Source organism: Pseudoalteromonas holothuriae (genome assembly GCF_945859825.1).
Classification (GTDB): Bacteria; Pseudomonadota; Gammaproteobacteria; order Enterobacterales; family Alteromonadaceae; genus Pseudoalteromonas; species Pseudoalteromonas holothuriae.
The window spans coordinates 115,343-173,013 of record NZ_CAMAPC010000006.1 but is presented as its reverse complement, the minus strand read 5'-3'; the positions used below and the strand labels follow the sequence as shown (position 1 = coordinate 173,013).

48 protein-coding genes (1 of these 48 cut by a window edge) are annotated in these 57,671 nt (G+C 41.5%); 7 read left to right on the top strand and 41 right to left on the bottom strand.

Going from position 1 to position 57,671, the window contains the following annotated elements:
• The 19 genes from OCI93_RS10160 to OCI93_RS10075 form a co-directional block, all read right to left on the bottom strand.
• Positions 1–3,848 carry the 5' portion of a hypothetical protein gene (locus OCI93_RS10160; RefSeq protein ID WP_261626331.1) on the bottom strand. The gene continues 400 nt to the left of window position 1, outside the view, so the window shows 3,848 of its 4,248 coding nt (coding positions 1–3,848); its start codon is at positions 3,846–3,848; the stop codon falls past the left edge of the window.
• Between the two features lie 20 nt (positions 3,849–3,868).
• Entirely contained in the window at positions 3,869–4,474 is a 606-nt protein-coding gene (locus tag OCI93_RS10155; protein ID WP_261626330.1) for a DUF2163 domain-containing protein, read from the bottom strand.
• Entirely contained in the window at positions 4,471–5,061 is a 591-nt protein-coding gene (locus OCI93_RS10150; protein WP_261592318.1) for a hypothetical protein, read from the bottom strand. Before OCI93_RS10150 ends, OCI93_RS10155 begins: the two co-directional genes overlap by 4 nt.
• The gene (locus OCI93_RS10145; protein WP_261626329.1) at positions 5,052–7,925 is read right to left on the bottom strand and encodes a tape measure protein; all 2,874 of its coding nucleotides are present in this window, start codon (positions 7,923–7,925) and stop codon (positions 5,052–5,054) included. Before OCI93_RS10145 ends, OCI93_RS10150 begins: the two co-directional genes overlap by 10 nt.
• Positions 7,915–8,151 carry a phage tail assembly chaperone gene (locus OCI93_RS21160; RefSeq protein WP_419095596.1) on the bottom strand — a complete coding sequence of 79 codons (237 nt, stop codon included), beginning with the start codon at positions 8,149–8,151 and terminating at the stop codon, positions 7,915–7,917. The genes OCI93_RS10145 and OCI93_RS21160 overlap by 11 nt, the downstream gene beginning before the upstream one ends.
• 44 nt (positions 8,152–8,195) lie before the next feature.
• The gene (locus tag OCI93_RS10140; RefSeq protein WP_261592316.1) at positions 8,196–8,609 is read right to left on the bottom strand and encodes a hypothetical protein; all 414 of its coding nucleotides are present in this window, start codon (positions 8,607–8,609) and stop codon (positions 8,196–8,198) included.
• The gene (locus OCI93_RS10135; RefSeq protein WP_261592315.1) at positions 8,606–9,526 is read right to left on the bottom strand and encodes a phage tail tube protein; all 921 of its coding nucleotides are present in this window, start codon (positions 9,524–9,526) and stop codon (positions 8,606–8,608) included. The genes OCI93_RS10140 and OCI93_RS10135 overlap by 4 nt, the downstream gene beginning before the upstream one ends.
• 281 nt (positions 9,527–9,807) lie before the next feature.
• The gene (locus tag OCI93_RS10130) at positions 9,808–10,047 is read right to left on the bottom strand and encodes a hypothetical protein (protein WP_261626328.1); all 240 of its coding nucleotides are present in this window, start codon (positions 10,045–10,047) and stop codon (positions 9,808–9,810) included.
• Positions 10,048–10,157: 110 nt separating this feature from the next.
• The gene (locus tag OCI93_RS10125; protein ID WP_261626327.1) at positions 10,158–10,619 is read right to left on the bottom strand and encodes a hypothetical protein; all 462 of its coding nucleotides are present in this window, start codon (positions 10,617–10,619) and stop codon (positions 10,158–10,160) included.
• 12 nt (positions 10,620–10,631) lie between these two features.
• The gene (locus OCI93_RS10120; RefSeq protein WP_261626326.1) at positions 10,632–11,402 is read right to left on the bottom strand and encodes a hypothetical protein; all 771 of its coding nucleotides are present in this window, start codon (positions 11,400–11,402) and stop codon (positions 10,632–10,634) included.
• 270 nt (positions 11,403–11,672) lie between these two features.
• The gene (locus OCI93_RS10115; RefSeq protein ID WP_261592311.1) at positions 11,673–11,930 is read right to left on the bottom strand and encodes a hypothetical protein; all 258 of its coding nucleotides are present in this window, start codon (positions 11,928–11,930) and stop codon (positions 11,673–11,675) included.
• A gap of 41 nt (positions 11,931–11,971) precedes the next feature.
• Entirely contained in the window at positions 11,972–12,496 is a 525-nt protein-coding gene (locus OCI93_RS10110; RefSeq protein WP_261626325.1) for a phage tail protein, read from the bottom strand.
• 131 nt (positions 12,497–12,627) lie between these two features.
• On the bottom strand, positions 12,628–13,533 hold the full coding sequence (locus OCI93_RS10105; RefSeq protein ID WP_261626324.1) for a phage tail protein I: 906 nt from the start codon (positions 13,531–13,533) through the stop codon (positions 12,628–12,630).
• Positions 13,534–13,536: 3 nt separating this feature from the next.
• On the bottom strand, positions 13,537–14,367 hold the full coding sequence (locus tag OCI93_RS10100; protein WP_261592308.1) for a baseplate assembly protein: 831 nt from the start codon (positions 14,365–14,367) through the stop codon (positions 13,537–13,539).
• Between the two features lie 119 nt (positions 14,368–14,486).
• Complete coding sequence (locus OCI93_RS10095) at positions 14,487–14,735, bottom strand: hypothetical protein (protein WP_261592307.1); 249 nt, start codon at positions 14,733–14,735, stop codon at positions 14,487–14,489.
• Positions 14,732–15,130: a holin family protein gene (locus OCI93_RS10090; protein WP_261592435.1), complete on the bottom strand. Its 399-nt coding sequence runs from the start codon at positions 15,128–15,130 to the stop codon at positions 14,732–14,734. Before OCI93_RS10090 ends, OCI93_RS10095 begins: the two co-directional genes overlap by 4 nt.
• Positions 15,130–15,546, bottom strand: a complete 417-nt coding sequence (locus tag OCI93_RS10085) for a glycoside hydrolase family protein (RefSeq protein ID WP_261592306.1) — start codon at positions 15,544–15,546, stop codon at positions 15,130–15,132. The genes OCI93_RS10090 and OCI93_RS10085 overlap by 1 nt, the downstream gene beginning before the upstream one ends.
• Positions 15,547–15,555: 9 nt before the next feature.
• Complete coding sequence (locus tag OCI93_RS10080; protein WP_261592305.1) at positions 15,556–15,927, bottom strand: hypothetical protein; 372 nt, start codon at positions 15,925–15,927, stop codon at positions 15,556–15,558.
• Positions 15,905–16,180 (bottom strand): helix-turn-helix domain-containing protein, encoded by a 276-nt coding sequence (locus OCI93_RS10075; RefSeq protein WP_261592304.1) that lies wholly within the window; start codon positions 16,178–16,180, stop codon positions 15,905–15,907. Before OCI93_RS10075 ends, OCI93_RS10080 begins: the two co-directional genes overlap by 23 nt.
• A gap of 650 nt (positions 16,181–16,830) precedes the next feature.
• On the opposite strand from OCI93_RS10075, the gene ettA reads away from it, so the two are divergent.
• The 4 genes from ettA (at position 16,831) to OCI93_RS10055 (ending at position 20,819) form a co-directional block, all read left to right on the top strand.
• Complete coding sequence (gene ettA, locus OCI93_RS10070; RefSeq protein ID WP_261592303.1) at positions 16,831–18,495, top strand: energy-dependent translational throttle protein EttA; 1,665 nt, start codon at positions 16,831–16,833, stop codon at positions 18,493–18,495.
• A gap of 381 nt (positions 18,496–18,876) precedes the next feature.
• Positions 18,877–19,245: a PilZ domain-containing protein gene (locus tag OCI93_RS10065; protein WP_261592302.1), complete on the top strand. Its 369-nt coding sequence runs from the start codon at positions 18,877–18,879 to the stop codon at positions 19,243–19,245.
• Positions 19,246–19,431: 186 nt separating this feature from the next.
• Positions 19,432–19,845 carry a hypothetical protein gene (locus OCI93_RS10060; protein WP_261626323.1) on the top strand — a complete coding sequence of 138 codons (414 nt, stop codon included), beginning with the start codon at positions 19,432–19,434 and terminating at the stop codon, positions 19,843–19,845.
• A 59-nt stretch (positions 19,846–19,904) separates the two neighbouring features.
• Positions 19,905–20,819: a M14 family metallopeptidase gene (locus OCI93_RS10055; protein ID WP_261626322.1), complete on the top strand. Its 915-nt coding sequence runs from the start codon at positions 19,905–19,907 to the stop codon at positions 20,817–20,819.
• 392 nt (positions 20,820–21,211) lie between these two features.
• Here the strand turns inward: OCI93_RS10055 and OCI93_RS10050 are convergent, their stop codons facing one another.
• Entirely contained in the window at positions 21,212–21,805 is a 594-nt protein-coding gene (locus OCI93_RS10050; RefSeq protein WP_261592299.1) for a CBS domain-containing protein, read from the bottom strand.
• A 282-nt stretch (positions 21,806–22,087) separates the two neighbouring features.
• Between OCI93_RS10050 and OCI93_RS10045 the strand changes: the two genes are divergently transcribed.
• Positions 22,088–23,044 carry an FHA domain-containing protein gene (locus OCI93_RS10045; protein ID WP_261592298.1) on the top strand — a complete coding sequence of 319 codons (957 nt, stop codon included), beginning with the start codon at positions 22,088–22,090 and terminating at the stop codon, positions 23,042–23,044.
• 70 nt (positions 23,045–23,114) lie between these two features.
• Here OCI93_RS10045 and OCI93_RS10040 read toward each other — a convergent pair whose 3' ends face one another.
• Positions 23,115–23,624, bottom strand: coding sequence for an Mpo1 family 2-hydroxy fatty acid dioxygenase (locus OCI93_RS10040; protein WP_261592297.1), 510 nt, complete (start codon positions 23,622–23,624; stop codon positions 23,115–23,117).
• A 316-nt stretch (positions 23,625–23,940) separates the two neighbouring features.
• Here OCI93_RS10040 and OCI93_RS10035 point away from each other — a divergent pair, with 316 nt between their 5' ends.
• Positions 23,941–24,096 carry a hypothetical protein gene (locus tag OCI93_RS10035; protein WP_261626321.1) on the top strand — a complete coding sequence of 52 codons (156 nt, stop codon included), beginning with the start codon at positions 23,941–23,943 and terminating at the stop codon, positions 24,094–24,096.
• Positions 24,097–24,177: 81 nt separating this feature from the next.
• Here the strand turns inward: OCI93_RS10035 and recD are convergent, their stop codons facing one another.
• From recD to OCI93_RS10010, 5 genes are all read right to left on the bottom strand, one after another.
• Complete coding sequence (gene recD / locus OCI93_RS10030) at positions 24,178–26,073, bottom strand: exodeoxyribonuclease V subunit alpha (protein ID WP_261626320.1); 1,896 nt, start codon at positions 26,071–26,073, stop codon at positions 24,178–24,180.
• Positions 26,070–29,627 carry an exodeoxyribonuclease V subunit beta gene (gene recB, locus OCI93_RS10025; RefSeq protein WP_261626319.1) on the bottom strand — a complete coding sequence of 1,186 codons (3,558 nt, stop codon included), beginning with the start codon at positions 29,625–29,627 and terminating at the stop codon, positions 26,070–26,072. The genes recD and recB overlap by 4 nt, the downstream gene beginning before the upstream one ends.
• Positions 29,614–32,877 carry an exodeoxyribonuclease V subunit gamma gene (gene recC, locus OCI93_RS10020; RefSeq protein WP_261626318.1) on the bottom strand — a complete coding sequence of 1,088 codons (3,264 nt, stop codon included), beginning with the start codon at positions 32,875–32,877 and terminating at the stop codon, positions 29,614–29,616. Before recC ends, recB begins: the two co-directional genes overlap by 14 nt.
• 109 nt (positions 32,878–32,986) lie before the next feature.
• Positions 32,987–34,009, bottom strand: coding sequence for a GGDEF domain-containing protein (locus OCI93_RS10015; protein WP_261592293.1), 1,023 nt, complete (start codon positions 34,007–34,009; stop codon positions 32,987–32,989).
• Between the two features lie 540 nt (positions 34,010–34,549).
• A complete protein-coding gene (locus OCI93_RS10010; RefSeq protein WP_261626317.1) occupies positions 34,550–35,593 on the bottom strand; it encodes an alkene reductase in 1,044 nt (347 codons plus the stop codon).
• Positions 35,594–35,739: 146 nt separating this feature from the next.
• On the opposite strand from OCI93_RS10010, the gene OCI93_RS10005 reads away from it, so the two are divergent.
• Positions 35,740–36,321 (top strand): TetR/AcrR family transcriptional regulator, encoded by a 582-nt coding sequence (locus OCI93_RS10005; RefSeq protein ID WP_261592291.1) that lies wholly within the window; start codon positions 35,740–35,742, stop codon positions 36,319–36,321.
• Between the two features lie 256 nt (positions 36,322–36,577).
• Here the strand turns inward: OCI93_RS10005 and OCI93_RS10000 are convergent, their stop codons facing one another.
• The 15 genes from OCI93_RS10000 to OCI93_RS09930 form a co-directional block, all read right to left on the bottom strand.
• Complete coding sequence (locus tag OCI93_RS10000) at positions 36,578–36,868, bottom strand: PilZ domain-containing protein (protein WP_261592290.1); 291 nt, start codon at positions 36,866–36,868, stop codon at positions 36,578–36,580.
• A gap of 10 nt (positions 36,869–36,878) precedes the next feature.
• Entirely contained in the window at positions 36,879–37,262 is a 384-nt protein-coding gene (locus tag OCI93_RS09995; protein WP_261592434.1) for a response regulator, read from the bottom strand.
• A gap of 88 nt (positions 37,263–37,350) precedes the next feature.
• A complete protein-coding gene (gene hrpA, locus OCI93_RS09990) occupies positions 37,351–41,235 on the bottom strand; it encodes an ATP-dependent RNA helicase HrpA (protein ID WP_261592289.1) in 3,885 nt (1,294 codons plus the stop codon).
• 116 nt (positions 41,236–41,351) lie between these two features.
• On the bottom strand, positions 41,352–41,780 hold the full coding sequence (locus tag OCI93_RS09985; RefSeq protein ID WP_261626316.1) for a CBS domain-containing protein: 429 nt from the start codon (positions 41,778–41,780) through the stop codon (positions 41,352–41,354).
• Between the two features lie 70 nt (positions 41,781–41,850).
• A complete protein-coding gene (locus OCI93_RS09980) occupies positions 41,851–42,858 on the bottom strand; it encodes an isoaspartyl peptidase/L-asparaginase family protein (protein WP_410007628.1) in 1,008 nt (335 codons plus the stop codon).
• A gap of 197 nt (positions 42,859–43,055) precedes the next feature.
• A complete protein-coding gene (locus OCI93_RS09975) occupies positions 43,056–43,766 on the bottom strand; it encodes a SapC family protein (RefSeq protein WP_261592286.1) in 711 nt (236 codons plus the stop codon).
• Between the two features lie 184 nt (positions 43,767–43,950).
• A complete protein-coding gene (locus OCI93_RS09970) occupies positions 43,951–44,877 on the bottom strand; it encodes an SMP-30/gluconolactonase/LRE family protein (RefSeq protein ID WP_261626314.1) in 927 nt (308 codons plus the stop codon).
• 8 nt (positions 44,878–44,885) lie between these two features.
• Positions 44,886–47,264: a beta-N-acetylhexosaminidase gene (locus OCI93_RS09965; protein ID WP_261626313.1), complete on the bottom strand. Its 2,379-nt coding sequence runs from the start codon at positions 47,262–47,264 to the stop codon at positions 44,886–44,888.
• Positions 47,265–47,275: 11 nt separating this feature from the next.
• Positions 47,276–48,187 carry a sugar kinase gene (locus OCI93_RS09960; protein ID WP_261626312.1) on the bottom strand — a complete coding sequence of 304 codons (912 nt, stop codon included), beginning with the start codon at positions 48,185–48,187 and terminating at the stop codon, positions 47,276–47,278.
• A 38-nt stretch (positions 48,188–48,225) separates the two neighbouring features.
• Positions 48,226–49,674, bottom strand: coding sequence for a sodium:solute symporter family protein (locus OCI93_RS09955; RefSeq protein WP_261626311.1), 1,449 nt, complete (start codon positions 49,672–49,674; stop codon positions 48,226–48,228).
• A 32-nt stretch (positions 49,675–49,706) separates the two neighbouring features.
• A complete protein-coding gene (locus OCI93_RS09950; RefSeq protein WP_261626310.1) occupies positions 49,707–50,093 on the bottom strand; it encodes a RidA family protein in 387 nt (128 codons plus the stop codon).
• Positions 50,094–50,108: 15 nt separating this feature from the next.
• Complete coding sequence (locus OCI93_RS09945) at positions 50,109–51,578, bottom strand: N-acyl-D-amino-acid deacylase family protein (RefSeq protein ID WP_261626309.1); 1,470 nt, start codon at positions 51,576–51,578, stop codon at positions 50,109–50,111.
• A 5-nt stretch (positions 51,579–51,583) separates the two neighbouring features.
• Positions 51,584–52,456, bottom strand: coding sequence for a MurR/RpiR family transcriptional regulator (locus OCI93_RS09940; protein ID WP_261626308.1), 873 nt, complete (start codon positions 52,454–52,456; stop codon positions 51,584–51,586).
• 14 nt (positions 52,457–52,470) lie between these two features.
• On the bottom strand, positions 52,471–53,697 hold the full coding sequence (locus OCI93_RS09935) for an amino acid deaminase (protein WP_261626307.1): 1,227 nt from the start codon (positions 53,695–53,697) through the stop codon (positions 52,471–52,473).
• Between the two features lie 405 nt (positions 53,698–54,102).
• Positions 54,103–57,324 carry a TonB-dependent receptor gene (locus OCI93_RS09930; RefSeq protein WP_261626306.1) on the bottom strand — a complete coding sequence of 1,074 codons (3,222 nt, stop codon included), beginning with the start codon at positions 57,322–57,324 and terminating at the stop codon, positions 54,103–54,105.
• Positions 57,325–57,671 lie beyond the last annotated feature (347 nt).

Genomic DNA, 57,671 nt, shown 5'->3' with positions numbered 1-57,671 from the left:
TCATCACATAAAATATCACCCGGTTCGGGCACTAGATTTTTGGGAAGTAAACACTCATGTGCAGATGTGTGAGGCCCAATCCTTCCTTTTCGTGCATATAGAGCCCAGCCTGTGCCCGCAACATCTAAACCGGTTGATGAAGACTTTATTATGGCTCCAAAACGTACGTCGCGAATTCTTGCGCCAACATCTGAAGACCCTTTGCCCGTTAGCGTTAATCCTCGAAAGTGACCCCAAGAATTACTACACGATAACGTGCTGCTTAATGAAAGAGACGACGCACTTAACCGCTGAAACTTCGCATGCCCAAAATGGCTAATTTTTGCCGTCATCTCATTGCGATAATAGAAACCCAGCCCTCCAGACGATACCCTTACCTTACTAAAATTACCAAGCTTCCACGACACAGCCTCGCTAAAAGCACCGCTAGTTGCATTAATATGCCCTGTAAACGACCCACTCGTTGCATTAACATGCCCTGTAAACGACCCATTCGTTGCATTTATATGGCCATTGAACGTATATCGCCCAGCACCACTGTCAAAATACACTGCACGGTTATTACTATTATCCAGTAGTTCAAAAGCACCGGCTTTTACGCTCATTCGTCCTGGTGTAATAGTCATACCTGTCACATGACCATTCACATCAACGCCGATTTCAGCGCGGGCATCCAGTTGACCTAACTTGTTAGCATGAGCACTCATTAGGTTGATGACACTGGCGGTGCCGGAAGGGGTTGATACACTTACATTGCGTACAAAATTTGCAAGCGCGCCGTCATTATCGACTTTGGAAAAATACACTTCATTAAGCCCAGCTATATCCTTACCAACTTGGCTTTTTAGCGTGTTTACCTCGGCCGAAATAGCTTCTTCCGCGGCACTTTTTGTATAGTAGTTCTGTGTAATATGCGTATGATTGCCGTTAAATTCTGTTCGCAATCTGTTTGCTTTAGTCGAAATAGCCTCATCAGCATCAGCTGCGGTATAAAACGTTTGATTGAGATACGCTAAATTGTCATCGACTTGGCTTTTTAACTCTGTTTTTGCTTGCGACACCGCGCTTTGTGAGTCTGCTTTAGTGATGTAATAGGTTTTAATTTCAGCGTGATTGTCATTAACTGTTGATGTCAATTGGCTAACTTTAGATGAAATAGCTTCTTCAGTGTTTGCGAGCGTTTGGCTCACTGTAACAATTTGCGCTTTGCTATTATCAACCTCAGATTGCACCGTGCTAATTTTGGTTGAGATGGCCTCTTCTGTGTTCGCTAATGTTTTACTCACATCTACAATTTGCGCTTTGTTATCCTCAACCTCAGACTGTACGGTACTGATTTTTGTCGCAATTGCTTGCTCAGTATCAACCAGCGTTTGGCTTACATCGATAATTTGCGCTTTGCTATCATCAACCTCAGATTGCACTGTGCTAATTTTAGTTGTAATCGCTTCGTTTTCGTTGGCTTGCGCGGCTACCGCTTCGCTAATAGTCGCGTTGGTTGTATCGGTCTTTTGCTCTAAATAAAGGGTACTTTGTAAGTCTGAGTCAAATACTTGCTCTGCGCTTAATGCTTGCTTTAATACTGAGTCGGCAAGTTCATCCATTTCTTCTAAACGCTGCTGAACATCTTGTAACTCTTGTACACTCAAACCCGTGACTGAGAATGCTTGTCTAACAACTTGTAACTCGTGGCTTGCAGTAATCACTAGGTTACTCGTTGATTGGCCAACGAATTCTATATTTAATGCACTATCTGTTAAGTTTTCTTGCGCTTGCGCAAGTTCAGCAAATAATAAACCATCATCACTTAGCGTAACTTGCAATGTTTGAAATGCTAATTCAGTCTGTGCGGCTAAGTCTCTAAGCGATACGCGAACTTGGTTCACCATTTGCGATGGCTGCCACCCAATTCCTATACCTACCCAGCTTGGCGTTTGACTCAGTTCAAACACCAAAGCCACGTTACGCTCGTAAGTTGTTTGTTCACGGGTACTCACCGTGAAGCTATGCCAGTCACTTTTACCTGCTGCACTGAGCGTTCTAACCCGTCCTTGGTAGGCTGTATTAGGTTTTAACGAAGAGACCGTTAACACTTGCGAAATAACGGTTTTTTGTTCCCCTTCACCAGCAAATTGCCATTCGTAGTTAGTATGTATACCCGCGCCTTGCGTTGTGGCATAAAGTACCGCACTGGTAGGCGTAACCGAGGTAATTTCCACAGTTGGTGCGACAGGTACTACAACTGTAAATAACAGCGTTGCAGCGTTACTTCGATAACCTAATGCATTAACCGCAAATACTTCCAGCGTATATTCACCAATAGCCAGTGCTAACTCAACTTGATTTAACGTCGTATCGCCCGCTTTAACAACTTTGTTATCACGAATAACTTTATATTCAAAATCGCTGAGGGCTGATTGCCATTGTACTGTTAACTTATTATCTTGCCCTATGCTTGCTTGCAACCCAGTTGGTGGGGTTGGTTTGCGCGAATTGTAGGTAGAGTCGGGAATTATCGGTTGTGACTTGCTCGGTAGCCAAGAGTAGTGACTGGGCTGGTGCTCAACCATACTCAGGTCCACTTCACCGTTGCCAGTAAGCACCATATCAGTTAATACAAACGGCTTTTGATCAAAGCCCAGCGCTTGGTCACTAACTCGAACAATATCACCTATGGCAAGTAAAGCGGCGTCATCACGGGCGGTAAATTTAATACTTAGTTGTTCACGGCTTTTACGAGCAATAAACTCAGCTAAACGCTTGGCTTCATAAAAGTTATTAAGTGTTTCAATTTTAATTTTTTTATTTAGCTTTATGCCGTTATCTTCCGCTCGCCACTGACCCTCTATATCACTATTTTTTTCAGGAAATACCGCATCTTGCAGCTTTCCATTGCGTTCAACATCATAATATTGCACCGTTACTTGGTTAAAGCGGTCTTTTTTAGAGGCGTCGTGAACGTCAATATCACTAACAATGGTTTGCGCATTCGCTTGCCATGCCACGGGGGCTTTATCAGTATCTATAACCAGTGTAAGTTTACCGTTAACCACAGGCAAGCTTGCACGCATTGCCGCCAGTAGCATTTCACAATTAGCTTTAATCGATTTACCAGTATCTAAACGCACATTAGAGGTATAAAGCGGTATCATCCTCCCGCCTTCATGGCTCTGTACTTGCAAGTCACACATAGTGGCTGCACGTTTAAAGCTGACTATATCTAGGTCAGATTTATCTAACCCTTTACCATAGTAATCGTTCGTTAAATAATCGTATAGCTGCAAGGCAGGGTTTGAAGTAACCTGGCTGTTACGGCCGGTGCGCACATCATAAATGGTTTTTTGCTCAATATCGGCTGTAATGTTTGGCCGCGAATTAAAAACGGGGTCTTTGGCCCCCATTTCTAATCGAACATAACTGTACAATAAACCCTCTGGCTTATTAAACGCAGGTGCCCAGCCGCTGGCATTTAATAACGGGTCTGAATAGTCTACGCCTTGAATATGCACTGCATAAGCCCAGCGATGGCCATCTTGTGCAGTAAACTTACTTGATGTAATTGGTTCATCATCAATATAAATTTGCTTAACCGTCGCACCGTTTACTTCGCTCCATACGATAATTAGGTGCAGTAACTCGTTATCTATATCATTACTAACCACATCATTTGTTGCACGATAAATAATCGTTCCACCAACGCGTTTTATTTGCCCGTAGATGACTGGAATATTTGCATCGGTAGCTGGGGCGCTAAAATCAACCCCTTTTACGTCTTGTTGCTGCTGTGGCTCCAAGTCAACGCCTACCAGCTTAAACACGGCATTAACAAACTTACTTAAAATTCCCATAATATTAAAGCCTCAAATTACTATCTTGGTGACGTGCCATCAGGTCGCGGTGGTGGATTGTATGTTTTTGCTTTAGCCGATTTAGAACGCACCGTGCCATTACCCTCTTTGCCCCAAGGCACTGAATCATCCAAAAATGGCGTATGCTCAAACGGGTCTGTATCAGGGTAGAATTTTTGATGGCTTGCAGTATTAGTTTGTCTACCTGCAGACTTTTCAAAATCAGCCCAAATAGAGCTCACGGTAAAGCTTAACGAGCCTGATGAATTCATATTCATTTTGGCTATCAAGCCTTTGTATAAAGACATAATACCTACGGGGCCTGCTGCACCAATTATCATCTTTGACAGCTCAACGTTACGATTCATCCACTTTTCATTTAAACCCAGTGCAATCACGGCGGGGTCTAGTGCATTAAAATTGAGCTTTAAATCACCAATACGAATACCACTACTATGCTTTAGCGAGCTGAAGCTTTTAAACATGCCAGCAAGGTAAATTTGACCGTTATGGCTTACATCTTCGTCAGCATCCGTCATATATATTTTTCCCCAATCAAACTCAATGTCTAACAGGTGACAAAATTGATAATTGCCTGCCAATGTTTGTGCTAAAGCAGTTGTCATGACGGTATTACCTCCACCAGTTCAACACTGACCGGGATTGGGCGGCCTGCCGAAATAGACATTTCGGTGTCATCATCATCGCTATAAACTAAAAACTGCACCTGCTCGCCACTGCTTAGTTGTGTATTACCACTCACATTGCTTTTTAATTTGGGGTAAAAGTGCACAATGTCGGCATCATGGTTGTAACCCGTCACCTGATAAACTTTGTCGTGACCGGCAAATTGAATAAAGTCGCCTGCGGCAAACGCATTGCCCTCTCCTTTTGCACTTACACGAATACGCACCGAACTTTCACCTGTTAGCAATGACTCTGCAATATAGGTGAGCTTGGCACTGCCAACTGCGGGTAATGGATTAGGCAAATAAGTTTTTTCAAATACGCCATCAAGGCTGGCTATTTGTACGTAAGCCGCCATAGCCTCTTGATAAGGCAGTGGCGTTGTTGTTAACTTAATTCGCCACCGTTGTGGTTGGCCGAGTTGGCGTACTTGACGGGTAAAGCTGTATTTATTTTTGGTGACAAGGCTTTTTGTTTCTGATGAAATTTTGGCCTTAGCGATTTGTGTTAATGCGGTTAATCCCATTCTCCGGACTCCATTGCATAACGTACATCTTGCATAATTTTGGCACGTTCTCGCTTCATCACTTGCGCAACGCCCTGTTGATCATTAGCATTAATGACGTAATTGAATTTAACTGATTTATCGATATTTTGTGGGGTAGATTCGGCACTTGGAATTGACGTATTTAAGCCTGCTGTAGTACGCCGGCTTGATACGTTAACAGGGCCAGAAATAAGCTCAGGACCATACTCGCCTACAAGGCCTATTTTACCTGCGGGAATTAAGCCGCCGTGGTCGTAAGCACCTGAGTAATTGGTAGATTTAATTGCCTGTACGTTTGCCATGCCTGCAGCAACTGCCGCTGCTGCTGCCGCAATACCCAATGCAGGGCCAACATAAGGAATACCCGCAAGTGAAGAGTAGGCATTGGTCGCCGACTCATAAGTTTTAATAGTGGTTTGTGCAATCGCCGCCGCTTTTGCCGCTTTCGATTGCTTACCGCCAAATGCTGCGGCCACATTGGCTACACCACCAAAAAAGTCAGATGCTTGGCTAAGCCTTTGCGATTGCTGATCTCGCTCTATATCAGCAAGCGCTTTGTTTTTTTGCTTGGTTTGTTCAACCTCAACTTGTTTTTGTTGCTCTGTAAATGTTTGTGTGGCAGCAAGCTTTTCAGCATTTTTTTCCTCTTGTTGAAGAGCGTCATCTTCTGTTTGCTCAGCACTGCCTTCATCTTCCTCACTGTCGCCTTGTTCACCAAATATATCCGTGAGCAGGCCTTTACCTGATTCAAAAACCTCAACCGTGGCACTGATTGCTTCTTCAACATTGTCAGGATTGCTTAAGTCAGCTGAAAAAGCGTCTCCTACGCTTTGCACCTGAGACATAAAACCTGTTGCGCCCGCCAGCAAGCTCTCATGTTGCTGTTGTTGCTGCTCAAGCAGTAAATTCTTTCGCTGTTGCGCTTGTTTAATTTCAACTTCAGTTTGCTTGACTTGCTTATCTTCAGCAGCTTTTATTGGGTCGCTTATAACAGGCTTTTTCAGCCCTATTTCATCGTTGGTTTTAGCGTTTTTGAAGGCTTTTTCGCGTGCTTCATTGGCTTTGTCATGCTCTTCGCGTAATTGTTTTACCTTAGCTATTTGAGCATCAACAGCAGAAATTGATGCATCTCTTTCTTGCTCAATCAGTTTTATGCTTTGCTCTTTTGATTTGGCAATTGCGTTGTGTTGTTCATCAAAAAATGCGCTACTGGCTTTTGCCTTCGCCTGCCCTTGTGCTACTACATTTGCTGATGCCGCGCCATAATCAAAGGTATCGCCATCAAAAGGGTTTAGTAAATCAAGTAACTCTTTGCCGACAACCCCCGCTTTAGACAACATCAGGTCAAACTGTGCAAGCAGTTGCTGTTTAAATTGGCTAGCGTACAAATTTGCCGATGCTGGTAAGTAACTCAGGTGGAGCAGTAAGGTATCGACCATCTGCCCTGCATTTGCTGGCAAATGCAGTAATGCCGAGCTAATCCAATCTAACGAATCACCGAGGTTTTCTTGTAACCAATTAAATGCTTTTATCACTGATTGAGTAGCAAGCTTTGCAAATTCGTCAAATTTGAAGGCGTGTGCAATTGTGCTGAGGTAGCCAACTAGCTCACCAGAAGCCAGCATTTCGTTAAACTCACCAAGCGCTAACGTTGCAACTGAAATAGAACCTTTAATTACATCGCCAACGCCTGCATCGCCAATGTTTAAAAACAACTCATCCCACTGCGACCCAAATTGCTGTATTTTGCCGTCCATGGTGTCCATTTCTTTGGCCATGGCACCGGCAAAATTGTTTTGCCCCAACCCAGTAAGGTAGCCTTGAATGCTCTCACTGTTATCTTTTATGTTGGTGGTAATGCCATTGTAAGTCAGCGTTAGCATGTCACCATTTTTAGCCGCTGTTACACCAAGGTCGGCAAACGCCGACTTTTGTACATTCACCTGATTAGACGTGGCATTAATAACGGCATTCGACACATCTTCTAGTGTCATGCCCAGCGTACTGGCAATATCTCCATAAGCCGTCATGGCTTTTTGCGTAGGCGTTAATCCATTGTTATACAACGCCATAAATGAGTTTGTTGTTTGCTCAATACTATATGGCGTTTGTTGCGCCATGTCTTTGAGGTTGGCAAATATAGTTTTGCTTTTCTCTGAGCTGGCGCCAATGGTGTTAATACGCGCTTCGAGTGTTTCAAACTCTCTGCTCACTCTAATCACTTCACCGCCCACAGCGGCAGCGGCACCCGCAACAACCGTTACCGCTCCAGCAACTTTGCCTAACCCTTTGCCAGCAGCACTTGCCAGCTTAGCTAACTTACCCCCCCTTTTTTTAGGTTTGCTACTGTTATCAAAACCTTCAGAGGCCCTTGATGGGGTGCTTAACACCGAGTTTAAAGCATTGCCAGCCTTTACGCTTTTTTTAAATTGAGACTCTAATTGAACGAGCTTACTAGCAGCTGAGCTAGACCTTTGCTCTAATGACGAAAACGATTCATTAATATTTGAGCTAAACCCAGCAATAGATTTGCCCGACTTTTGTAATTGCCCAGCAAGTCGAATAAAAGTTTTACCCGAACCATCAACATTTTTTTTAAGTCCGGTAAATGTTTTACCTGACGCTTTAATTTCTTTAGCAAAACCTGCAGATGCTTTACCTGCCAACTGCAAGCCTTTTATAAAACTTGCTACAGATTTTTTCGTTGCATCAATATCATCAGCAAGTTGCGCACTGGCTTTGGCGGTTTGTTTAAATTGATCTTCGAGTTTTGAAAGTTCACGCGTTGCGCTAGTAGATTCTTTAATTAACAACGAAAGGGAAAGCTCAGCGTTAGTTGCCATGCATAACACTCCAATAAATTCGGTCTATTGAGCGCAAAAGATCGACCTCCCAGGAGCGGAGGTGTTTGCGCGTTAAGGACGACCAGTGGTGGATTTCGGTAAAATTGAGTGGTTTGTCGCTTTTGAGCTCTAAATACCAGTGCCATAAATAAGCAAGTTCGTCTGGCAGAGCAACTTGCTCTGCCAGCTCGCTTGGCTTATGGCCCGTGGTTTTGAAAACCTGTATGAGCGCTTGTTTACGGGTTAAGCGTGCGCCTTTGGGTACAGTATTTAGTTGGAACTCGCTTTTGGCGTAGTCGGCAAATTGCTCAACCCTTTGGCGAAAAAAAGTGCGCGCTTTGCCGCCACCTTATCAATTTGCTCACAAATTTGTGGCGCTTGGTGTAAAAATGCTTTTACCGCGTCTAATTCGCATGGCGCATCAAAAGACCAATCGGCCACTAACGCTGCAATTAAGCCCAAACGCTCATCGGCAAAAGCCTCACTGCGCATGGCTTCATCTTCAATGGCTGCAAACGACATAGCATTGCGTTTAGCTTGTGTTTCGGCGTCTCTAAAGGCATCAGAGTCAATACCGCGTACCACAATGTAATGTTCAGACTCTGAACCATCAGGTAATGTTAAAGGGATTTTAATGCCTTCGTTGGCTTTTTCGCGAGTAAAGAAATCTTCCATCATGCTCATGCTACTGCTTTCCTTTCAATAATTAAGTTAGTGCCATCGGTTTGTGATAACAGGCCTTGAAACGGCAGTGACACAATAATTGCACCGGTGCCTTCAACATCTGGTTGACCCCCTGTGTATTTCAAATTTGGTACTTTAACTAAGTACTGATTACCTTGTGGGTCGGTCATTGAGAAGCTGATATTTGACTGCTCACCATTAAAGAACTTTTCAAGCAACGCATGGTTTTCAAAGTACACGCCCAGGGTGCCAGTTAGGTTAGATAAGCCAATTGATGGGCGAATGGTTTCGCTTGAGCCAATCACAAAGCGTGGCTCAATGCCATTCTCTAGGGTAAAGCCAAGCTCTGTGGCAATGGCTAGGTTTTCGCCGCCTTCAGTTACTTGACCATTAAACGTGTCTACTGCTGGAATTGCTGCAGTTGCTTGCAATGTAGCACCTGCTGGCAACTCACTTAATGCTTCAACCGATTTACCAACGGCGCTAAATGTTGCCGTAGTTACGCCTTCAGTACCCAGTTGAATATTAATATTGTTAAGCTCAATACCGCGGTATAACTGATAAGGCTTATCGGCGGCTGATAACGTAGTAAAGTGGCGTAAAATACTAAAGCTGCGGCGCTTGGTGCCACTTTTAAGAGTGTCAGCTTCCCACTGGCCACACACTGAGGCAGCGAGCAACATATCAATAGCCTGCCATTGTAGCTCAGCCTTAATATCGCCACCTACTTGCTGCGTGCCATCTCTAAAGTCTGAAATTTGACGGTCGCTACGAATGGTATTTGATTGGCTGGTGTTTTTAGTTAGGCCCAAAGTTGTGCCTGTAATTGGCACTTCAATAAACTGTGCTGAAGCAGGCGTAACGCCATATTCTGTTTCTTCTACTAAGTAGAACTTATGTGAGGTTGATTGAGACATAGTGATTCCTGAAAAATAGTTGCAAGCGCCACGCGCTTTGATGGAGTGTTAAAAACCAGTGTGAGAAGCAATTAAGCCTGTGTGCTTACTTCTCTAATGATGTAGAAAGTCTAACAATAAATAGGTACAAAAAACGGTCAACTTTGACCGCTTTGAGATTTATACGATTAAATTCTGGGTAAATTCTGGGTAAATTCTGGGTGACATACACACTAAACGCGCAGGTGATGGAATTTACCCCGCGTTTAAGTGGTGTGATGTTTAAAAACAAGCATGCGTGATCACACTCGCTGGTATTTTTTTAGCAAAGTAGTTACCGCTTGGCTGCGCTGAACCATTTCTGTCAAAATTGAGTCGATAGGTTTGGCGTTTATGGTTAGCTCGGCGCTTTGAAACAAGAGCGTTAGAGTGTTTAAATCGTCAAGTATCGCGCTTGTTATTCGCTCAAAACTCAATGGCTCGATCAGTTGTGGCGTAGGAAGTTGTTTAAAATCAATGGCACCAAAGTTAGTTAAGCTCATAAAACACTCAAATTTGGCAAGGCTGTATGGTCGGTTAAATTAAAAAATTGAATAACGATATGTAAGGCAATAAAACGGCAAGGTACATACCTTACCGTTTTATTATGTACTTAAGCTTGTTTAAGTACTTGGCTCACACCTGTGGCGCGCTGATAGATTTCATCCAGCACGGGGGCTTGCCCTTTTACTTGGTACGGAAACTCTAGCGTGCCATCAGTTACTTGCTGCTCAATGCCGCCAATAGCCGCTTTTAGTGACGCAGTTGAAGCGCGCATTTCGGCCAAACTTTGTGCTTGGCTTAGTTTGTTGATAAAACCACTTAGCTCGTTGAGTAAAATATGAGTGGTGTCTGAGGTAGTGCCCAGTAATGAGTCACTGTCGGCCACTTTTTGGTTGATATTACTACGTGACGCGATGCGATTCTGTGCAACTTGCTCAGTGTCTGATAGCTGCACCTCAAAAGTGGCTGATTCACCAAATTGCTCATGCACTAGTTGCGCAGTCACATGTTCAGGTGTATTTGGGTTATAAAATTGCTCTACTTGTTGATTGTTTACCATTAATTTAGCCATGTTACTTTCTCCTTAGTCATATGCATTTTGGTCGGCGTCGCCAAGATATGGGAACTGGCCCCATTGTTTTTTAGATAAATCTACATCACCTGTGACTACCGCTGGGAGTGCCACTTGAATAATGCCGGTTTCAGTTTCGGGTTTACCTTCGCCGCGCACATAAGGGTGACAATGAGAATACACATTGCGAGTAGCGCCCACACCATACGTGTGACCACACAGCTTTGCAGGCTCCCCAGCGGCTAAGCCATGACACCACCAGTTATCAGGTACAACGCCTTTAATATGTTTAACGACCGCAGCAATGGTCATATATGTAGGTACTCGAAAATACTGATACATAAGGTAGGCATATTGGTTTGAATGCTCGCCTCGTCGGTTTGGGTAGTATTCTAGTTCCCAAATTTTAAAGTTTCCTGCAAAGTACTTTCTATCTGAATTAATCGCTTGTAAAAATTCACGCGCTAGTGCTGAGCGCTGTTCTGTTTCAGTGCCGGTTATAACAGTTTCAACTACTTTGGCACTTTTCAAAAAGCCTGCTTGCCAAAACTTTGGAAACGTTTCCTCATCGTTTGGGATAAGCGCTTGGTTTTTAGTTACTCGAAAATGAGATTGCTTGTCTCGAGCTGAATTAATGTAGTTATTTACTTGGTCAATGTAACCGTCCACTTTTACTTTGGATTGCGCTACTTTGGCATCAATATTTTGAATTTTATTATCTACCATTGTGGTTAGGTCTTCAGCCTTACCCACTAAAGTAGCAATATCTTGTTCTAAAGCCATGTTGGTTCCTTTTATATTTAAATACAAAAAACCCACAAAAATATGTAATGCAAACCGTTTAAGAGATCCTGACCTTCGTCAGGAAGACAACAGACGTATAGTTCGGCACTGCCGTATTGCTAAGATGTATATTCGAGCATTGCCATATTACTAATTAGTCTCATAGCAGAGTCTATGTCGTCATTATGAACTTATTTAAGAATCTCATTGCCTTAAACGAGTGGCATTGCAAAGATGTGGGCTATATGAAGTGTGTTTTGCGCGGTTATATCAATAGTTAGGTTTAGGATATCTCGCTTGAATGGTTTTGCGCGCAGTCAACCACTTTGCCTTCACTTGCAAAGTGTGTTCGTGCTGCTCGCCATACTCTGCAACTAAAGCTAGGTACTTAAACGCTAAGCCATCTGCTTCTCGCTGATAGGCATAACTGCGAGCGTCATCACATTGGGCTTGCTCGGTGGCAGTTTTAGCTTGATGGAGTGCCTCACTGGCTTGGCGTGCCAAGGTTGTGCTGTTTTTATATGACATGATTTTTCCTATTCTCTAACTATTTGATATAAATATTTGTTCTACAATACACCCGCATCCATCAACGCAAACTTTTGCTTGAGGTGGCGGGCCATGTTACCGATTTGTGCTGCACCTAATTTGGCAAGCTCGGGGGCGATTAAAATGTTGAGGTTAACGCCTTGGTCAATCACGGTGATTGAGTCAGCGGGTACGCCTGTTAGCACCAAGTCAAATGCCAACAGCAAGTCAACTTCAGCAGATTTATAAGCGATGGGTTTATCAGGGTCTGAATAAACAGCAAATAAAGTGCCGTCTTCTAGGTAAAAGCCCACTTCGTTAACCCAAAAGTTGTGATTAGTGTCGTCAATCACACTCATATGAATTTGTGCGTTGCCTTTGTCTTCACCACTGGCGACAAAAATTCGATGTACTTCAGCTTGTAGCGCACTGCGGCTTTGATCAGGCGTGTAATTACCCGTCCCTAAACCAATTTTGCTAATTTTGGCTTGAAAGCCATTTTTATCTGAATTAAATACCGCCTCTAATCCAGCGGTGGTAATGGTTGGCCGTAAGATTGTGCTCACTGCACTTACTCCTTTTTTATAAAAAAATAAAAGCAGTTACACGGCATGCTTAGTAGCAAGTTACACCTTTGTTTGAGTGCCTTAAGGCTGTGTGTATGCATTAACCAGCAATATCTGTTGCCGCTGCGTAACTACTCGTTTGGGTGTAAATAAAAGCGTCCGACGCTATAACGCTTGTTACTAATATGACAACCCGCTGCAATACCCGATTGTAAGTAGTAGCAACCAGCAGGTAATTTTTGACTGTTTTGCATGTAAAAGCGCCCAACAGTGTGGCGCTGGTTATTAAAGTGCAAGCCAGTACCAAGCTGCGCTGTCAGTCGCCCTTGTACCGGGCGGGTAACGCCATGCTGGCGGTTTAAGCCATAACGCTTTTGACTGGCAACCGTTAACCCTGCGGTTATTTCACTGGGTGCGGCTTTAACTGGCACCGTGTCATAGGTCATTCGACCCACTTGTAATGCGCTGCTGGTAGCACCAACCGTCAGTCCGGCGTCCATTCTTGCGCCCACTAAAAAGTCAAAATGCGCCCGTTGCGGTTTAGTCTGATTGGTTACCCTGTGTATGGCGTCGTACAATTCTAGATTTAGCACCACCTCTTGGCTGGTATAAGCTACGTCATTCGCCCACGCTATAAAAGTGAAGGTGTTTGGGTCTTTTTTATGAATTGGCACCAGAACAGCGTCATCTACCTCTTCAAACCATTCAAAAAACTCCATCACCACGCCCAATGATGACAGTGCCCGTTTAACTGCTCCCACCGTGCCTTTGTGCTTGTGGATTGAGACGGAGTTTTGAATAAGCGCGCGCTTAGTCTCACTTGGCCACTGCTCGTCCCACTCATCAACTGATAGGCTCCATGCAAGCCATGGCAATAAATCTTCTGGACAGGTATTTGGGTGCCAGTGCTTTGCGACATAGTCAGGTATTTGCTTTACAGGGCTAAAGTGCGTAGCGCGTTCATAGGCTTGCTCAAACTGACTGCCGTTAGGTGGCAATAACGAGGTAAAATCAGTGTCTTTGTAAGTCTTGGACATAAGCTACCCCTGCAAATAATCAATGTTTATATCATCAGCAATAGCAGCTTCATCAAAACGACACATTATATCGTCTTGCGGTGCTGTTAATTTAACTTTACGTACTCCAAACTGATGTAAAGTGTCGATAATACCTGAGTGAGGAACTTCTTGACCTAGTCGGTAATGATCTCGAATAAACGTGGCTAATTTAGCGTTAATGTTTGCTGCTACTTGGTCTTTGTTTGCCAACTCACTCAAATAAACCTGCGCATTAATATCGTATTTTTTCGGCTCAACCAGATGTACCTGAACATAGTCAGTCAAGGGCCTAATATCTTCGTCATTTAGATATTCATTCACCTTTTCAGCCACTTGTTGTGGCTCAGCGCCTTGCTCAGGCAGAACTTTTACATCAACAAAGCCTGGTTTGCTCGAATACACATATACATCTCTTACATCACTGGTTGCAGCCATGGTCTGATATTCGTAAGCACCCATCGTGCCTGCCATGCTGTGGCTCTCAAGTGATAAAGGGATACGTAGGCGATACCTCTCGTCGCTTTCATTTACCGAGCGTTCAACACCAAATAGCACACCTAAATGGTCTAAATCTTTGCCTTGTGCATAAGCCACCATAACTGAACGCGCCGCATCATTAATACGTTGACGCAGTAGTAGCTCTCTGGTCGCTGCTATTTCAAGTAGCTTAGTGGCGGGGTCTGATGCCAATGAGGTGTACTCAGGTATTGCTTCAAGCAATGCCTCATGCATTTGCTTATAAATTGCTTCGTATTGTAAGTTTTCAATCACATCTGGCACCGCCAAGCGTGATAGCTCAATTGCATTGTTCACAGGTTTTTCCTTAGTGCATAACTAGCTGCCGCACGATTGTTTGTCGCACAGAATGTGAGGTTTTCGTTGATGTTTAGTGGTAGTTTATGTTGGTTTAGTGGTGGCGCTATTACTGCTATTTACTCGCTGCGAAGATTGCTGCCAAGTAAAGTATCCAGTTTTTTATCGATAGAATCTAAACGCTTTTCGATGCGTTTTTGATCTTCGTTGCGGATCTGTTTTAAATGATTCAGTGCTTGCGAATTGGTGGTTATACGCTTATCTAAATCCCCTAAATACAGTATTCCTGATACCAGTAATGTCACTGTGGTAATGATGTGGGCTAAATTGAGTTCCTTCTTCATTTGCCAATGCTCTGGTTGACTCACTTAGCAACCCCCTTCACTTTTTCAATGGTTCTCAACCCCGCAAGCCCTAGCATACCTAACGTCAACTCTAACATGACATCCAATGGTAGTTCTGGCGCGCCTACTTCTGGCCATAGCCATTGTAAAATAGGGTTGATCACGAATGAGAATAAAAAACCCAAGCCACATACCCACAGCAAAAATGGCCTCGCCCCCGCCACAAATATACTGCGGTGTGACGCACTTAATGCATTTATTTGTGCTTGCACTTGAGCTGACTTGGCAACTAAACGCGCTTTGAGTAAGTCTTGTTTGAGTACTTCTTCTTCGCTGGTAAAAAGCTCATCTAAAATATTACCTACGGTTTGAATGGGGTCTTGCGTGGTAGTGCCAAATAGTTTGGCTAAAAACCCCATCACTGCCACTCCCCAGTTAACATTTGCTTTGCTAATTCATTCGCACGATTAGGCACTTGATTTGCCCAGCGGCTATTTAGCATCTCTAGTGCTGCCTGCTCATAATGACCCTTTTCAAAATGAGTAATCATTTTCTTAAAGCCCATTAAACCACTTAAGCCTAAGTTAAATGCCATATTAATTAGCACCGCTAATCGTGCATCATTGCACTTGCTCACATTAATACGACGTTTAATGCCAGCCTTGGCTTCTTGCACATCATGGGCCAAAAGCTGCTCTGCTTCTTCCTCATCAATACCGTTATCATCTAGGTTTCGTCCATACCCTATCGTCAGCTTACCCCCTGTACAATAATAAGGGTACTGTTTGTACCCTTCGTGCTTTTTGATCTGTTCGACCGTGATCATCAGCGACATAGTTACTCCTTATACACTATCTACGCTGGCCGAGAATTCAGCCAACAAACTTCGCTCAGCTTTAACAAGCCAAAACTCTGCTGAACGTTTCGAGTCAAACCCAACCAATTTCGCTGCCTCAGCCATCGTGCCTGTCATTATGTAACGAGCGCGAATAGCGCGTATACACTCTGGTCTGAGCGTGGTGATCAGCTGAGTGATTAACTCAATTTCTTTTGGTACCGACATTTCATCCGCACCCGCTACACCGCCGGATGGCTTACCTGAAAACTCACTTATTGAGCTGCGTTTAAAACCCTTTCCCAATTCTTTGCTCTGCCAAAATTTTCCCCAACGCTTTAGCGCACCGCGAACTTGCTTAATTGTTATATGAGTCATCATGATTTATTTTTCCTATTACTTCTAAAATATCCAGTAAATACACATCTTCAACAAGGCTTATTACGTCATTCCAACGAGGGTCAAATTCTCGATTTTCCCAGCGCCTGAGGGTGCGTTCTTCAATCCCATAACTCGCTGCCGATTCGGCCTGTGTATATCCCCTTAAACGACGAGCAAAGCGCAGTATTTCTCCACCTTTTGGTGTTTTTCTAGTAGCAAAAATTCGGGTGGAGTTGATAGGTGATTGAGTCATTACATTTCCTTTTAATTTCTTAATTTTTTTACATCGCAGCTGAAGATAGTTGAACGCTTATGGTGCAACGAAATCGTACAATTGAGTGGCCGCCAAACTCCAACGCTGTGCTTAAGGTTAAACATGGTCCTATTCCGTAAGACATGTTTGCTTAAACCCGTGTTCTTGGCGAAATCCCTCTTTAGAGGACGACTTTAATAAGAAGTTTTGTCCAATAGGTACAAACTAAAAATGGTGTTTAAGTCTGACAAGGGATTATTTACAATTTGTCTAAACAGTTGTTCTCAATGTAGGCTAATCTTACCGTTTTCTTGGTTCTAAAACAGGTCAAATATGACCTACTTTTATAATCTTACCCACTGGATATGAGAATATTCATATGTGAATAAGCAAAACCTCTTTCATACACATTTGTTAAATAATAATCTTGGATTACCTAGCTAATAAAAACTCATACCTTAGGGCGTGTTGACCTTTACAGCGTGTTTTTGCAGGAGTTATTCGGGTATTTCCCCAAAACAGGGCTTGCGTCACATAGTTATTCTATGTAAGTCAGGTGATAACATAGACAAAATACCCCAATAGCATTGCCCCAAGGCGATGCTTTCACTAAAATAACGCTCAACTATATAATTAAGATTTGGAATCTCATGGCTCAATATATTTATACAATGTCGCGGGTGAGCAAAGTTGTACCACCCAAAAGAACTATCCTAAAAGATATTTCGCTGTGCTTTTTCCCGGGCGCTAAAATTGGGGTACTTGGTTTAAACGGATCAGGTAAATCAACACTGCTGCGCATTATGGCTGGCATTGATAAAGAGTTTGAAGGCGAAGCTCGTCCTCAGCCTGGTACAAAAATTGGCTATCTGCCACAGGAACCGGTGTTAGATGAAAGCAAAACTGTACGAGAAACAGTAGAAGAAGCACTGGGTGAGGTAAAAAATGCTTTAACTCGTCTTGATGAAGTATATGCTGAATACGCAATGGAAGACGCTGACTTTGACGCACTCGCCAAGGAGCAAGGCCAGCTTGAAGCAATCATTCAAGCGCACGATGGCCATAATATTGACAACGTACTAGAGCGAGCAGCCGACGCATTACGTTTGCCTGAGTGGGATGCAAAAATTGAACACCTTTCAGGGGGTGAGCGCCGCCGAGTTGCAATTTGTCGATTATTACTAGAAAAGCCCGATATGCTGCTTCTTGATGAGCCAACTAACCACTTAGATGCTGAATCTGTCGCTTGGTTAGAGCGTTTTTTACATGACTATGAAGGCACTGTGGTAGCAATTACCCACGACCGCTACTTCTTAGATAATGTAGCTGGCTGGATTTTAGAGCTTGACCGTGGTCATGGGATTCCATGGGAAGGTAACTATTCTTCATGGCTTGAACAAAAAGACGCTCGCTTAAAGCAAGAAGATAAATCTGAAAAAGCACGTCAAAAATCAATCGAAAAAGAGCTGGAATGGGTGCGCTCTAATCCGAAGGGTCGACAAGCCAAGTCTAAGGCGCGTATGGCTCAATTTACTGAAATGCAGCAATCAGATTATCAAAAACGTAACGAGACTAACGAGTTATTTATTCCACCTGGCCCGCGCTTAGGCGATCAAGTGATTGAGGTTAAAAACTTAAACAAAAGTTTTGGCAACCGTGTGTTAATTGATGACTTAAGCTTTAATGTTCCAAAAGGTGCCATTGTAGGCATCATTGGAGCCAATGGTGCGGGTAAATCAACCTTATTCAAAATGCTAAGCGGTGAAGAGCAACCGACCGGCGGAAACATTGTAGTAGGTGACACTGTTGAATTAGCAGCTGTTGATCAGTTTCGCGATAATATGGGTGACAACAACACCGTCTTCCAAGAAATTGCTGATGGCCAAGACATCTTAAAAATTGGTAACTTTGAGATCCCAAGCCGCGCTTATGTTGGTCGATTTAACTTTAAAGGCAATGATCAGCAAAAATTTGTAAAGGAGCTTTCAGGGGGGGAACGCAACCGTTTGCACCTTGCAAAGCTACTAAAAGCTGGTGGTAACGTAATTTTGCTGGATGAGCCAACCAATGATCTTGACGTTGAAACTCTGCGCGCACTAGAGAATGCTATTTTGGAGTTTCCGGGCAGTGTTATGTGTATTTCTCATGACCGTTGGTTCTTAGACCGTATCGCAACGCATATTCTTGACTATCGTGATGAAGGTCAGGTGAACTTCTTTGATGGCAACTACACTGAATATGAAGAGTGGTTGAAAAAAACCTATGGTGCAGCCGCCGCCGAGCCAAAACGTATTAAATATAAAAAGATTGGCTAACAACAGATTAGGGCGTGTTTATCTTTGAGGTATGAATTTTGTTCAAATCAAAGGCTTTCAGTACGCGAAATGAGTAATGCAGCATAATGATTTATGTCAGTTGCGAATGACAAAGTAGTGGAAGCCTTTGGTTGAACTCTAAGAGCCACGCGTGTTGACGATTTATTCAGCGTTATCGGCTACTCACATAGAAAACTATGCTACGAAGCCCCTGCGGAGCAGCCTCTTCCTTGCCTAAATCGCCAACACACTGCTGCAAAAACAAACAGCAAAGATAAACACGCCCTAGATAAGCCTCGATAATAAGAGGCTTTTTTATATTTGGTAATGGCTGCAATAAGCAACTATGCTTAAAACAAGTATGCACACATAGGCACAGCAATGGAAGAACGTAGAAAGTTTACACGGGTACTGTTTTCAACACCTGCACTATTAATGACAGCTGGCGGTGACTACCACTGCCAATTGCTCGACTTATCACTAAAGGGCGCACTTGTAACGCTACCTAAAGGCTATGTGCCTTTAAAAAATGAATTAGCCAGTATTAAACTTACGCTACCTGAAAGTGAGATTACTATTTCAATGGAAGTCGAAGTACGCCATATTGAACATGACCATTTAGGCCTGCATTGCAGTCAAATTGACTTAGATAGCGTCACTCACTTAAAACGTTTGATTGAGCTTAATGTTGGCGATGATGATGTACTTCATAGAGAACTTGCACAACTTATACATAGTACTGAGGCTTAACAAAGCTAGCTCAGAGCTATTTTTTGGAACATACATAAAGCGGTTTAATCGTTAATCCATTTTCATGCTTAGCTACCCTGTCCTGTAATAAGGTGAAATTCTTCCCCCTCCATAATTCATCCACTTTGTGCCATTATTCTAAACAGCCTTACCGATAATATTTTTAAAATAATGGAATACCAGATAATGAAAGAACTTAGACTACAAGTTAATGTTCCCTTTTATACTATTGCTATATCAATAGTTATCACGCTACTCGCTATATCTGCTGTTGTCACTAATAGCCATGATAACTTATTACTAAAGAATGCAATGATCTTATCTTTTATTCTTGTTAGCGCAATAAACGTCAATTTAGTACTCGCTCTTTCAGGTAAACGAAAAGCCAGTTTATGTAACAATGGCCTTCACTACGTATCTGCACTTGGCAGAAGGGTGTATATTCCTGTCGAACAAATTACGCACATCTCAGTAAAAAAGTACTGCGGTATTAAAATGACTAAAATATCAACCTCTGAGGTAAATATACATTTTTTAAGCTTTCAATTTTCCAACCTACAAGAGTTAAAGCTCAAGAAATTTGGTTATTTAGCGCAGTAATTTGCACGCGCTTCTCAAAGCACATAGGATTGGGTTTTGTTTAACTATTTGAGACTGTTATGTCAAAACCCTACTCTATTGGCGAACCCAACCAGCCTTGGCAAGCACATCACAAACAGCAGTGGCTTAATGAACAACAGGTAAAACGAAGCTATTTTAAAGATGTTGTTTCACAAATAAATGCGCTAGAAACGCAACTGTGCAAAGAACAGTACGGCACATTAAACTACCACAACAGCTGCTATCCCCTGTATGCCTTGAAGAGTAAAAATTGGCAACCAAATAAACCAACAGTACTTGTAACAGGTGGCGTACATGGTTATGAAACCAGTGGCGTACATGGCGCATTGTCATTTGCTCAACACCATGTTTCACACTATGAAAAAACATTCAATATCATTATCTTGCCATGCATTAGCCCTTGGGGTTATGAAACCATTAACCGCTGGAACCCAAATGCCATAGACCCTAACCGCTCATTTTATGAAAACTCTCCCGCAGATGAGTCGCAATTAGCAATGGAGTATATAACCGCCCTTAATTGTGACATTTTGTGCCATGTTGATTTACACGAAACAACCGATACAGACAACAGTGAGTTTAGGCCTGCCCTTGCGGCAAGAGATGGTGTACAAAACCATAATTGGAATATTCCAGATGGGTTTTATCTTGTAGGTCACACGCAAACGCCACAACCTGAATTTCAAAGCGCTATTATAGAAAAAGTTGCAACCGTCACCCCTATCGCCCCTGCTGATGCATCTAACCAACTGATTGGCGTGCCTGTGGAACAATTTGGCGTGATAAATTACGATGGGACGGCTTTGGGTTTATGTATGGGAATGACATCAGCGCCTTACGTCACCACCACTGAAGTTTACCCTGATGGTGCATCGGCTACGCCTCAAAACTGCATCGATGGTCAAGTTGGAGCTATAACAGGCGCTTTAGACTACCTTATAAATAATCACTAACATCGTTTGCGATTAGGGGCTGTTGATCTTTGCTGTGTGTTTTTACAGCAGTCATTCGGGTATTTTGGCAAGGCAGAACCTGCGTCGCATAGTTATTCTATGTAAGTCAGGTGATAACGTAGAAAAAGTGCTCGAATGGCGCTGCCCAAAGGGTTCAATCAAAGGCTTCCTCTACTTTGTCATTCGCAACTGACATAAATTATTATGCTGCATTACTCATTTCGCGTACTGAAAGCCTTTGATTTGAACGAAATTCATACTTCAAAGATCTACAGCCCCTATTTTGGTGTGCTCACTAACGTGTTAGCAGCACCAAAATATATTATGCCAATTGCATTAAATACATGGTCATTTAGCTTACAAACATGTTCTATGTTTTAATAAAATTGGCATTATGAAGCAAACATATCTTCATGCGCATGGATAATGGCAAAAACCTCTTTGAAAGAATGTGCCTTTTGAAGGATATTAACTGGAATATGTAAGGCTCTGGCAATATCACTGGCTGAAATCATGCCCCTAAGCCCTCCCCTTTTATTAACAAGCAATACATGTTGCTGCCCAATGTCTTTAAGTGTTTCAATAATATCGCCAATTTTAGCGCTTTTAACCGAACTATATGGCAACGCATGCAGCTCACTTTTACAGGTCATCACATCTTCGACACTCAGATCGCTTCGTGCTTGGCTTAATTTTTGTGCCATGCTTAAGACCTTTCGACCCGTTAAGTCCCGAGAGTTAACCACTCCCAAGAAGGTATCATCATGATCAATAACTAACTTGGAACGAACATGGCCATTTACCATCATATAAAGAGCATGGTCTATATCAACATCTTTTAGGATCAACTGAGGCGCTCGTCGAGTAAAATCGGTAACAACTTTTAAAGCGCTCGACTCTAACAACAACGGTTCTGAATCATAAGGGTTGCAAAAGTTGTATACGTTTTCTAACTTAACCGTACTCAATTTTTTAAATTCATTCATTTGAGCTTCCTAACTAATAGCAAGTATAACACTATGGTTTATTCTGCAATAATGCGCAAGCTGGAATGGCAATCGATGTAATCGGATGTAATTGGCTAATCCAAGAAAAATCTCTAAACTATTGATGTAAAATTTAGATTTATTAAATTTAAGCGAAAATAAATGCGCTATCGTTATCTTAGAAAGAACTCTAAGTGAAAAGTAAATGGAATAATAGTCTTGGCAAAAAACCACTTTATTACGCTTAATGACAACACTATATGGTAATGTAAGGACATATTAATGGCTTATCTTATTGATGAACAGAAACTCACTAAAGTATATTTAAAAAGCTATCATACGATTGGCCGCTATAAGTTCAATGTAGACAGTTTAATCGATCAACCAGGGGTATCGCGTCATCATGCCATTATTGAGCTGTCTCAGGACAAATGGCTTATTCGTGATGTGAGTACGAACGGTATTTGGATTAACGATAAAAAAATTGACAAAAACCTGCCCTATCAACTTTGTGAAAATGACAAATTAGATTTCGCTGCACCTGGACAAAACTCATATGTGGTCGCAAATCTCAGCGCACAATGCCAATATTTAGTATCACAAACCGATGATCAACAGGTGATAGAAGTATCAGACCAGCTGTTACTACCCAATGATGAAAATCCAACACATATTATCTACTTTGATAAAATGCTGAACTATTGGTTTTTAGAAGACCTAAATACCAGTGACCGCCAAGCACTGATTGATGGGGGACTTTTAAGTGCCTTTAATAATCAGTGGGTATTTTACGCTGCAGGGACAGCTGCGATGACCAAGCACCTAGACCGTTTACCGAACGTGAAACCATGCGGACTATCTTTTGCTGTTAGTCAAGATGAAGAAGCAACACAGCTGTCAGTGAGTTTAAATGGCAATACCATCGATTTAGGCGTTCGCAGTCATCACTACTTACTATTACTGTTGGCCCGTTTACGTATTCAAGACAAAGACAATGCCGTAGAACAAGATCAGCAAGGGTGGATATACAGAGAAGATTTGATCAAAGCACTAGGCGTACAAATGAACCATATGAATATTATGGTGCACAGAGCTCGTAAACAATTAACTGAAGCCGGCGCTGATGAATACCCAGAGCTTGGCTATTTAATTGAGACTAACAATGGAAAATTGCGTCTAAATAGCCAAGATATTACGATTATCAAAGGTCATAAGCTCGAAACACGAATGTCGATTTAAATCGTCACGGTGGAGCTAGGGCTTGTTTCTTGCTGTAAAGGATAAACATGCCCTTGATATTTTCTTAGCTCTAACGATATGCTCCCGCTTTAGCAATAATCTGCTGTTCTAAATGTTTCATCAGCCCTAACAAGAAAAGCCCCTCTACCACCACAAACAAAGGCCCTATTATTAAGCCCATCAAATCGTCGACAAATGCAGGTTTTTTTCCTTCAAAATAGTGCCCTATAAATTGCACTACCCAACCAATTACAAACAATACAACACCAATACTATAAAACCATACTTCAGCATAGGGCCAAACAAGGTAACACTGCTTTACCCCAGCGTAAATTAAAGCCAAACAAACAGACATGAGCGCACCCAGACGAAAATCCAATCGTATGTAATAAGCACAACTGAGTAGGGTGACAATTAAAGCCGGAGTAAGTATAACCGTATTCATTTCAAGTATTGGAATATAAAGCAAAAATATAACGGCAATCACAATAACGGGTATGCCAAAAAAATGTGTGGCAATATTGCGCTTATCTCTATGGTATTTAGCATAATTTACCAATTGCTGTTCTAACGTTTTCATACTTGCCCCAGATTAAAGTAATTGCTTTAATCTGTTAAAACATATCATTGAAACTTTGTCAATTTATCATATATGCTGAGTTTTTTTCATACAACCACCTGCAATAAAAACACAGCTTTTATTGTTATACCAATGGCATTCAATAATTGATCTGATATTGCGATAGATAAATGACTAGAGCCTATTAATCTTTGAGGTATGAATTTTGTTCAAATCAAAGGATTTCATTACGCGAAATGAACAGTTTAACCTCAGGTTTGGATAAGGGTTTTGAAGATGATATTTTACTCAATATAAAGGCACTTTTACGTAGTAATTGCCAGCTATTACAAATGAAAGCAACCCAGAAGATGGGCAAAATAGCCCTGTTGAACAAATTCGCTGCCCCAGAGCTGAGGTTAGCTTTGAAAAACGCCGCCATAATCATTCAATTATGGCGGCATATGCGACCCACTGGGCAGTGGAGTATTAAGGGAAGTAGGTTTGTAGTAATTCAAAGCCTACATAAAAACTATAGGGCAGTTCACAAATAACACAACACATTATCTACTTGTTAATTTTTCATTAACCTATCTCGTAATCCTGAGCATCGAGACACAGAACGATTCATGGCATTAAGCAATACCTGCTCTTGAGCCACTAATTCAAAGTACGATTTTGCACGCGTAATACCCGTATAAACTAGCTGTCGATTTATACCGATAGATGATCTTTGTAAAGGTGGCAAAATCATTGCCGTATGCACAAACTCAGACCCTTGTGATTTGTGTATGGTCATCACATACACATTTTCATGGCGCGGTAAACGAGCAGGATAGAATGCCCTAACTCCCCCTTGTTCATCAATAAATGTAGCTTTTAGCTGGCCTTGTTCATCAATTAGCAAAATACCAATATCACCATTAAATAGTTTTAACTGATAGTCATTTTCGCCAACCATAATGGGCTGGCCTGCATAATGACGCGTCGTCGGTTGAATTAACTGTTTAACGTAAAGTGCTTGTTCAATACGCCTGTTTAACTGCTCTACTCCATAAGGACCTTCTCTGAGTGCTGCTAATAGCTGATATTGAGCAAACGCTCGGTGTATAGCGATGACATCTGCACCTTGGTGCATCAATTTCAAATAAGTACCATATTGCTCTGCTGAGCGTTCAATTAAGGCCTGATATTGCTCATTCGTAAGGGTCATTAGAGCAATATCGTCATAACCTTTGTTCAGTGTTTGTCTGAGCAATTTAGTGTCATTATTATTTACCGCCAAGGCTAGCTGACCAATGCCACTACGACTATCAAATCGGTGGCTTTTTTGTAAAAATGCCACACTATCTGATAAGGCAAATTCACTGTTTTGACCCTGCAACTGTGCTTTGCCCGCAAAACATAGCGTGTTTAATTTATCACATAGCACTTGGCTATAACTTGGTTGGCTATTAAGTAGTAGCTGCTGACATAAATCACTCAAAACACTTCCAGTATCAACCGATGCCAGCTGATCTTTATCTCCCAGTAATATTAATCTTGCGTGATTTGGTAGGGCTTGCATCAACTTTGCTAATAGCGACAAGTCGACCATTGAAGCTTCATCAATAATTAACAAATCTAGATGCAATGGATTGAATTGGTTATGTCGATATTGATTACTTTGAGGGATAACACCCAGTAAGCGATGAATGGTTTGAGCTTGCTCAGGGATCAGCTCATACAATTTTTCATCTAGACCTAACTTTGCTTTTGCTCCTAAAATTGATTCACTTAACCTTGCTGCTGCCTTTCCTGTCGGTGCCACCAGCTTGATTGTCAGCGGTGCCTGAATATAAAGCGACTGCAAAATTGCTAATAATTTTGTTACCGTGGTGGTTTTTCCTGTACCAGGACCTCCTGTGATAACACAAAAACCACTAATTGTAGCCATTGCACAGGCAACTTTTTGCCAATCTATTGTTTCTTCTTGCTTACTTGGAAAATAGGCATTAAGTAATTTTTTCAGCATCTTTTGATCAACGCTTAAAGGCTGCTTTTGCATCAGTAAAAAGCGCTCAGCTAGCAATGCTTCATAGTTGGCTAAACGTGACAGGTATAATTTATCGCGAAACAAGACTAAAGGCTTGCCTTCTCCGATAGCAGGATGAATTGCAAGTTGCTGCCATATTACAAGAGCCTCATTGGCTAGCCATGGTGCTTGTGGGCTATCCAGTTGGCATATTTTCAATAGGAATGGGTCAAACCAATCAACGTCGTCAAAGACCAAACAGCTATGCTGTTGTTGCTCTGCTCGAAGTAGCAATAAAATGACATAAAAGTTTTCATCAATGCGTTGGTAGTTCAATAATTTAGCTAACCCAAGATCTGCATGACGAATGCGAGACTGTTGCAATAAGATATTTATATAAACATCATGATCAAAATCAATCAGTTCTGAGTCTGCAAATAAGTCAAGCTGGCTCATAATAATCGACCTTGTGTAAACAGTGCATCTAATTGCTGTAATTGTTCAGTACTTAATTTGTTAAAATAGATGCCTGCAGCATCAGGCAACGCCCGCAAAAACAAATAGTAAACGCCACCTAAATGAATTTGAGGATCATACTGTGCTAAACGTTGTTTTAGCAGCCGATGTAGTGCCACAGAATAAATCATATACTGTAGGTGATATTGATGCGCATCCATCGCTAACTTTAAGTTATTTGCTTGATAGTCGCTATGTGTGTCACCTAAATAGTTCGACTTGTAGTCCAAAATGTAATACTTACCTTGATATACAAAAATTAAGTCAATAAAACCTTTTAACAACCCTTTTACTTGATCAAATTGTAGCTGGCTATGTTGACCTGTAATAGCACTCACTAAACGATTTAACTCGTTTGCTTTTAATGGCTCAAGTGGCAAATAAAACTCCATCTCAACAAGGCAATCACGGGGGCTTAATTTTGCCAACTGCAAATCATTTTCCATGTCTAAAGGGCAATTTAAGCATGCTTGTATCCAGCCTTGCACCGATGCTTGCCACTGTTCATCAATATGATACTTATTTAAGCTTTTTTCTACTGCCTCACTCAGCGATAACTGCTCACCTGAGGGGGTATTGGGTGCGGTAAAATTAATTTGCTCAAAAATTTCATGTAAGCAACTTCCGGGCTTTGCCCCTTTAGGAAAGGTATACGAATTAAGCACTGCTTTTTGCATACTTATAACATTATCTGGTAAATCAAGCTGGTGGTTTTCATCCAACGCCCCCAGCGGTCGTTCATCACTATGGCTGTGGTAACTTAACTGACTAAAACTCGTTGCACGCCAATCACGTTCAATCGATATTGTGACAGGTTTAACCGTTAAAACTTGCTCAGGTGCTGTTTTGTTTGCCAACTCATCGCCTGAGTTATCATCAGTTGTTATCCAGCACAATGATATATCTGCTTGCCCATCACAAAATTTTTGTAGTGCTTCATGCCACTGCTGTTGCGTTTCAAAGGGTTGATTTGCAAAAAGTACGTAACCGACTGCTGTTTGCGTAATGCCTGGCTTTTTACTTCTACCAGCAGCTATGTTAAACAACCCTACATCACAAAAATGAATGGCACGAGTTAGTGCCACATATAACAGTCGAATATCTTCAGCTAAACGCTCTTGCTCTGCTTGTGCACTTTGTTCATCATCAGCATCGAGTGAATAAACTAACTGCCCATCTCGATGAAATACGGCATCACTGGCCTCTCGGTAACTACTTGCAAATGGAATATATACGATTGGGTACTCTAATCCTTTAGACGCATGCATAGTGACTATTTTGACTAAGTCAGCGTCACTTTCTAGTCGTACCTGAGCACTGCCTTGCTGAACTTGCTGGCATTGACTACTCAGCCAGCGTAGCACCCGCAAAGTGCCATCTAGCTCAATTTGTTTTTGCTGTAAAAGCTCAGCCAAATGACGATAATCTGTTAGCCAACGCTCAACGTTATACCCTGATGCTTGCCACAGTTTTGGCAATTGGTTTTGTACCAATAACTGCTCAAGCATTGCCATAGCGCCTTGTTTATACCAAAGTTTTTGTAGTTGTGCGAATTGATCTAAATACATTTGCCATTGCCGCTCATCTTCTCGCAGTTGATAAATTTGCTGATAGTTCAACGCAAACAAAGGGCTAACTAAAATACCTCGCAGTGCTGCTTCGTCATATTTGCCATGTAATACATCTAAAAAGCTCAAAATAGCATGGGTAATAGGCTGGCTAAATATACTATCTCTTGCTAAATAAACACTAGGAATAGCCAATTGTGCAAGTGCAGACTTCATTATGCTTGCTTCATTTCTATCTCGTACCAGCACGCATACATCACCGGCTTGCACTGCTACCGAGCCGATTGACGCCCGCCCTCTTTGCGCCTCACCCAATAGCTGTGCAATTTTATTCGCATATGTCTTGGCAAGTACTGACAAAGCTTGAGATTTACTGGTAACAGGGGACGGGTCTTGATATACACTAAATTGTAAAGAGGCACTGCCTAACGACGGGCATAAAAAGCTGTCATCTACTGACTTGCCTTTAGCTTTGACCGATACAAACGGAATGGCTTGATTGTAAATAAAACTATGCGCGTGAGAGGTAAATAATGCATTAACAGCTTTCACAACCCCCTCTGCGGAGCGATAATTAGTTGCTAATGTATATTGGTTTTGCTCTTTGACCTGTTGCTTAGCATGAATATAGGTAAAAATATCAGCGCCTCGAAAGCCATAAATGGCCTGTTTAGGGTCACCAATCATGGTCAAGGCAGTGTCATTTTTATCAGTCTCTTTGCCATAAATAGCGTTGAAAATACCATACTGAATAGGATCGGTATCTTGAAATTCATCAATCATGGCAACTGGAAACAACTGTACAATTTTTTGCTGTAATATATGCCCTTGTTCATTGTTTAATGCCTCAAAGAGCTGTCGCAATAAATCATCTGGGCTTATCAACCCATGTTGTATTTTATGCGATTGCAATAATCTACGCACCTCGCTCACACTGTGCTGCAAAATAGCAATGCTTAACCCTTTGCTTACTTGATTATGTAGCTGCGCCATTACATCAAACTCAGCCAACATTGGGTGCATAATAACACTTGCCCCTTTTTTATAATTCGCGGTATTTGACAAAGAGTCTTGCCCCCAAAGGGCAAAAGAATGTTTAGCACTACCAAATTCAAAATACCACTGCTCACTTTGGCAATATGTGATCAGGGCATCAATATTATTCGCCCTACCCGGCGCTTTATTTTTTGCCAAACCAGAATTTGCCAACACGCTAAAAAAATCACTGCTCAGTAGTACCTTTTTAAACTTGCTGGCTTGTTGCTGATATTGCTTTCTTGCTTCAAGCACATCTGCCAGCGCCAATTTGGGCGTGATCACCGCGTGTTCTTTAGCAAGTAGCTTCATCACTTTACCAGCCAGTGCATGAGGGCTTGGATAATGCTCTATAATAGCTTGTGTCGTGTCTTTATCTAACGGATACACAAAGCTGCGCCAATGATCTTTTATGGCTTCAAGCACTAACTCTGACTCATCTAATACAAACTCAAGGTTAAACGCAACATTCGACTCAAACGCATGTTGTTTTAACATTCGCTGACAAAAGCCATGAATAGTAAAAATAGCGGCTTCATCCATTGATTTTGCCGCTGCGTCTAACAATGTAAACGCGTTATGCTTATCTTCAATTTGACACAAAACACGGTTTACTAATTCATCATTGCATTGTTCACCCAACAGCGTGTCTCTGGCCAATAAAATACGAGAACGTACCCTGTCTTTGATCTCTTGTGTAGCGGCTTCCGTAAAGGTAACAACCAGTATTTGCTCTACCGACAATGGCATTTGTTGTTGTGCTGGCACTTGTAAACCCAGTAAGCAACGCAAATACAGCCCTGTAATTGTGTACGTTTTGCCCGTGCCTGCGCTAGCTTCAATTAAGCTACTGCCAAGCAGCGGCATACTTTGTGGGTTAAGCGTCTGCATATCGCTGCTCCTTAGCAAGCGCTACAATATCAGCTAGTAAGGCATGGCTGATGTCATGCAGTTGTTCACTTATCTGTTCAAGGCTTGTGTAATTTAAGGCTACATAAGGGTCTTCGCTTTCTCCATATCCTATATATTGGCCGCCATTAAACTTAGCTGCGGCTTTACCTATATCTTTGGTTGCTACAAGTTCATACGCTGTACTAACAAAAAACGGCATTGGTTGATTTAAACACTGTTGATAAAAATGTAACCATTTTTGTAAAAAGTCATCGGCTTGTTGTTTTTCTAACGGTGCAAAAGTTACTAGCTCGTCTAAGCCATAAATATACGTGTGTACAGGTTCATCGCAGCACTGTGCAATGCAATGCATTAAAAAGCCTTTCACCTTATCTTTGGCTTTGATACTGGCACTGCGATAAAATATTTGCTTGTTGTCATAGAGCGCATCTAGCCAACCTAGTAACATATAACTACCAACCATTAAACGCACTTCTAAAGGTGCTCTGGGCTGCTGCACTTGTGCTTTTAATTGCTCAACCATGGGCTGAATACGTTGCTGCAGGCGTGTTAGCTGCAGCTGTCCGACTGCAGCTTGAGGTAAATTACCTCGTTGGATTATTTGCTCAAGGTTAACTTGTTCACCCCTTAGCGCATAAGCAAGTAGTTCATCCAGATAATAGTAGCGCTCAAGCGTATCGAGCATAAATGGCTCTTCATCTTTGTTTATCACTACTTGTTCATTTAACCTCAAGCCTAGCGTTTTGGTGTAGAACGCTTTTTGCGGAGCCAGTACAGTAAATAAAAATTGTTGAATCTCGACTTGTTTCTCAATTGGCACGTTAAGCGGTAAAAGTGGTTTGTGCGTAATTTTTGTGTTTTGCATTAACCACACTGGGTTAAAGCTTTGTAAAGCATTATCGCTTAAGTAATTCACAGCATTAAAAGGTTGTAATGTTGCACGCTGAAGAAGTTGTTTTGACGGTTTGAGTGATGCGTCTGAGTATTTAAAGCTTCGGTCAAGGTACTCAAATAGCTCACTAACCAACACCGATGGCATCTGCGGTTCGTTATTAAAACATGAACGACCAATGTAGCTTAAATAAAAATGATCTCTGGCACTGAGCAGCGCTTCTAAGAACAAATAGCGGTCATCAAATTTTCGTGACCGATCACCTTTTTGCCTTTTAGAGTGCGGTACTAAGTCAAATCCAATCGGTTGTACCGTACGTGGATAATCTGCATCATTGAGGCCAAGTAGGCACACTACCTTAAACGGTACTGCTCGCATTGGCATTAAAGTACAAAAATTCACCGGCCCCACTAAAAAACGCTGACCAACACCTTTTTCTTGTACTCCCTGTTTGACTAAGTAACTTAATACTTTTGCCGATATTGGCGCTTGCATATCCAAATTATCGTCATGTTTTTGCAACTCATCAATGATCTTCTCAACGGTAAGTAAATCCCAGCTTTGCTCTGCTTGCGCATCATAAAACTGCGCCATCATTTGTCTTAATAGCTGAGCTTTATCGCATAGCCTTGCATCTTGATTAAGCTGTTGCTTATATTCTGCTAAAGCATTAACAAAATGCAGTAATTTACTCAAGCTATTAACCGCCATGCCTTCCACTAAATCAGCAGGGTAAATGCCATCAAATGTCATTTGTTCATCACCTGATGCAACCCCCAGCAACAGACGGTTTAATCCGTGTTGCCAAGTATTGAGAGATAATGCTGGGAGATCATGTTCAATTTTATGCTCAGCATTTAAGCCCCATTTAACACCCACTTGCTCAAGCCAATATTTCAACTGTGAAAATTCATGTTCTTGAACATTAAATTGACTTGCGATAGGTGTAACAGCTAAAAGGTCGAGCAAGTCTGACACGCCAAAACGACTAAAGGGCAAATTAACTAAGCTGACAAATGAGCTCAGTATCGGCTTTTCTTGTTCAATCGATAAATCCGCCAATGCATAAGGAATATAGCGATCACCCGTTGCTGCACCAAATACCGCCTCAATATAGGGGCTGTATGTACCAACATCGGGCATCATGACAATAATATCTTTAGGTGTTAAGTGTGGGTCTGCATGAAATAACCTAAGTAAATGATCATGCAAACACTCTACTTCTCTAAGTGGTGTATGGCAGTCTTGTAATTGAATTGAAGTATCATCCAATGCGATTAAAAGTTTACCTTGCTCATTAATAAACCAACTTTTATCTGCACTAAGTGACTGACCTTTGAACGCCAGTTGATATACTTCTTGTTGTACTTTGCCTAGCAAAGAATCGTCAAAATCGCTAATAAACCCATCAATCCATTGAGCGTCCAGCTGCACAAGTTGCTCAAAATAATCGCGCCCCAACTTGCCCCATGAGGACAATAAAGGGTTACCAATAACGTAATAGTCTTCTTGAGTACTTTTAGCATCAAGCTCTGGCATTTTTACGTACTTAGCAGCGATTTTTGCCTGCGTTTTTTCATCTACTAGGTCACCCCAATAATGCTCACTGGGGTTACAAAAAAATAGTAGCACCGTGGTTTTTTTACTCAGCGTTTTAAATACTTCTAACTGGCTTGAAGCCATTGCCGAGAGACCAAATATACACACCCGCTCAGGTAATTGCTCACTACTGACACTATCAAGTGCATCAACGAGTTGTTGATGCATATTCGCTCGGTGATAACTACTTTGTCCTAAAAACTGGGTATGCTTTACTAATCGTCGCCACAAATCAGGTTGCCACGATGCGATTGAAACATCGACATCATCAAGCTCATCTTTTCCCGTATCCCATTGAGCTATCCAATGTGGCCGATACATTAAATATTGATCATAAACATCCGCTATTTTTTCACATAATGCAAATAGCTTTAGACCTTCTGTGTCTTGATGTAAGTATTGACTTAATTGAATATATTTAGGGTCATCCAAACATGTTGGCAATATTGCAACTAACTTCCAGGTCATGTTTTGCTTATTGTAAGGGGATTCACTTGGCACATTAGGCAAAAATTGTTGATATAACTGCCAAATAAAACTCGAAGGAAGTGGAAAATCTACTTGCGCAGCAACGCCCAGCGCTTCACTTAAGCCTATTTTTAGCCACTGCGACATACCAGGAGATTGTACTAGTACAATCTCTTTATGAAATGGGGAACTTAATGGCGCACTTTTAAGTAAAGTATGAAACTGAGCTTGTAGAACCTCCATACGATTAGATTGAATTATGTGCAACATTATGTTTTTCCGAGCTATTTACAACCAGAATATGTGGGGGAGTTCAACTGGCTGTTGTAAATTGATAGGCTGTGAGCAGTGTAAAATATTTGCGTCTTAGATGATAGCGTCAAAATAAATCTATACCCGACTCATCATCACTGTCGAGTTTTTCAGATTGTTCCATAAGATCAAAAAAGCAGACCTGATCTCTACCTTGCGTTTTTGCGCAATACAAGGCTTTATCAGCTTTTTCTAAAACATGAATTGGAAAGTCATAAGGCCCAACTTTTGCGACTCCAATACTTACCGTTAGTTTATTCACAAAAGGAAATTTAGTGTTCCTAATTCTATCCATAAATTTATTTAGCACACTATCAATTTCTTCAAAGGTCGCAGGTTCAAAGACCAAAACAAACTCTTCACCACCAAAACGAAACAGCAAATCGGATGCTCTAAAAAAATTATGCATCGTTTGCGCTAAAATGAGTAACACTTCATCACCACATACATGCCCATAATTATCATTTACTTGCTTAAAATGATCAATATCTAGCATCGCAAGCCAAGAGACTGTTTCACTCTGTAATTGCCTGTTTTGGTTTGATTTTGACGTTTTATGGTGTTTAACTACTTGCTTTTCTACTAGTTGTTTGAACTTTCTATCAAATGTTTGCCGATTAAGTAAACCTGTCAGTTTATCTCGTTCGTTCTCATGTAAAATTGTTAAATAATTCTCATAAATACAACAAAATGCATTTAGCAAAACTTGGTCTGAACTGCTAAGCCCATTACTTTTGATAGCTATCGCACCAATTGCTTTATCCGCTAAGGTGATTGGTACCCACTTTGTTTCAATGCCGTCAATGCTTTGAATGGCTATAATACACGCTGAATTCAAGCATGATATTAGCTCTGAACATGGGTTTTCAAGCTTTTGTGATTGGCTCCAGTGATATTGCTTGCTTTTTGTTACCTGTAAACTTAAACAACACTCAACTTCCAAAGAGTCGTCCTCACATGTCGACTTATAAATAGATACTTGCTGACAGCCAATAAACTCATGAATGGTAGATAGTAAGCTTGATTCTAGTGAATCAACATCTCTGGTCTTCGTTAACTTAACAACCGAGTGAAGTAACGCTTCTTGCATAATTTGCCTTATACCAATTTTATTAAAACATTGGTCACGCTAGCGAGCTAAAAAAAGCCTTTAACCCTCTAAGATTGTTCATATAAAAAGCCTAAATAAAAGTATAGACAGAAATTTTTAATTATCACTTTGCATATAGTGCCATCATTGCTTCTGTGATAATAGATCATCAAAAACAAATTTTGCCTAGTCGCTAAGCCATTTATCTGTCGCAAACTTTGCTCATTTATTTAATACAATTAGGGCGTGTTGATCTTTGCTGTGTTTTGGCAAGGCAGGATCTTCGCCGCATTGTTACTCTATGTAAGTCAGGTGATAACGTAGAGAAATGCCCGAATAGCACTGTCATGGGCGATTAACATAGATCACTATGCAACATAGTCCATTCCTAGCAATAAAAGTCTTTGATTTGAACAAAATTCATACCTAAAAGATCAACAGCCCCTAGAATTACACGCAAAAAATCCAATACACTATGATGCATTGGATTAATCTGAGCTTATAAATCAAGCGGTCTTAACGCTTATTGTAGCTTTGCTTTTAGATAAGCTCAGCCAGCATATCGTCACTGTATGCGGTTAGCGGTTGTTGACTTTTTACCTTGCTGACATAGTCTGGGTTAGCAATAAATGGGCGGCCTATTGCCACTAAATCAAAGCGTTCATCTTTGAGAGCAGCTTCCGCAGTACTGGGTGTAAACCCGCCTACCCCAACGAGTGTGCCATTATAGAGACTTCGTATGTAATCAGACGCTTTTCCGCCCAGATAATCAAATTCCATACTGTCATCAAAAATCCCTACATGTACAAAGGCAAGCGTTTTATTATTGAGTTGTGATAGTAAATAATCAAACACCGCTTTATCTCGATTATCTGGCGCCATATTAAAATAGGCACCTGGTGATAAACGTAAACCCACGCGTTCACCACCCACAGCATCAACAACGGCATCAACTACTTCTAGCGCAAAACGTGCCATGTTATCCGGTGTCTCACCGTATTCATCTTGGCGCTGGTTCGATGCATAATGCAAAAACTGATCAATTAAATAGCCATTAGCACCATGGATCTCTACACCGTCAAACCCTGCTTCGATGGCATTTTTTGCCGCATTAGCGTAATCATGCACCAACTGCTTAATTTGCGCTTGAGATGCTTCCTTGGGCGTTTGATACTGTAAGTCTCTCATTCTTGGCACTGTACCTTCAATGCCAATCGCAGAAGGTGCCAATACATCACCTTCACCAAAAAAATACGGATGTGCGACACGGCCAACATGCCATAACTGCGCAAAAATCTTTCCACCGGCATTGTGCACCGCAGTTGTCACTTTTTTCCAGCCATCAACTTGCGCCTGATTAAATAGACCCGGTGTATTAGGATACCCTTGTCCGTCTGGGCGAATAATGGTTGCTTCACTAATTATAAGCCCTGAATCAGCTCTGCGGGCATAATAAGAGGCCATTGTATCTGTCGGCACCAAGTCATCATCTGCCATACAGCGGGTTAAAGGTGCCATTAAAATGCGGTTGTTTAAAGTAAGCGTGTCGTTGAGCTTTAACGACTTGAATAAAGTAGATGTCATGATTCCTCGCTAAAATTATTTATACGTGCTAGTTTTTGAATGTTTGTTCAAGATACACATTCTTGAATGCTCATTCAAGTTATATTTTTGAATAAATAATCAAGTTAAGTTATTATCCCAGCCAACATTTAAAGACTATTTCATTTATGAGAAGCGCAGAATTCGACAAAGAGCACGTCCTACGCCAAGCTATGACTGCATTTATGCAATACGGTTATAGTAAAGCTAGTATGCAAAAACTGACTCAAGCAACGGGTTTGCACCCTGGCTCAATTTATTGTGCTTTTAAAAACAAACAAGGTTTGTTACTGGCATCAGTAGAGCAATATCAAAAAGATAAAAATGACCAATTTGAGTCATTAGTTGCAGAGCATAACGATGTAAAGTCAGCTTTAAGCGCTTTTTTAAAAAATATTACTCACCCTTGTGCAAACAACGAGGCTACTAAATTTTGTTTACTCACAAGGACTTTGTCAGAAGTGGATGGACAAGATAAAGAAGTTAGCAAAGTATTGGCAAATAACCTTAATGCCTTTGAAAACTCTTTGGCAAACGTACTTGATAAAGCCATTGATAATGGAGAAATAAGTAGTACGCCTGATGCTAAAAGTCGTGCTCAATTTTTAGTCATGGGTATTTACGGTATTCGCACTTATTCAAGCACCAGTGATAACCAAGCAACACTCAGCAGACTTTGCTCACAACTACTTGATAATGTACTAAATTAACTTTTATCTTACTTTAAGATTACGGCTAAGCCATACGTGATTGTTAGTTTACAAAGATATAAATATTACCAAAAGCTCATCAACATTATTAAGTGACGATATACCTATTTTATTAAGAAATTGATCATTCTTGCGAGCTAAATGACCATTAACTGAGTTAAAAATGGCTCAGGTAGCATACTACATAACAAAATTTCTTGTTGGTTACTAAGCCATTTATTTGTCGCAATATCAAGGGTCTTACTCTGAGCTAAAGTTAATTAAATTCGATAATTTCCAGACCAAGCATAAATTGTCCCTCTTGCTCTTGAGCACAGCGCACGACATTTGCATGGGCATTTAATGGAGGAATAGCATCGCTGGTTGAATCAATATGTATTTCAATCATCGTGTTTGCTTCAACAGGCTCTGTTACTTCTATTGAAAGCCCTGTTGCACTTAAATCATGACATTTGCCTTCAAACGTTAGCCCTGACTCTAATAATGTCAGCCGAGCTTGTGCATTTACCATCATACGCATAAATCTTCGCTTATCTTCATGCAGCATTACTTCCCCCTTAAACCATTGATTTTAGTTTTTCTAATAAGGACTGAATGGCAAATGGCTTTATCACATAAGCATCACAACCAGCTTCATACCCTGCTTGTTGCTCTTGCTCTGATTCTAAGCCTGATACCATCACAACAGGAATATCCTTGGTTTCTGGCGTATTTTTTAACATCCGGCAGGTATCATACCCATCTAGCCCCGGCATACAAACGTCTAACAATATAGCATCGGGTTTGTGTGCTATCGCATTGGATAAGCAGCTTTTACCTGAATCAGCATAACTTAACCTAAAAGCATCAGATAAAGCCATGCTCAACATTTCAAAGTTAAAATATTCGTCATCAACCACAAGTACATGTGGTGTGTTATTCCTTTGTTCTTGAGTGGACATAGTTGATGTCACTTCCTTTTCAAAATCCAAAAATAGTTCCTCTTAATAAGGTAATTGGCTTGGAGTAAATTGCAAGCTTAATCAGCAATTATTCACAGTCCTTTAACGCATTCATCACCCGTTTAGCGGAGATGGGGTAAGGCGTGCCAAGTGTTTGCGCAAATAGTGAAACTCGCAACTCTTGTTGCATCCAAAAAATATCTTGAACATCATTTGGTAGTGGGTAGCCGTTTGGAACACGCGCTACCACTTTTTGATAAGCTTGTGCTACTTTTTCTAACTCTAAAACACATAACCTATCTCGGTTAGGGTCTACTGGCAATTTTTCTAAACGCTTTTCAACCGCTTTCATGTACCGTAATAAATCTGATAGTTTATTTGCCCCATGCTGACTTACAAATCCTTTAAAAATAAGTAGCTCTAACTGTGATTTAATATCTCCATGCGCTGTGATCATCGTTAAGTCAACACGCCCCTTCATACGTTTGTTAATCGCATGGGCAATACTTAATACTTGCTCTACTTGAGTAGCAATACTCACAACAACATCGCCAAGATCACCGCGAATGCGCTCTTTTACCTGCTCAAACGCCTGCTCATCACGAATATCGTTATGCTCATCAAGTAATGAATCAACACCAGCAGCAATGCAGTCATCAATCAAATCTTGTACTTTTCCAAATGGATTAAAGTAAAGTCCTAACTTCGCTTTATTAGGCAAGTGTTGCTGCAAATATTTAATCGGTGAAGGCACATTTAACAATACTAACCTGCGCAACCCTTTTTGATGCTGCACAGCTGCTTTTAAGGGGTTATCAAAAAGCTCTATCGCCGCACTGGTCTTTTTATCAACCAAAGCCGGAAATGCTTTTATCTCGTAGTTTCCTTGCTTTTTGGTATATTCGTTCGGAAGCTTACCAAATTGCCAATGCGTAATATCTTGCTGCTCAATGCCTTGTTGAGCGACTTTAGACAGTGTATCCGATACTCTACCTTGCAGCTTATCTTTTAGCACTTGCAAGTCAAAACCATGCGCAATAACTTCGTTATCATCCCCTATCACTTGAAATTGTATTTTTAAGTGTGGGTCTAACGCATTAAGATCCCACTCTTGTTGTTCAACTTTTACACCAGTCATACGCAACAAGCGGTTTGCTAAGCAATCTAACAGCGCGCCCTGCATTGGCTCTAGTGCGGCTAATACAGCATCTGCATAATTTGGTGCAGGCACAAAGTTGCGGCGTAAGTTTTTAGGCAAGCTCTTGATCAGACCACAGATTAATTCATGTCGAAATGCGGGCACATGCCAATCAAAACCTTGTTGACTTACTTGGTTTAAAAGTGCTATGGGAATATTCACCATAACACCATCAACGGCTTGCCCCGGCTCAAAATGATACTCCAGTGGCAGCATCAAATTACCTTGATGCCACACATCTGGATAATCAAATTCAGTGATTTGCTGAGCGTTGTGCTGCATCAACAATGCTTTGCTCATGTGCAAAAAGTGCTTATCTTTTTGCTTTTGTTTTTTCCACCAATGATTAAAGCCAGCACGTGTACACACATCTTCTGGGATACGCTGGTCGTAAAACTCAAATAAAGTTTGTTCATCTACCAAGATATCTCGACGTCGTGCTTTTTGTTCAAGCACCTGAATATCATCGATCAATGCTTGGTTATGCTGCAAAAAGCCTTCACTTTGTCCAAGTTGATGAGTAACTAACGCTTCTTTAATGAAAAGCTCACGGCATAACTTTGGCTCTATTTGGCTATACACAGTACGTTTACGCGCAACAATAATAAGTCCAAACAAAGTTTGCTGTTCAAAGGCAATAATACAACCAGGCTTTTTCTCCCAATGTGGCTCACTAAAACTACGTTTAACCACATGCTGAGCCAGTGGCGCGATCCAGTTAACATCTATTTTGGCATTCATTCGTGCGTAGAGTTTACTGGTTTCGACCAACTCGGCCGACATTAACCATTTCGGGCTTTTCTTAAATAAACTAGAGCCGGGGAAAATATGAATTAAACTATTGCGCGCCCCTTTATAATGCTGCTTTTCATCTTTTGCAGCAATGTGACTTAACATACCACTTAATAAGGCTTGATGGACGTTATCAAGCTCTGCTTGGTTGTCACTGTGTTGCATATTCATTTCTTGGCAAATGGTGTTCAATTGGTACACAATATCTTGCCATTCTCGAATGCGCATGTAAGACAAAAAATCCTTTTGACATAGCTTACGAAATTGTCCTCGTGTCAACTCATGCTGTTGCTGCTCGATGTAATACCATAGATTCAAAAATGACACAAAATCTGAGTCTGGGTGTTCAAAACGGGCATGCTTTTCGTCAGCTCCATTACGTTTATCTTGTGGGCGCTCTCGGGGGTCTTGAATAGATAGAGCCGCAACAATAACTATCACCTCTGTTAATGCCCCTAATTTATCTGCACTAAACACCATTTTTGCTAAGCGCGGATCAATCGGTAAGCGACTCAATGTTCGCCCAGATGGTGTTAATTTAGTGCTGTGGCGGCGCTTGCTCGGATGTACCGCCTCCAGCTCTTCTAATAGTGCAATACCGTCATTAATATTACGGCTATCAGGCGCTTGTACAAACGGAAACTGAGTAATATCACCCAAGCCAAGTCCAAGCATTTGTAATATAACCGAGGCAAGGTTCGTTCTTAATATTTCAGGGTCTGTAAATTCAGGACGTGATAAAAAGTCTTCCTCTGAATAAAGCCTAATACAAATGCCTGCTTCCACACGACCACAACGACCTTTGCGCTGGTTTGCACTCGCTTGCGAGATAGCTTCAATAGGTAATCGTTGTACTTTAGTACGATAGCTGTAGCGGCTTATTCTAGCTGTACCTGGGTCTATCACATAGCGAATACCTGGCACCGTTAACGACGTTTCTGCCACGTTGGTCGACAATACAATTCTTCGTTGGCTATGCGCTGCAAAAATACGGTTTTGTTCGGCATTAGATAAACGCGCATACAAAGGTAATACTTCTACCCCTTTAAGGTTACGTTTACTCAGTGCATCAGCCGTATCACGAATTTCCCGTTCGCCATTCATAAAAATTAAAATATCGCCGGGACCTTCATTGCACAGCTCATCAACTGCATCAAATATACCTTGTAGCTGATCATTTTGTGCTTCGCTGTCATTGCTCGCAGTATCTAGTACAGGCTTATACCTTACTTCAACAGGGTAAGTACGTCCCGACACTTCAATAATTGGGGCATTATCAAAATGATTAGAAAACCGTTCAGGATCAATGGTTGCTGAAGTAATAATTACTTTAAGATCAGGTCGTTTAGGCAATAAGTTTTTTAAGTAGCCTAAAATAAAGTCAATGTTTAAGCTACGCTCATGTGCCTCATCTATGATGATCGTATCATATTGATTAAGGTATCGGTCTTGTTGAATCTCTGCCAGCAAAATACCATCAGTCATTAACTTTACATAAGTATTATCTGACACCTGATCGCTAAAACGAATTTTAAAACCAACTTGCTGTCCCAATTCACAATCAAGCTCATCAGCAATACGGTTGGCAACGGTACGAGCAGCTAGCCTTCTAGGCTGAGTATGACCAATGTAGCCATCTACACCTCGACCAAGCTCCAAACATATTTTAGGTAACTGGGTCGTTTTACCTGACCCTGTTTCACCTGCTACAATCACCACCTGATGCTTTGCAATTGCGGCTTTAATATCATCTTTTTTCTGGCTTACAGGAAGCTGTTCAGGGTAAGAAACGTTAGGTAGTTGCTCGGTGCGTTGAACTTTGAGTGACTGACTTTTTGCAATTGCCTCTTCTATCGTGGCAACCACTTTGCTTTGTTTATCCGCATCTACAATTTTATTTGCGCCATGCAAACGCTTTTTAAGAATAAACTGATCTTTCTTTAGACAAGACGTTAGCCCAGCAAACAGCGGTCCTACACTCACTACACACTACCTATTTATCGTTAATTTAAGAGCGCGTATTGTATCAAAAACCGTTCACTGAGCCTATGCTCTAACGCAGAATATCTCGCTGTAAGTATTAAAAACTATACTCTAATTCAAACAAACCGATGGCCAGATGCATAAGCATCGTGCAAGTGTTTATCAATTGCGAGCAACACATTAGCCCGACTTATCACCCCCATCAACACCCCTTCCTCACCAACAACAGGGTAAAGTTTAGGCTTATTTACTGTCATTTTATCAGCGATTTGAACAATGCTATCATGTGGGCTGACACACACTGGGTTCGCTGTCATGACATCACCTACTACACTGTGTGATTCATTTTGATAGGTTGCTTCTAACATTTTTCTCAAACAGTCTTGTTCAGACAAAAAACCAATCACACGTTTATTATTATCAATAACCGGTCCACCTGACTGCGCACTTTGTAATAGTTTTTCGACCGCAGATTCTATTCGCATCTCTACCGTAAAAGTAACAGGGCGATGATTTAAGTAATCGGCCACTTTAATCGATTGCATAATTATTTGCTCCATTTAAAAAAAGCCAGCATTTTAACTATAGCTGGCGTGTATGGAATTGCCTGTTTTTTCAATCGTTTTTAAAAATACCCACATAAGTTTTTTGTGAACTAGACTTGCTGGCCCGATACATACCTTTGGTATTAAATGGCATACTGATATTGCCCTGCCTATCAACAATAATAACACCGCCTGTACCACCAACTGGGGCTAGCACATTGTGGATAACTTCATCCCCAGCCTGTGCAATTGATAGCTTTTGGTACGCAACTCTGGCACAAATATCACTGGCAACACTATAACGAATAAAATACTCTCCATGACCCGTTGCTGATACCGCACAAGAACGATTATCAGCAAAAGTGCCAGCACCAATCACAGGTGAGTCTCCGATGCGACCAAAGCGTTTGGCAGTCATTCCCCCCGTCGAAGTACCGGCTGCTAAATTGCCCTGTTTATCCAGTGCTACGGCACCCACTGTGCCCATTTTGTATTGAGCTGGTAAAGCGTTATGTGCAGCCTTGTATGACTTAGAATCCACTTTTTTTGCATCAAGTTTTTGTTTGGCTTTTTTCAGTGCTTCAAATCTATGTGGGGTGTCAAAATAATGATTGTCAACAAATTTAAAACCCTGTTGTTTAGCAAACTGTTCTGCCCCCTCACCGCTGAGTAATACATGCACCGAATCTGTCATAACGACTCTGGCCAAATCAATTGGATTTTTAATGTGCTTTACACCTGCAATAGCGCCAGCTTGTCTGTCTCTACCATCCATAATGGATGCATCAAGCTCGTGAGCACCGTCATAAGTATATACAGCCCCTTTACCAGCATTGAAAAATGGCGAGTTTTCCAGAATATTAATCGCGCGAGTAATGGCATCTAAACTTTCACCTCCGGCTTCAAGCACCTTAAAACCAGCCTCAACAGCCTCTGTTAACTTAGCGCGATACGCCGCTTCTTGCTCTTCACTAAAAAGACTTTTGTCAATTGTTCCAGCTCCGCCATGAATAGCAATAGCGATGGGCTTGGTTTGCGCAAAGACATTACTTGCCAAGGCCATGCAAAGACCTAACATTGAAATAAGCATACTTTTTTTCTTCATTATTTCCTCGGTAGATATGTAATTTGGATGAGTTGTCACTTACCACGCTATTATCAATTTGATTGCTAAGATATTAACTTGCAACAAAATACGACAAACTGTTGTTTTCTTTTTGTAGGCACAAAAAAAGCACCCAAAGGTGCTTTTTCATATTGACTAGATACTGTTATTTAAGCGTCTTCATTCAATGCTTTTAAACGTGCTAAACGTGCAACTTGATGTGTTGACGTTAAGAACGCAAAAATAGGTGCCAAGTAACCGCGCTTACGCAGCTCTAGGTACTCTTCATCACCTAGTTCATTTAGCTTACGCTCATCAACCAAGTAGATGCCATTAATATCTTTTTTCTCACCTTTAATTTCAACAGTTAACGTTTGTTGAATTAATAGTTCTTTGTCTGCTAAATGCTTTGTGAATGCTTCTGTAACACGAGAAAACTCTATGAAGTTCACTAGTGCTTCTTTGCGACGAGCTAAGTATTCTGTCTCTTTGCCGTCTTCAAATAGTGCATTGCCTTCACCTTCACCCACTAATGGGCTTGCTTCGTCAATCACGATACCGTACTGATCTTCTTCTGGGTGCTTAACTAAGCCAAATGGGTAGCGAGTAGCCGCTAATGGTGCAAAACCTGCGTTCCACTTGCCATCTTGCACAAATAAGTTTTCACCTGGCTCTAAACCAAACATAGCAACCGCTTGAAACTGACCAGTTTCATTGTTTTTCACAAACGCCATAGGGAATTCAGTTGCAACACGAGCAAACTCATGCGCTACCACAGGGATTAAGTGCTGTGATTTTAAGAAATCAACGTTAATGCCATTTTTTACCTTCGTGTTGGCATGTTTTTCGTTGTGTAAAGGCTGCACTTGTTGCTCCGCCATAATAGTACTCCATTCATTTATTTAATTATCACTTTTGTGGCCCTAAGGCTAAAGGTTTTGGGCACAAATTGGAAGTTAAATATTTATCACAGCGGCTCTGGCTGTAACCTCTCGTTTAAGAGATTAACTTTTGCGCATCAATATGCACACACCAAAGTCAATAATCACCTTTTTAAAATATGCCTTAGTCAACTTTCAAGGTTTCATTTATAAAAGCAAAGCTCCTACCTGCTGTATTTACTTCAAACATTTCTATTGCACCGCGTTTTTGCATCGTCACAAAAACGGTTTTACCGTCTACTCCACCAAAAGCAACGTTTGTAGGGTACTTACCTTGCAATTTAACCGTTCTCATTAGTCTTCCTTTTGGGGATACCACAGCCACCTGACCTGCGCCATATCGTGCAATATATAAGTTACCTTGCTGGTCAGTTCGCATACCATCCAAACCAAAGTCTGAAAACGCGATATGCAGCTGTTTATTTGAAATATTGCCCTTTTCATCAATATCATAGCGCCATACTTTACGCTGAACACTCTCATTGACGTACAAGGTTTTGTTATCAGGACTGACTGTTACGCCATTAGTGGTGCCCATATTGGCTTCCAATAATTGCACCTGTCCTGTTGCTTCTATACGCCACAAATTTCCAGAACTATGTTGCCAATTAGGATCGCTGGCAAACAAAACACCATTATCCATAATCGCTAAGTCATTCGGCTGGTTCATCTTCGCATTATGCGCAAATACGCTAAGATGCTCTGATACATTTTTGCCTTGCATGAGTGCATCATTGGATACGCGATAAATGTTATGATTAACGTAATCAGCTATATACATGTTGCCGTGTTTATCAAAACGTATCCCATTACCCACTGAGTCATTTGGCAATGTCATCAAAAGCTGAACTTTACCTTTTGAAGTTATCGCACCAACGGTGCCTTGCTGTTGATAATTGACAGCGTACAGCACCCCATTTCTATCGACGGCTGGCCCTTCAATACCTTCTGTAAACACACCACCTGCAATCCAATCCGTTGTTTCAAAAACCTTATTACTTGCATTAACATGTGTACTTAGTAGTACTAAACTTAATAGTATAAATTTCATATTTTTCCTTATTTACAGCCTAAATATAAGTCGCGCATTGGATATATGCCTGCTATCACAGTCTCATCTGTCAATGCTTGCAAACTAAGTAGTTTACTTTCTAACATTGCATCCGAAGATGAACCTTTGCACTTTGCAATAACCTCTTTAGAGTATTCTAAGAAGCGCTGTATTTTACTCACTATCTGATGGTGGTTTTGCACTAATATCGGTTTGCGCAACAATTTTTTATTAGTCTCTAATACCTGCTGCCACTGAAGTAATTGGCTCTCTATGAGCCCAAGTGCACTACTTTTTCCAGATAAATATCGAGCTACGTTGTTATTCAACTCTCTCACTTGCTCACTCTCAACTGCTAGAAAGTCTACAAAGCTGTTTAAATTTGCTTGCTGGTGGTATTGATTATTTAGATACTTGATATGATGACGTGTGTAGTAATGGCTTGGCTCTAGCATTTGCGCCATAGTAAAAAGTAACTGTAAGGTGTTTGCCTTATTTTGCTCATTAAGCTTTGGGTTTATCAAACTGCTAAACCCAGTATGTTGTTGTGACTGATGTGCTAAACCGATAACATTTGCCGCATAGTTATCGATAGTACCCAGCCGACTGTACATAGCAGAGCTATTGGTCAGTTTTTTAGCTGACCATAATCGCTCTGCAATCACAAAAAGCCTTGGCCAAATTCTTAAGTCAATATTGTCTGCTGTGACCATTTCACTCCAAATTGTTGCCTCAGCGCCTAAAATAAGCGCTTGATTCTGCTTTTTGAGTTCAGGAGGCAAAGTTACTTGTTGTGGCTTATTGAGTGAGTTCATCTGCAATGGATAGCGACTGTTTCCTATCATCACAGTGCCTCTTTGTTTCACAAGATCAAACTCGAATTTAAGCGGCCCCATCCAACTATCCATAAATGCGACTAATTGCATATCCTGTTTATTGACAGGATTTTGTACTGAAGCAACTCGATGGTAATGATCATTGAGTTTAATAAGCACTTGCTCACCCAGTACTAGCAACTCTCCTTTTACCTCACTGCCTTTTAAACGGTTAATAATAAAAGCAAGACTTAAAACTTGCGGTTGTGTTAAGTCAACAGCTATGGGTTCTTTTAAAGGGTCATTGCGGTAGTGATAATCACTATACTGAGGTTGATCAATATAAAACCCTGTCGACAACACACCGCTAAACCCAGCATTAGCAATGCGATATAATGAGTCGTGTCCGCGCCATGATTGTACTAAAATATCCTCGGCTAATTGGGGATGAAATATTTCATCCCACCCCATCATCACACGGCCATGTTTAGCAATTATTCTTTGTAACTGAGTATTGAAGTAGTTCTGTAAATCATGCCCATCTTGTAGCTGCTTTTGAGTCATTAGCTGTTGAATTTGCTCATTTTTAAGCCACTGCTCGGGCTCTACTTCATCGCCTCCTATGTGTAAGTATTTATCTGGAAAAATCTCTGTCACTTCTGCAAGTAGCTTATCAATAAATTCATATACTTTTGGGTTTGCAATATTTAACAGCGGCTTAAATACTCCCCAATGGCGCTGCATTTGGTACTCTTTTATATCCGCCATGAACTCAGGATAAGCCACTGCAATCGCACTGGCGTGACCGGGCATACCAAACTCCGGCACAACCCGAATACCCAGCAAACTTGCATAACGAATAATTTCTTTTACTTGCACTTGAGTATAGAAGAGCCCGTCTGAGGCATATTGCGTCAACTTCGGAAAAACTTTACTGTGCATTCGCCAACCTTGGTCGTCAGTTAAGTGCCAATGCAAAACATTTAGCTTTGCTGCACTCATACCATCAAGCTGACGCTTTATGGTATCAACAGGCATAAAGTGTCGCGCACTGTCAATTAACAAACCGCGCCAAGCAAATCGAGGGTTATCTTTAATTGAGAGCAATGGCAATACAATCTGTTGTGCCGTGCCTTTTTTGGCAAGTTGTACCAATGTCGTCAAAGCATGTTGCGCGCCAAATACTGACTTTGCTTTGATCCGCACTGCCCGATTATCAATCACTAACTCATAACTTTCATCATCGCCTAATTGCAAAGCACTTAAACGCTGCTCTGGCACCATTACTTCAATCGATATCGCGACAGGTTTATCACTCGCTTCTATCAGCATCACCTTATTTTTGGCAATGCGCGTAAAGTAAGTGGCTAATTTGGTGCGTTGGAATATTGCCCGTGCTTTACTAAACCCAGTAAAAGACACATTAACTTCATCTGTAAGCACCAACTCCCCCTGAGCGAGGTTGATATGCTTGGGCATTGGCATCAACACATTCTGGCACATGGCAACGGCGCTATAAATTAGCGAAATACTGAGAAAAAAAGCATATAGTTTTGCTTTGAAAAAGTTCAATTTATCACTCCTTATTGAACCAGCTTAGGTAGTAGATTAAGTGGCACTAACGCGCCATGGTGCTGAATAACCGTTGCGGCAACTTGATGGGCAAACCTCGCGGCATCATTAACTAAACCCTGCGTTAGCATTTTGGCTAAAAAACCAGCTGCAAAAGCATCACCTGCGCCGCAGGTATCAACCACCCGCTCATCATTCACTCGCTCAGCTGGCACAGTGATTGATGCATCATGACCTATGCTTTTTATTAGACAAGGTAAATGCCCCTGACGAACTACCAATGTTTGACTTGTCTCATGAGAAGCTTGATGAAACGCAAAAATGTCGGCCGGATTACTCGTGCTGTAAACTGCATACTCATCTTCATCAGTTAAAAATGCCAAGCACGTAAGTGCCATAACAGCTAAGTAAATTGCTTGTGGCTGAGTGTTCAACCAAACAGAGCGGCGATAGTTATTATCAAAAAAAATGACGCCCCCTTTTTGCTTAAACGTATTAAGTAACATAAGTAGGTGATTACGTTGCTGCTCACACAAAATGGCTAAGCTGATACCAGATAAATAAATCCCATCTACCCGTTTATTGTATAAAGCATCACTTAATGTTTCATCTAGATTAAAGTACTCTCTGGCGGCGCTTTGCGCGCGGTCAAAACTAAAGTTTCGCTCACCTTTATCATCAACTGTTATCTGGTATTTCCCCATCACTTTACACGAGTGAGTCACCACAAATTGTTCTGAAATACCGCACTCCTGCATAACCCTTTTAAACTGCTGGCTATTGCTGTCAGCCCCTATCGCCGTTGCATAATAGATCTCACAATCAGTCACATGACTTTGCTTTAATAATTGACTCAAATACCATGCAGTATTAAAGGTATCGCCGCCAAAACTTTCGCTGCCATCAGCACGGTGTTCCTGCATACACTCACCCAAAAAAACCAATGATTTGAGCTTATTTATCATGATGCTACCTGCTCTTCGCTTACATCTTTTTGAGGCGAACTAACATCGGATGAGCTCTTTTTAGTGAATACACTAACCAAAATACCTAACAATGAAGCACTACAAAGCGCAGGAATAATGGGATTACCAAAATAGCTCAACCATGAATGATTAGCCCCAATCAAAATAGCTGTTACCGAGCCACCCACTAAGGTAGCCAAACTTCCCTGCCATGTATATTTTTGCCAGAACCGACCAAGTAGTCCCATTACGCATAGTCCAGCTAAAACAACTGAGACCATTTTAGTTATGTAGGAAATAATGTCATTTGATAACAACGCCAACGCAAGTGCGGTAAATACCGTCATTAACATGGCAATACGAGAGACCAAGAGTTGCTTTGTTGCAGGGATAGTTGCATCAAAAAGCCACTGATAAATATCACTAATTAATACGCTCACCCCAGCAATAGCATCCGAGCTGGCACTGGATAACGTAGCAGAAATGCCCGCCAGTAAAATAAAGCCACCAATCGCCAACGGCAACGTATTTAAAGCGATATATGGAAATGCATAAGCTGCATTGTCTAAGTTATCGTTAATTAAATACGCACATATACCAATAACCGCGGGGATCAAAGAAAACCCTAAATAAAGCCCACCTGAAATAAAAAAGGAACGCCGAATGCTTTTTACATTGTTTGCCGCATATATTCGTTGCCGAAAAGAAGGGGTAGCCAACACACCAACCAACACAGCCAGTGACATCGACACAGCAGGGATCACACCAATACTTTGGTACGATAAAATACCATTGCTTGTAGCGATGTTATTTTGACTTAATGCACCCCAGCCACCAATAAAGTCTACGGCAAAATAAGCCATTAATAAAAAGCCAACAAACAAAATAATAGCCTGAATTGCATCAGTCCAAACCACCGCTGAGTAGCCTCCTAAAGTGACATATATCGCTAAACCAATACCTATGATTAGCTTTGCACTTACCTCACCCACTCCAGTTAACCACGCCAAATACATGCCCCCGCCAATTAGGTGCGCGCCTAACCAACCAATACTGGCTGCATAAATCAACAACGCTAATATTTTTTTTACGATTTCTTTATTATCGACATAGCTTGCAAGCTCTTCGCTCATCGTCGCAAAACCTTGTTGCCGTACGGGGGCAAACAGCCAAGCTAGTAACAATATCCCCAGTGCGCCACCGATCCCATAAAGAGACCCAGCCCAAGCATGTTGATACGCAAAACCTACCGCTCCCATTGACGAGCCAGTGCCAACCATAGTTGCCACCGTTGTACCTAAAGTTAAGAAAAATGGCACTTTACGCCCAGCAAGTAAATAGTCATCACTTGAGCGTTGCCACCTAGATACAAACCAACTGATCAACACCATACCAAGTAAATAGGCAACAAATGAAAGCATATATATTGATTGACTTTGCGACATACCTCACCTTTTATGCTTAAGTTGACTGCTATTTACACGCCTTTAAAGCAGGTCACATCGACCTCAACTTTACAATCTACAACAAGGTCAGCGACCATACATATTCTCGCTGGTGGATGCTGAGCAAAATACTCTGCAAACACTTTGTTAAATGATTGAAAATAGCGCGCATCAGTCAGTACTACAGATACATGGGTAACATGCTCCAATCCATAACCTGCTTCCTCCATGATCTCAATACAGTTACTAATTGCTAAACGCGATTGTTCAACAATACCGCCCTCAACAACTTCACCATCTCGCATTGGGGTTTGCCCTGATACCTTTAACCAACCACCTGCCTCAACGGCTCGCGCAAAGGGTAAATGTTGTCCGCCAGTCCCCTTACCACCTTCAGCACCTATTCTTCTTATTGTCATAGTAACCTCTTAAATTTACTCATCAGTAGAGCTGCGTGCTAAAAATTGCCCTGCTCTACCATAATTAGCGATTGTGTCTGTATTAGCTCCCGCCACGAAGCTCAAGGTGCCATTAACCCAAACATATTCTATACCCAACGCTTGCGCCTTAGGCTGGTTATAAGTTGCTTGGTCTTGCACCTTTTTAGGGTCAAACAGTACTAAATCCGCAAAGTACCCTACTTTTATTTCGCCTCGCCTTTGCAGTTTGAATCTTGCAGCTGGCAACGCTGTCATTTTATGTATTGCTAAAGCCAACGGTAGGGTTTTTTTATCATTGCAATAATGCCCAAGCACCCGGGGAAATGTGCCCCATAACCTAGGATGGGGATGAGGGTCGCACGGTAATCCGTCCGAACCAATCATACTGTGCTTATAACTGAGAAACTGTTTCACGTCATCTTCGAGCATACAATGATAAACAGCCCCTGCTGGTTGCAATTTTTTGGCTGCATCGAGCAATGACAACTGCCACTTTGTCGCAATATCATTAAGACTTTGCTGAGCCATTTTTGGATGTGATTTAGACCAAGTTATAAATATCTCTGTATGCTCTGAAACTTGATTTAAATCTAAGGTGCTAGAGCTGGCCGCGTATGGGTAACAATCACAACCAATATCTTGATGCTCCCGTTGCTTATCTAAGTGCTGTAGGACTTGTGCTGCACGTCCCCAATTTTCCTGTCCGGCACACTTAATATGAGAAATAACTAATGGAATATCGGCATGACTCGCGGTTGCAAATGCTTCATCCATCGCATCTAAAATCCCTTGAAATTCAGTACGTAAATGAGTGGTATAAATACCATCATAGGGTTTGACAACTTTAGCAAGTGCATTCACTTCACTTTGACTCGCGCCTTTGGCATTGTAATAAGCAAGCCCGGTACTCAATCCAAGCGCACCTTGAACCATTGCTGTATCAAGTAGCTGCTTCATTAAATCTATTTCATCATCTCTAGCTGGTCGAGTTAAGTCTTGCATCACATATGCCCTAAGACTTGTGTGACCAACCAGCATCGCTAAATTAACACTGGGCAGTGCACATTCAAACGCGTTACGATAATCGTTAAGATCTTGATATACGAATTTATTTTTTTCACCGAGCAAATTAATTGGATCAACAGGTGCCTCTCCTTGACGATAAGGCACAGCACTAATACCACAATTGCCAGCAATAACAGTGGTTACACCTTGGCTCACTTTGTTTAACATATGAGGGTTATTGAGCACCTCTAAATCATCATGGGTATGCACATCAATAAAACCCGGAGCCAATACTAGCCCCGTTGCATCATAATTATGTTTTGCTTGTAACTGAGTACAATCACCGATAGCAACAATGCTGTCCTTATCAATTGCAACGTCTATGACGTGTGGTTGGCTATTTGGCCCTTGATACACTGTCGCATTTTTTATAATGCTATCCACATACGAATCCGTCACAGTAGCTAATCTCCTAATGGAAAACGTTTATCAGCAGGTGGCATATTGCTGCTTTTATCTCGGTGTTGATCTAATTGCACTTTCAATCGTCGTAGCTTTTCTTTAGAGCGCTTTTGATTTCTAACCGCCACTTCACTTGAGAGAATATCCACAGCAGCCATCATGGCATAACGCGCTGCACTGGGCTTGAAAATGTAGTCACTCTCTTGGGTTTTTATTGGCAGATGAAAATCGGCCATCTTTGCAAGCGCACCACCTGGGCAAATAATCACCAGCTGCGCACCGTATTCTTTGGCTATTCGAGCACCATCCATTACATCTGGTGATACGCCACTTAAAGATAAACAAATCACCACATCATCTTTATTCACTGTAGCAGCAGCCATGCGTATCATCATTGGATCAGAATAAGCATTACTTAATACATCCAAGCGAAAAAATCGGTTTTGGCACTCTTGCGCCATCATGCTACTTCCCCCGCCAACACCAAAAACTAAGCAATGGCGAGTATTACAAATGGCAGTACTTGCTTGTTCAACCACTTGCTCATCTATCAAGCCCGCATTAAGGGCTAAAATCTCTTGAATTGAAGCATAAACATGGGAGATTTTTTCTTTATCAACTAAATCCTGACTCGTAAATCGCTCGCCGATCGCTGCAGATTGCGTAAGCCGAAATTTTAAATCTCGAACGTTTTCACACCCTAAACTACGCGCTAACCGTGTGATGCTTGCATGGCTAACTTCAGCCCTTTGTGCAAGCTCACTAATTGAGGCGCTGGCTGCAAAACTCAGCTCAGCTATAATCAGCCGCGCCACTTTTTCTTCTGCGGGGCTAAAGTGACCTAACCCCTCTTTTATTTTACTAATAATATCCAAAAGTGTTGCCTCGATTAAAAATGCGTTGAAATGGTTTTAGTGATAACCCAATCTCGCTCAACAATGCCTATTTGTCGCCACTTATCAAACGTTAAGCATGGGTGAGACGTAGAAAAACATACCATATCGCCAACATTCAGTGGATGATTTAGAGAAAAGCGCAACATAGCATGCTGATCCATTATTTTTTCAACGTATAAATCACTAACTGTATTTTTTAAATGCTGATCTCTAGGTGAATAAACCAATTCAGCGGTAGGTAACCCTGCATCAAAAGCAACATCTCGCTTACCCATTCCCACAATCGCTAAACCATTTTCAGGCACAGACATAACATAAGCCCAAATATACAAACTCGACACTAAGGAGCCATCTACGCTATTTGCAAATTCACTGCGTGCTAATATGGCTTGCTGCGCATTTTGGTAAATTCCAGTATCATGAATAAGGTAACAACCGGGACGTATCACTAGCCTAAATTGTTTTTCGCACTCACTACTTACCAAAACTTTGGTGACAATGTCATACCAAGCAGAACCCGCACCTGTAATAATCGGTTCAGGTTGAGCAAACACGTCTTGCTGATGTAAGCGTTTTGCCTGTGCAACAACATCTGCTACAAACTCTGCAACACTCTGTGCTGCATTTTCACCACTAATAACCCCCTCATAAAAGCCTAAACCGGCTATTTGTAAGCACTCATATTCACTACACGCCAATATCAGGGTGTCGATATCATCTACTGAGCGACAACCACACCGGCCACCTACAACACCAAGCTCCAACACAATATTCAGCTTGAGGTTCTTACTTGCAAAAAACTCACCTAACGCTTTTGCGTTATCAACAGAGTCAACAAAACAGTAAAACTCTAACCCTGTACTTTTTAGCAACTGTGCAATAAGTTCAAAATGGTGACGGCCCACTAATTGATTGGCTAATATAATACGCTCAATGCCAGCACCAACCGCACTCAACACTTGGGGTACATTAGCTAAAGTGATCGCCCAAGCTCCCGCCTCTAATTGGTACTTAAATAACTCAGGTGACATGGTAGTTTTACCATGCGGAGCAAGTAATACATTATTTTGACGAGCAAACTGCGCCATCCACTGTGCATTTTGCCTAATCGCATCTTGTTTGATCACCGCAACGGGCAAGCTCACCTGCTCTTTAAAAATATTCCATCCCTGTTTGTACAATTGCTGTGGGCTTCCCGAGCCTTTTAAGAATTCAGACATTACTTATTTAGCATCCTTTAATATTAAAGCGGTTCCATTTTAGTGATTAGGGTCTGTTGATCTTTGCTGTGTGTTTTTGCAGCAGTCATTCGGGTATTTTGGCAAGGCAGAACCTGCGTCGCATAGTTATTCTATGTAAGTCAGGTGATAACGTAGAAAAAATGCTCGAATGGCGCTGCCCAAAGGGTTCAACCAAAGGCTTCCACTACTTTGTCATTCGCAACTGACATAAATTATTATGCTGCATTACTCATTTCGCGTAATGAAAGCCTTTGATTTGAACAAAATTCATACCTCAAAGATCAACAGACCCTAACAGTTCGTGCGTTATAACTATCCACTGCCTTTTTAGGCATTGCTAAAACCAGTGTGTTATGAACCTACACACTGGCTTTAGTTATGATGTTAAAAAGTAGCACGCACACTCAGAGCAAAACGTCTATCCGTCGTGAAATTAAGCGCTTGTGTCTTGGTGCCTGCTTGGTCCATCTGATACTCAGTTTTGGTTTCCGTATCGAGCAAATTACTTGCTTCAATACCTACTTTCCAATGATCGTTAATAGTGTAATACAAGCTCGCATCCATCATGCCCGAAGACTTCGCATAGGCTGGTACATACTCTTCAGACTCACGCAAAGTTAACAGATAGTCAGAGCGCCATGTGTACGCCAGTCGAAATGAAATATCTTGGTACTCGTACATACCAATCACATTGAAGTTTTTATCTGAGTAGCCTTGCAGTGGCAGGCCGCTAAATACACGGAAAGTATTACGATTATCATTGAGTGGGTTACCATTTTCATCAAACCCTAATGTACCTGCCGCTACTTCATTGGGGTCTTCAAGTCCATCTTGGTCGATATAAGTGTAGTTAAACTGTAAGCCTAAACCACTCCAAACCCCAGGCAACATATCGTAAAATTGTGAGTATGAAAATTCCACACCGCGAAGTGTACCTGAGCCAGTATTCGCAGGGCCATAAGCGGAGATATCATAAGTTTCATCGCCGTAGGTCACGTCCAAATCAAATGCTCGACGACGAATAATGTTATCTAGCTTCTTGTTAAATAAACCAACAGTAATGTATCCCGCTTCAGCAAAATACCACTCAGTACTTAGGTCAATATTAACCGCTTCTTCAGGTTCTAAGTTCGGGTTTCCAGATAAGGCTGTTAATTCAAAGTTATCGAGACCAACAACAGGGTTATTCACGTCATCATAATCTAACCCAGCAGTTTGCAATATGGGGGTATAATCAAGGTTAATAATATTGATGTTTCTCGCATCTACTAAGCTTGGGTAATATAAAGCTTTTGATGCGCCAAATCGAATGACCACGTCCTCTGCAATACCAAAACTCAAATTTAAACTTGGCAGCACAGTGGTGTAATCCGTCCCCTCTACTGTACTTAAATCAGACTGCCCACCGGCAATGTCATAGTAGCGTTTGTACTGCGGCTGTTGCATCACGCTATTCAATGACGTACCTGCATCTCCACGCTTTATTTCCTGAGGCTGAACTAACGCGCCCGTTGATTCAAGCTGGTAATTTACATAGCGTAAACCAATATTACCCACAACAGGAATATCTTGGAATTCAAAGTCAAAATCGCCTCTCACATAAAACTCTGTGCGCTGTTCATTAGTAGAACTAATATTATGTGCAGCATAGGGGCCTTCTATACGATTTGGCTTATCTTCGTACGGTACATAAGTGCCTGAACATACTCCGCCATTTTCAGCACTGCGTGTCGCGTTATGCCAACCATCTTTACACCCTTGCCTTAGTGATTGTGCATAATTTTTTACTAAATCCATTTTTGGAAAAAGAAAGTTATTCACATTACCCTGTAATACTTCCCCATGAAAGTAGTCTGAAAAATCAACACGCTCAAAAAGTTCAGGCTTATTAATAGCTGCAGCTGCGTTTCTGTCACCTTGTACCCAAGGCGTACCTATTGCAGACCACCCTTCATAGTCAGTATCACGAACTTTTAAATCTTTATCTGAAGCATATAGCCCTGCGCTAACACTCGTAAAGTGACCATCTAATTCATATTTAAAATCCAGTTTGAAACTGTCAGACTTAGCAGTGTTGTGCTCAACTTGCTCCATTCCACTGCCTAAAAACACATTAGGAACAGGCCCATTCCAGTCTTCATTTGGCGACCACCCAGCGGTTAAGATATTATCACTCAAAAATTTAACCGTAGGACGTGAGCCTCGCATATCTAAAAAGTAGGGCGACACAACATGAACATGGTTACCTCGGGTTTGACCTGACATACTGTAGTTTTCAACTTGCTTTTCAGCGTCTACATGTTGATAGTCAAAGTCTATGGTTAGTCTATCTACTGGCTTCCACGTCAGTTTAAATGACGTATCATCGACAGTGTTTTCGTTATGATTCCATCGGCTACGATAGAAAAATGGCGTCTCTGGAGAAACACCTAGTGCAATACCTGATGTGACAAAGCTACCCTCGGTTGTAAGCGGATAGCCATTTTGCGCATCGTCCTGCCAATTTTGCGAAGACCCCATAAAGCTTTTAAAACCCTGAGCTGCTTGACCTATTTGTCGCTCGTTCCATTCAAGTGATGCTTTTGAATGAATATGCTCAAGTGTTGCAACAATCGTTTCATCTGTATTTGACCACTGCACAGACGATGTAAGACCCGTTCGCTTACGGTCGTTCGTCGCGGTACTCATATGAATAGCAACAGGCACATGCCATATACTGCCCGCTGGTTGCCCTGGTAAAGCGGGGCCATCTACAGGTGAGGACGAGTCTACACCTGTAATGCCACCCCATTGATCCAAGGTCGGAACAAAGGAATCGCCTCGTGAATGGAAGTTGCCTAAACCAACACCATCACCACGCGTTTCATAATCTGATTTTGAAGCAGCGATTAAGAATCCAAACTTACCCGCACTAGTTTGCCAATTGTCTGAAAAAAGTGCAGAAAAAGAAGGTGTTACTTCTTCTCTAAAATCGCCGTAGTTGGCTTTTGCATTAAAAGAAATTAAACGTTCATCTGAGTCAAAAGGTTTCCGAGTAATTAAGTTAACCGTACCTGAAATACCACCAGAGATAAGATCAGCGGTCTGGTTTTTAACTACCTCTACAGCTCCTAAAAGCTCTGCAGGAAAATCTTCATAACTTAAGCCTCCAGATGGATTAGCGCTAAATGCATCACGGCCATTCACTTCAGAGCGCACGCGGTCTAAACCTCGCACAAGTACACCAGTTCCTTCATCAGCATAATGCTTCGGATCGCTCGATGAAGCAAAACGCTCTATAGTAACACCCGGTATACGTTGTAGCGCTTCTGTAACTGACTTATCAGGCAGCGCGCCGATATCAGATGCGGTGATCACATCTTTTACAGTATCTGCGTAACGTTTTATATTTTGTGCACTATTAATACTGCCACGAATACCCGTTACTTCAATGACCTCAACATCAGCTGTTTTGTCGCCCGCATTGACATCGCTGTCATTTTGAGCCACTTCTTGAGCTGCAAGCAACAAAGGGCATAGCCCTAAAATTGCTGAGGATACAGCGAGGCTTAGCCTTGTCCGCTTCGATTTATTACTGCCGACGATATTGGTGATTTTTTTTGACATTTTTATTCCCCATTTGCTTATATTCGACCCAGTTAGGTATTGGTAGGCACACTAGCACTTAAAACCCAAAGGAGTAGCACTTCATCATTGTGAACTAAGTTTAACCATGCCTTACTGTTACTTTTTAACAAAAAAACCAATGAACACTCGTTACTTTTTAACACACCAGAGTAAAAAGTAAACTATTTTTTTGGTATAAAGTTAGACTTTAAATTCCTAAAATGCTTTTTAGTAATATTATTTGGCTCAATAACTCGCCTTTATTTTTCTAAAAAACACGCTCCATTTATTTTGAACATATAAATTAATATGAGATCACAACTTTTGTGTAACATCTTGGCTGAATC

Coding starts and splice junctions, on each gene's coding strand:
- OCI93_RS10155 (WP_261626330.1), bottom strand. CDS start 4,474: ATGACAACTGCTTTAGCACAAACATTGGCAGGCAATTATCAATTTTGT.
- OCI93_RS10150 (WP_261592318.1), bottom strand. CDS start 5,061: ATGGGATTAACCGCATTAACACAAATCGCTAAGGCCAAAATTTCATCA.
- OCI93_RS10145 (WP_261626329.1), bottom strand. CDS start 7,925: ATGGCAACTAACGCTGAGCTTTCCCTTTCGTTGTTAATTAAAGAATCT.
- OCI93_RS10140 (WP_261592316.1), bottom strand. CDS start 8,609: ATGAGCATGATGGAAGATTTCTTTACTCGCGAAAAAGCCAACGAAGGC.
- OCI93_RS10135 (WP_261592315.1), bottom strand. CDS start 9,526: ATGTCTCAATCAACCTCACATAAGTTCTACTTAGTAGAAGAAACAGAA.
- OCI93_RS10130 (WP_261626328.1), bottom strand. CDS start 10,047: ATGAGCTTAACTAACTTTGGTGCCATTGATTTTAAACAACTTCCTACG.
- OCI93_RS10125 (WP_261626327.1), bottom strand. CDS start 10,619: ATGGCTAAATTAATGGTAAACAATCAACAAGTAGAGCAATTTTATAAC.
- OCI93_RS10120 (WP_261626326.1), bottom strand. CDS start 11,402: ATGGCTTTAGAACAAGATATTGCTACTTTAGTGGGTAAGGCTGAAGAC.
- OCI93_RS10115 (WP_261592311.1), bottom strand. CDS start 11,930: ATGTCATATAAAAACAGCACAACCTTGGCACGCCAAGCCAGTGAGGCA.
- OCI93_RS10105 (WP_261626324.1), bottom strand. CDS start 13,533: ATGTCCAAGACTTACAAAGACACTGATTTTACCTCGTTATTGCCACCT.
- OCI93_RS10090 (WP_261592435.1), bottom strand. CDS start 15,130: ATGGGGTTTTTAGCCAAACTATTTGGCACTACCACGCAAGACCCCATT.
- OCI93_RS10085 (WP_261592306.1), bottom strand. CDS start 15,546: ATGTCGCTGATGATCACGGTCGAACAGATCAAAAAGCACGAAGGGTAC.
- OCI93_RS10080 (WP_261592305.1), bottom strand. CDS start 15,927: ATGATGACTCATATAACAATTAAGCAAGTTCGCGGTGCGCTAAAGCGT.
- OCI93_RS10075 (WP_261592304.1), bottom strand. CDS start 16,180: ATGACTCAATCACCTATCAACTCCACCCGAATTTTTGCTACTAGAAAA.
- ettA (WP_261592303.1), top strand. CDS start 16,831: ATGGCTCAATATATTTATACAATGTCGCGGGTGAGCAAAGTTGTACCA.
- OCI93_RS10065 (WP_261592302.1), top strand. CDS start 18,877: ATGGAAGAACGTAGAAAGTTTACACGGGTACTGTTTTCAACACCTGCA.
- OCI93_RS10060 (WP_261626323.1), top strand. CDS start 19,432: ATGAAAGAACTTAGACTACAAGTTAATGTTCCCTTTTATACTATTGCT.
- OCI93_RS10055 (WP_261626322.1), top strand. CDS start 19,905: ATGTCAAAACCCTACTCTATTGGCGAACCCAACCAGCCTTGGCAAGCA.
- OCI93_RS10050 (WP_261592299.1), bottom strand. CDS start 21,805: ATGAATGAATTTAAAAAATTGAGTACGGTTAAGTTAGAAAACGTATAC.
- OCI93_RS10045 (WP_261592298.1), top strand. CDS start 22,088: ATGGCTTATCTTATTGATGAACAGAAACTCACTAAAGTATATTTAAAA.
- OCI93_RS10040 (WP_261592297.1), bottom strand. CDS start 23,624: ATGAAAACGTTAGAACAGCAATTGGTAAATTATGCTAAATACCATAGA.
- recD (WP_261626320.1), bottom strand. CDS start 26,073: ATGAGCCAGCTTGACTTATTTGCAGACTCAGAACTGATTGATTTTGAT.
- recB (WP_261626319.1), bottom strand. CDS start 29,627: ATGCAGACGCTTAACCCACAAAGTATGCCGCTGCTTGGCAGTAGCTTA.
- recC (WP_261626318.1), bottom strand. CDS start 32,877: ATGTTGCACATAATTCAATCTAATCGTATGGAGGTTCTACAAGCTCAG.
- OCI93_RS10015 (WP_261592293.1), bottom strand. CDS start 34,009: ATGCAAGAAGCGTTACTTCACTCGGTTGTTAAGTTAACGAAGACCAGA.
- OCI93_RS10010 (WP_261626317.1), bottom strand. CDS start 35,593: ATGACATCTACTTTATTCAAGTCGTTAAAGCTCAACGACACGCTTACT.
- OCI93_RS10005 (WP_261592291.1), top strand. CDS start 35,740: ATGAGAAGCGCAGAATTCGACAAAGAGCACGTCCTACGCCAAGCTATG.
- OCI93_RS10000 (WP_261592290.1), bottom strand. CDS start 36,868: ATGCTGCATGAAGATAAGCGAAGATTTATGCGTATGATGGTAAATGCA.
- OCI93_RS09995 (WP_261592434.1), bottom strand. CDS start 37,262: ATGTCCACTCAAGAACAAAGGAATAACACACCACATGTACTTGTGGTT.
- OCI93_RS09985 (WP_261626316.1), bottom strand. CDS start 41,780: ATGCAATCGATTAAAGTGGCCGATTACTTAAATCATCGCCCTGTTACT.
- OCI93_RS09980 (WP_410007628.1), bottom strand. CDS start 42,858: ATGTTAGGTCTTTGCATGGCCTTGGCAAGTAATGTCTTTGCGCAAACC.
- OCI93_RS09975 (WP_261592286.1), bottom strand. CDS start 43,766: ATGGCGGAGCAACAAGTGCAGCCTTTACACAACGAAAAACATGCCAAC.
- OCI93_RS09970 (WP_261626314.1), bottom strand. CDS start 44,877: ATGAAATTTATACTATTAAGTTTAGTACTACTAAGTACACATGTTAAT.
- OCI93_RS09960 (WP_261626312.1), bottom strand. CDS start 48,187: ATGCAGGAACACCGTGCTGATGGCAGCGAAAGTTTTGGCGGCGATACC.
- OCI93_RS09955 (WP_261626311.1), bottom strand. CDS start 49,674: ATGTCGCAAAGTCAATCAATATATATGCTTTCATTTGTTGCCTATTTA.
- OCI93_RS09950 (WP_261626310.1), bottom strand. CDS start 50,093: ATGACAATAAGAAGAATAGGTGCTGAAGGTGGTAAGGGGACTGGCGGA.
- OCI93_RS09935 (WP_261626307.1), bottom strand. CDS start 53,697: ATGTCTGAATTCTTAAAAGGCTCGGGAAGCCCACAGCAATTGTACAAA.
- OCI93_RS09930 (WP_261626306.1), bottom strand. CDS start 57,324: ATGTCAAAAAAAATCACCAATATCGTCGGCAGTAATAAATCGAAGCGG.